This is a genomic window from Vibrio sp. 1731, from assembly GCF_033339955.1.
In the GTDB taxonomy this organism is placed as follows: Bacteria; Pseudomonadota; Gammaproteobacteria; order Enterobacterales; family Vibrionaceae; genus Vibrio; species Vibrio alginolyticus.
Window position 1 is genome coordinate 173,014 of the sequence record NZ_JAWOVO010000005.1, and the last position, 57,671, is coordinate 230,684.

Sequence of the window (57,671 nt, forward strand, 5' to 3'; positions counted from 1 at the left end):
CTCGACCATTGGAAATCCCAATTAACTTCTCCAAGGTTCTGGCGCTGCCAACGAATACTAGCAGCTTGACCTTGCCATACCGAACCGTTGGCTCCTTGAATGTCCAGGCCTCTCACTGTTGGTGCTTGTTGTAACACCCAAGAGACTGGTAATCCCATTAAAAGACTGACTGAAAAAAAGACGATAAAGATAACAACGTAAAGTACTGCTCGCTTCACCTTAACCTCGCTTAAACTGAAGGCGGTTTACATCGATCATGCCCGCTTGCTCTGTTCGGTCGATATCTAAAAATTCGACTTCAATACCCTGTTGCTCTTTCAAGTAACGTAACCAATCCACTAGTTGATTAAACGCGAGTGGTTTGATCCACACTTGAACGCTCTCATTACGAGGTTGTACGCGAATCAACTCAACTTTATAACGACGAGCTGAAGAAGAAACCAACTGATTCAACGGTTGACTAGAGTAGCTCACACCGCTGCTTTTTCGCAGTGCAGTGATGCCATCCGCTTTATCTTGTACCCAAGCTAGCAACTGTTTTTCGCTTTGAATACGTGACTGAGCTAGCTCCGCACGTTGGCTCATTGGCTGTAATAAACCCCAATAAATAATACCGATAACGGCAATAGCGCCACATCCCATGACCAAACGCTGCTCACGCTGCGAGATGCTACTCCACCAAACCTGAGCTTGAGAAATTAAGTTTTTCATCATCACCTCACAAACGCTTCAAAACAAAGCTGCCAACCACAACGTTATCGCTACGGTTCAACTGACCTTGCTCAACATTAAACTTCTCTGCCAATTTCACACGAGCCTGCTCAAAAGGTTGGAAGTCTGAACTACGAGCCTGAATACGTACTTCGCCACGTTGTCCGTCGTATTTAAAGCTAGTGATCTCCAAGTCGCTGACCTGACCAAGCGTCGCGGGTAATGCCGCCAACCATGACAACATTGCCTGCTGACCACTTCCACCAGATAAGCGGCGCTCTTCATCATCCATTTGTCGTTTGAGGTAACTAACGGTAGGAATGCGTCGTTTATTTGGGAACACCTGGCGGAAAATACGCTCACTCTCCTCACGATACGCTTGAGCTTGTGCTTCGTACTTGTGGACCACGAGCAACTGCTGCGCAACCATGACGACGATAAGCACCCCCGCAGCAATGGTGGCTTTTTGCCAGAGCTTCCAGTATTTACCCCAAGAAGATTTCGGCTTGAAGATCCCAGTCAGCAAATTGACTTTGCTTTCTGTCACCCCCTTCGCCAGTAAAGCCATCGTCATTTCTTCTGGTTGCGGCTCCCATATTTCAGGTAACGCAGATTCCGGGACCGAGCTATAGCAATCGAGCTTCCAACCTTCATGATTTTGTAGATAAGAAGAGAGGTAAAGGTCTAACCAAGAAGCGTCGACAACCGCGCCCTCTGTCGCAGAGTGACGAATTAGCCATTGCTCGCCAATCATTGCAGCACAGCTGTGCTCTCCACGAACCGGTAACGCAAGCACATCGGGTAAAATGCGTTTAATAGCGATACCTTGGCTTGAGAAACGTTGCAGTACAGTCTGAATCCAAGCACGTTCAACTGCGCAAATCTGCGCTTTATCCGCTTGTTTACCCAACACGCTAAAGTGCAGGCCATCAACGTCCTGAGCAACTTCGTCTTCCACTAAGTACGGTAACATCGCCTCGAATTGGCGTGTTGCACCAGGTGGTATATCCACTTGCGTCAGGACCACATCATTACTCGCCAACAGCGCCACAACTTGGCGCTGACCAGCATATGAGACCAACTCATCTAAGTGTTCCCACCCGGCGATTTCACCGCTAGCAATCACTTCCTGTTGATCTGTCGACCACACCACCCAAGGAATGGTACTTTGTTGTTCGCTACTCAGCCGAACGGTCAGAAACTCGCTCACTGATCCCTCCAAAACGACGGCGAACTACGGTCACCGTTTCTCTATTTGTACTTTGCAAAAGGCTTCGGATACGTACACGTGATTCATCCACCAACACTTGTGCATCCAATTCAAAAAAGGCGCTATCCACACCCAAATAGCCTTTGGCGTTTTTCTTTACATCTTCACTTAAGCCAGCCATTTCTGACTCTGCTAAAAATTCATCAATGCTATCCCACCCATCAAATGGGCGTTTTTCAATTAGCTGAATCGCATCACTACTGCTTAAGTTTGGTGAGAACATTGCCACCAAAATCGGAGCTTGCTCAACATCAATCGTATTCACGTTTAAACGCCAGTCATCACTTGGTAATGCACAGACCAACGGCTCCAATTTTTGGAAAATTTCACCACTCACCTGATAGACAGCCCGTAACTCGGAAGCATCTGCCATCCAACCATTTGATGCCAAATAGGAAGGCTTCATCGCTTCATATGTGCTGTCTTCAACCCCAGTAGTCGAACGGACAGAGTCATCAGCATCAATGTATTCCCAAGTAGAGTCTGCAATGATTTCTGCTTGATATGGCTCGACATCCAACTCTTCTAATAGGCGCTGCAATACATTCACTAAATATGGTCTTGTAATTTGCTGACCCGTTGGTTGCACACGACTCAATACATTTAGATTAAAGCACGCTTGCTTGTCTCTAATTCGTCCCGCCGCTTGACCATAATCTAACGGATAGACTTGCTCTTTTATCGCCCACGGTTGACTCATATTAATCGTGTCGGTGTCTTTATAACTTTGTTCGATACCCACTTTTGCTAGCGCCTCGACGCCAAGGCTGTACCAGTACGCTTGCTGGTAATTGATTTGATTAGCGCCTCGCTGAAACTGCAAGAACAAACGTTCCGACATGCTGGCGGCAACCGTCGCCATAATCGCCAGCAACATCAACACTATAATCAAAGCAACACCGCGCTGACGGTTAACCATTATTGCTGTCTCCTGAACTTTCCTCTTTCTGACTCAATGTGCCATCAGGAGTGAGATAAGTGCGGGCAATTTCTCCATAGTCTTTGAGAGTGAGAACAACAGAAACCGCTTTCGGCAGCGCTTTTTCTTCAGCCCACTCTTTTTTCCATTGCTTACCATCATAAAAACGCATATCAAATGACTCGACCTGGGTTAGCAATGGAGTAACAGTGCCTTGTTGCCCAACCGGCGTATCAGGATAGTGCCACCATACTCGCTGCAGTGTTTCTTCTTTTAAGCGATAGCCAACCTTGGTTACTTCTCCACGAGGGAACTGCTGCTGAGGGTTGTGCCAACCTAAACGGGCAAACATCAGTCCTTTGGTATCGGAGTCCAACAGGTAATCGGACCAAAAAATTAGCCGGCTAGAAGGCTCTTCACCATTAGTACGCGTTTGACGCATCGCCATTTGACGAAAATCGTTATCCATCATAACCATGGCACGCTGAATTTCGTTTAAGCGTTGGGTTCGTTCTTGTGATAGCGCATTGCTACGCTGTACTTGCGATACCACTTGGTACGCTGCGACACTTAAACTGGCAAAGATGGCAATCGATACCAACACTTCAATAAGTGTAAAACCTTTTACCCTTTGGCGCGTGTTTGCGCGGGGATGATTATTGCGCCACATAGCTTCGTACCGTTAATACAGGGCTCGCGCTTTTCTCTACCGAGACGCTCACATCAAATGCTTTCAGCAATGGCTGCGTCGTGGCGACTGGCGTGACTTTCCAGAACCAAGTGCGTCCTGCCAGCTCTTCTGTGCCGTTTTTCGCTTTGAGTTCTCCGGTATTCAACATCACATTTGCCATCTGATTATCCACAACCATGGCTGCAAACATTTTTTCTTCTAGATAACTGATTGTATTAATATGCTGGCTCACAGAGCGAATGACACTGATGGCAGCGGTAGCGAAAATTGCCAGTGCGACCAATACTTCCAGTAAGGTCATGCCTCTCGTCCGGCGATGACTCAAATTTGGGCGAGCTTGCTTAAAATTGCGCATTCTCATCCTCTTTCACTTCTTCGCCCGGAGCTAATAACAAAATTTGTCCACTTTCTTTGCCAATGACTCGCCAACCGTCATTAAAGGCATCACCATTTTGCGGAAAAAAAGACAGGGTAAATGGCGTGACTTCGGCGCTGGAAAAGATAAACACTTGCGGTGGCTGAATTTTCTTTTCGTCCTCTTCTTCTGCGAACATGTCTTCATCAAAAAGAGAACCTGGTTTGAATAAGCGCTCATCATTATCCCAAGCACCACCTCCGAGCTCGAGTTGTAGCGTAATATCTTCTTCTAGCTTGGTTTTGCTCGGAATCTGCTTTAATTTCAGAGGCTGCCAACCTTCTGAGGTTAAACTCAGTAGAGCGTAGGTCGATTTGGTATCATCCACTCGAACGCCAAAATCTTTACCGCTCAGCACCGCTTCTTCATTGAGCAGCTGTAAACGCTGAAAAAAGCTTTGAGCATACTGTTTGGAAAGATCTTTTTGGCTAGTCGGTAACGTCGAGATCACGGCCACAGCCGTAAGAGATAGCAAAACCAGCACCAATAGAATTTCTATCAATGTAAAACCGTTATGTTTTCGCATTTGTTTCATTAGTGCTGGCTTAGGCTCAATTATTGGAAGTCTTGCATGTTCCAGTTGCCAATATCTGCAGCTGGACCTTCTCCACCCTCTTGGCCATCTGCGCCTAGAGTGAAGATATCGATTGTACCGTTATCACCTGGGCTTAAGTATTGGTACTGGTTGCCCCAAGGGTCATTAGGAAGACGTTTGATGTAACCACCATTACGGTAGTTGCGTGGCTCTGGGTTAGATGGCTTGCTAACCAATGCTTCTAGACCTTGGTCCGTTGTTGGGTAAACGCTGTTATCCAACTTGTACATATCTAGGGCATTTTCCAGCGCTACGATATCCGTAATCGCTTTTTGTTGGTCAGCCTTCTCTTTGTTACCCAATAGGTTTGGAACAACAAAACTTGCCAAAATACCCAGGATAACCACAACAACCATCACTTCTAAAAGTGTAAAACCCTGTTGTTTACTACGCTTAAACTTCATTTTTTTCTCCGAAAGTTAGATTAAAGCCATGCCGTTAGTAGACACGTCTTAATTCGAAATTATCCGCTCATCAAGTTATTCATTTCTAGCATTGGCATCAAGGTCGCCATCACAATGAACAACACTAATCCAGCCATTAATGCAATCAGCGCAGGAGTAAACACACCCAGAGCAATATTGACTGTTGATTCAAAGTTTTGATCTTGGTTATCGGCTGCCCGCGTCAACATGCTCTCTAATTCACCACTTTGCTCACCACTGGCGATCATGTGTAGCATCATTGGTGGAAACAAGCGAGTTTGGTCCAACGCCTTACGCAAACTAGCGCCCTCTCGGACGTTATCCGCTGCAAGCAAGACTTGCTGCTTCACATAACGGTTAGACATAACATCTACCGCAACGCGCATACCCTCGAGAATTGGAATCGCACTGGAAGTACAGATCGAAAGTGTTCGTGCGAATCGTGCGGTATTCAAACCTCGAGAGATCTTACCTATTAGCGGTAAGCTCAAGATTTTTCTGTCCCAAGCTAAGCGAAAGTCTGGCTTTTGCAACGCCAGTTTGAGGCCATAGAAAAGCGCCACCAGCACAACGAAAATAATCAGCCCCCAATCTTGCACAAACTCACTGGCTGCCAGTAAAAATTGCGTCGATTGAGGTAACTCTTGGCCCATCTGAATGATGGGTTCAATGATTTTAGGAACCACTGTCGCCAATAAGAACGAAACGATGACAACCGCGAATACCACCAAAACTACAGGATAAATCATGGCTTGAAGCAATTTAGATCGCATCTTTTGGCGGTTTTCGACATAGTCTGCCAAACGCTCTAATACGGTATCGAGGTGACCTGATTTTTCGCCCGCCGCAACCATAGAGCGGTACAGTTCATCAAACACGTGTGGGTAATCGGCAAAACTGTCGGCGAGCGGATAACCCTCGGTTACTTTCGAGCGAACCGCAGCCAACATAGAACGAATCCTCGGCTTTTCAGCCTGCTCAGAGACCGCACGCAAACACTCTTCCAAAGGCATTCCTGATTGGACTAGCGTAGACAATTGCCGTGTGATGAGTGCCAGCTCAGATGTCGAGATGCCGCGCTTAAAGCTGACTGAACCTGAAGACTTAGCCGATTTAGCTTTCGTCTCAACCACTTCAATCGGGATCATCCCTTGCTCTTTGAGTCGCTGGCGCACTTGTCGGGCGTTGTCCCCTTCTATCGTGCCTTTTTTATGCTTGCCTTTTGCATCTAGCGCTTTGTACTCAAATGCCGCCATTAGGTTTCCTTCGTCACTCGCATCACTTCTTCAAGTGACGTAATGCCACGACGCACTTTGCTTAAACCATCGCTGCGAATACTTGGCGTATGGGCGCGAACGGCTCTCTCAATTTCTTGCTCACCAGACTCTCGGTGAATCAACTCTTGTACTTGCTCATCAACCATAATGAGCTCGTGGATACCTGTTCGACCTCGGTAGCCTTTTTGGTTACACGCTTCACAGCCTTTTGCTCGGTGCAGTTCTAACGGTTCATGCGCTTCCATACCAAACAGTTTTTTCTGTTCCGCATCGGCTTCATACGGCTCTTTACAGCTTGGACAAAGCGTTCGAACTAAGCGCTGCGCTAGCACCCCTAATAACGAAGAAGAAATAAGGAATGGCTCAATACCCATATCACGTAGACGCGTAATCGCACCCACTGCGGTGTTGGTGTGGAGAGTCGACATTACCAAGTGACCCGTTAAGGACGCTTGCACTGCAATTTGTGCGGTTTCTAAGTCACGGATCTCACCGACCATCACCACATCCGGGTCCTGACGCAGAATGGCACGCAAGCCGCGCGCAAACGTCATGTCGACCTTTGGGTTCACCTGAGTTTGACCGATGCCATCAATATCAAATTCGATCGGGTCTTCAACCGTTAGAATGTTGCGTTCGTTGCTATTGATCTCTTGCAAGCCAGCGTACAAGGTGGTGGATTTACCAGAACCTGTCGGGCCCGTCACCAAGATGATACCGTGAGGGCGGCCAATCAAGTGACGGAAGTTGTCATGCACTGAAGGGGTCATGCCCAAACTATGTAAATCAAGACGAGTCGCGTTTTTATCCAACAGACGCATTACCACGCGCTCCCCATGAGAGGACGGCATCGTCGATACACGCACGTCCACCGCACGACCACCGATACGCAACGAAATACGGCCATCTTGAGGCACACGCTTTTCTGCGATATCTAGTTTAGCCATAACCTTCACACGAGAAACTAGCAAAGGCGCTAGCTTACGACTTGGGGTCAGAACTTCACGTAATACGCCATCGACACGGAAACGAATCGAAAGGGTTTTCTCGAACGTCTCAATATGAATATCCGACGCACCTTCTTTGATCGCTTCACCCAACATGGCGTTGATCAATTTGATGATTGGCGCATCGTCTTCCGATTCTAATAAGTCTTCATCATGCGGCAGTTCTTCAGCCAAAGAGAAGAAATCATCGCTATCAGCACCAATATCTTCCATCAACTGACGCGCTTCAGACGAGTCGCGTTGATATGCTTCAGTCAGCTTTTTATCAAAGGCTTCTTTATCGATAGGTTGCGGTACGAAGCTTTTCTTTAATACACGACGGACTTCAACCAGAGCCGCAGGGTTAAGCGGCTCGACATAGTAAAGAATAGGTGGACGCTCAGGATGCTCTGTCTCCAGCACCAGTTTAAAGCGGTTGGCAAAACTGAATGGCAGACGACGCATACTTGGCGCTGTGTCTAACATATCAACCATTAGTTGTTTTCCATTTGATCAATAAACGCTTGGATCTCTGTTGGGTGCTGACGCTCCTGGCCAAAGGCTGGCATAACCGGGATCTTCTCGTCAGCCATCAACTTCAAACCTTGATCCGCTTTGTAAAGCTGTTCTGCGCGAATAAAGTTGTATTTACGCTGCGTAATACCGTCGGCCGTCACACCATCGCGAATAATCGTCGGCTTGATGAACACCATCAAGTTACGTTTTTCTGTTTGCGTGCTAGTTGACTTGAACAGATGGCCAAGTACCGGAATGTCACCCAATAGCGGCACTTTAGACTCACTTTCAAGTGCGCGTTCATCGACCAAACCACCAAGAACCAACATCTGACCATCTTGGATCATGACAGAGGTGTTTAACTGTCGTTTAGCAAAGCGAACGTCAACCGCACCGTTTGCGCCTAATACGTTGGAAACTTCTTGTTCAATGTTTAACTGTACAGAGTCACCTTCGTTAATTTGTGGCACTACTTTGAGTTTGATACCGACTTCTTTACGGTCAACCGTTTGGAATGGGTTGTCGTTGTTTGAGCCAGCCGTAGAGCCCGTAATAACCGGAACCTCTTCACCCACAATAAATGATGCTTCACCATTATCCATTACAGTGATACTTGGAGAAGATAGAATGTTTGAGTTGGAGTCAGAAGCAACAGCACTAATTAGCGCTGTCCAGTCACCCATGACAATACTCATTGCCGCACCATTTACTCCGCTAAGTGCTGACGCTAGCGTAGAGTAGTCACCTGATTCAGTAACATCATATGGCGTTCGTTCGCCATTAGAGTTGGTATAGTATTCAGTTCGGGTTTGATCTTTTGCTTCTTCTAGCCCAACCATCACCTGACCAATCGGGGCTCCTGAGTTACCGTACTGAATTACAGCACCCGTTTCTAATGAACCCCACTGAACACCTAGGTTAATACCATCACCTTCAGACATTTCGACAATTAACGCTTCAATAAGAACCTGAGCACGACGAATATCGAGTTGAGAAATGACGTCTTGTAATGCCATCATAATATCTGGTGGCGCTGTTAAAACTAACGAGTTAGTTGCAGCGTGAGCAGCAATGACGACCTCACCACGCGATGCACCTGATGTTTTCTGACCGGCTTGTTTTTCAGCTTGCAGGTTATCGGAAACACCTTTCAATACATCCACCAAATCTTCAGCTTTCGCATTTTTCAGGTACACAACTCGGTTGTTACCTTTTGTCGCCATTTCAACATCAAGTTGACGAATCAAACGTTTCAAGCGGGCTCTTACTTTTGGATCACCAGAAATTAAAATCGCGTTAGTACGTTCATCGGCCACAATTTTAGGTTCAAGGAACTCTGGCGTGCTTTTCTGATTCGCACTTTTATTCAGTGCTTCAACAATGCGTACCATTTCAGCAGCAGATGCATTACGCAGCTCTACCAATTCAATTTCTTTATCACCGGCTTGGTCAACACGCTTGATGATCTCTGCTAAGCGATTCACTACTGCCGCACGACCTGTGATCAAGATAATATTCGCTGGATCATAATGAACCACGTTACCGGCACCGGCGTTATCAATCAGCTGACGAAGTAGAGGAGACAACTCTCGAACCGACACATTACGCACCGCGACAACTCGAGTGATAACACTATCGCCTTGCGCGCTGCCATCACCTAACACAGGGATTGCTGAGGTTTTTGAGTCTTTTGCTTTGATAACCTTAAGTACCCCATTGTCCATCTCTACGACTGCGTAACCGTATACTTCAAGGACATTAAGGAAAAAGCTGTAGTATTGCTCTTCGTTAAGAACGTCATAGCTGCGGACATCGATTTTACCGCGTACTGAAGGATCAACAATGATGGTCTTTTCGAGGTTACGACCCACTATGTTGATGAATTCTTGAATATCAGTGCCTTTAAAGCTCGCACTAAATTCGTTTGCCATTGCACCTGGTACGCAGAGTAAACTTCCTGCTAGTAGCCAAGCACTTTTGCTGAACCAATGTTTCACGTATGTCTCCCTGAACTTACGCCGGTTGCCTAAGTCTTACAATTGGATATAGATATCGTACTGTTGGCCGTCTCGCTCAACAGTTAAATTTAATTCTTGCGGATCGCTCATCACTTGCATCAGTTGTACTGAAGAAGACGGGTCACTTAAATCGATCCCGTTCAGTTGAACCGCAATATCGCCAGGTTGTAGTCCTACATCATTAAATAATGCGGCATCACGACCAGGTGATACTCGATAACCAACAATGTCTCCGTCTTTTTTGACGGGTGAAATGGTGATGTATTTAAAAACGCTTTGTGGATCTTTCGCAATTTCCTCGCGGATTTGCTCTAATTTCTCTCCAACGTCAGACGTCGCTGCTTCTGCTCGCTGAGCTTGCGCCCTAGCTACCTGCGGCGATTCAGATAGCTTCTTATATTCTATACCTTCCATCATTAAGGTCTCGTCTCGACCTTGGTTATCAATGATGACGCGATCCACCAATACCGCTTTTAGTGTCGCACGTGTCCCTTCGATTTCTTCACCCAAACCGTACGTAGCTTGCTTACCTCGGTTAGCAATAACAGCAAGGCTGGTGTTGGCATCACTACTTGCAACCGCACCGACCAGCGTAAGGTTAAGGCGCGTCTTAGGGGCGTCTTTAACAATAGGCTGTTCTACAACCGCCGCTTTTTGCTCAGTGTATTTACCGAATAGGTTGGCATTCTGAAGGGCATTAAAATCTATCGCGTCGCCTTTATTGCTCGCAGCAACGCTACTCGCCGATGGACGCCATTGCGGCACTTCCGACGATTGAGGTATGGCTAACCACACAATTTTGCCAAGTATCCATCCGGTTATCGCAATAAACAGACAGGTAAGCAACAAGCTAAGTTTGGCTTGAATGGTATAATGATTGGACTTGATCTGAGCCAGTAGCGGTCTGCTTGATAATCCTGCACTTAGCTCTAAACGTTTCACTGAATGGATTCCTTTATTCTAACGTCCGTCATTTAAGCTATAACGATAGCTATCGACTTTAAATTGCTAAATTTGCAATAAAATTATTACTCAACAAAGAGCAGTGAACTATATCACAAGTTGTCTTTCATACCTTTTTCTTATGCAGTTTTTGCCAACTCCCTTGAAAAAAATACGCCTTGACTCCATCTGTAGGTGGATAATCCATCACTCATTGCCGTATTCGGGCAGTGATTAGATAGCGTAGTGTTCTATGAGTTCCCTAAATGAAGCCGTTAGGCTAGATAAATGGCTATGGGCCGCAAGATTTTACAAAACCCGCTCCATCGCGCGTAACATGGTCGATGGCGGTAAAGTCCACTATAATGGCCAACGAAGCAAGCCGAGTAAAATCGTTGAAGTGGGCGCTGAAGTCAGACTTCGTCAAGGCAACGAAGAAAAAATCGTGATCATCGAACAAATCTCAGATCAACGCCGAGGCGCTCCCATCGCACAAACCTTATATCGCGAAACCAATGAGAGTATCGCGAAACGTGAGGAACACGCGACTCAACGTAAGCTTAATGCCCACAACCCAAGTCCGGAACGCCGCCCAGATAAAAAGCAGCGCAGAGACATCATTAAGTTCAAACACCAATAAAAGCCGGAATTACCAACGAGGAAAGCACTCCATGGCAAATAATGTTTTAAACCGCTACCTATTCGAAGATCTTTCAGTACGTGGCGAGTTGGTACAATTGGATGAAGCGTACCAACGTGTTATCTCCAGCAAGGAATATCCGGCAGCAATAGAGAAACTGCTGGGTGAGCTACTCGTTTCAACTACTCTTTTAACTGCCACTCTTAAGTTCGAAGGTTCGATCACCATCCAGCTACAAGGCGACGGTCCTGTGTCTCTTGCCGTTATCAACGGTGACCATAACCAACGTGTTCGTGGCGTAGCTCGCTGGGAAGGCGATGTTGCCGATGACGCAAACATTCACGATCTAATGGGTAAGGGCTACCTTGTGATCACCATCGAACCGAAAAACGGCGAGCGTTACCAAGGCGTCGTTGGATTAGAAGGTGACACTTTAGCAGAAGTGCTAGAAGGCTACTTTGCAAACTCAGAGCAGTTAAAAACGCGCCTATGGATCCGCACTGGTGAGCATGAAGGCAAAGCACACGCAGCAGGTATGTTGATTCAAGTGATCCCTGACGGCACTGGCTCTCCAGATGATTTCGAACATCTAGAGCAGCTCACTGATACAGTAAAAGATGAAGAATTGTTTGGTTTAGAAGCGAACGAGTTATTGTATCGACTATATAACCAAGACAAAGTACGTCTGTACGAGCCGCAACCTGTCGAGTTCCATTGTGGCTGTTCTCGTGAGCGTAGCGGTGCAGCAATCATCACCGTTGAGAAAGCTGAAATTTATGACATTTTGGCAGAAGTTGGATCAGTTTCTTTACATTGTGATTACTGTGGCACAACTTATACGTTCGACGAATCTGAAGTCACTGAACTGTATGCACAAGCTTCTACAGACAAGAAAACCCTGCATTAATTTACATAGCTTATCAAGCACGTAATTTACCCTACAAAAGGCCAGCTTAATGCTGGCCTTTTTGTGATCAACCCCTCGTAATAACTAGCCTCAAGCGTAATAAAACAACTGCTTAATTTTAAACAATTAATAATGATTTTGCCCTAGCGCAAAGGATTGCGTGCACGATAGACTATTCCCACCAATATGTGACGGGTTACCTAAAACCTTATTGAAATCATGGGTAAATTTTGAGCTATCTCCCTGTTTTCTCCCCGCCCCGTTGCTAGCATGGTGAGCAGATTAAAATTAAAACATTCTTACAAAATCCCTACAAAATCCTTATAAGGAGCACCTATGACCGTTATGGAACATACTAAGGCTGCAACACTTGATCTAACCAAGCACGGACTGCATAACGTAAAAGAGGTTATTCGCAACCCAAGCTACGAAATGTTGTTTGAGGAAGAAACGCGTGAAGACCTAACCGGTTATGAGCGCGGCGTGGTTACTGAACTAGGTGCGGTTGCCGTTGACACTGGCATCTTTACTGGTCGCTCACCAAAAGATAAATATATCGTCAAAGACGCTACGACAGAAGAACATATGTGGTGGACGTCTGATCAAGTGAAAAATGATAACAAACCAATCACTCCTGAAGTGTGGGACGAGCTAAAAGAACTGGTCACAAACCAGCTTTCTAACAAACGCTTGTTTGTTGTTGACGGTTACTGTGGTGCAAACCCAGATACACGTTTGAGCATTCGTGTTATCACAGAAGTCGCATGGCAAGCGCACTTCGTTAAAAACATGTTTATTCGCCCGACGGAAGAAGAGTTAGCGATATTTGAACCAGACTTCGTAGTAATGAATGGCGCAAAATGCACTAATCCAAAATGGGAAGAGCAAGGCCTGAACTCAGAAAACTTCACCGTATTTAACCTAACCGAGCGCATGCAACTTATCGGTGGTACTTGGTACGGCGGTGAAATGAAGAAAGGTATGTTCGCCATGATGAACTACTTCCTTCCACTAAAAGACATCGCATCAATGCACTGTAGCGCTAACATGGGCAAAGATGGCGATGTAGCGGTATTCTTCGGTCTATCTGGTACGGGTAAAACGACCCTGTCGACTGATCCTAAACGTGCGCTAATTGGTGATGATGAGCACGGCTGGGATGATGACGGTGTCTTCAACTTCGAAGGTGGTTGTTACGCAAAAACCATCAAACTTTCGAAAGAAGCGGAGCCGGACATCTACAACGCAATTCGTCGTGATGCACTGCTAGAAAACGTAACAGTACGTGGCGATGGCTCTATCGATTTTGATGATGGTTCGAAAACAGAAAACACACGTGTTTCTTACCCTATCTACCATATCGATAATATCGTTAAGCCAGTATCAAAAGGCGGTCACGCGAATAAAGTGATCTTCCTATCAGCCGATGCATTTGGCGTACTGCCTCCAGTATCTAAATTGACACCTGAGCAAACTAAGTACCACTTCCTGTCTGGCTTTACCGCCAAACTAGCGGGAACAGAGCGCGGTATTACTGAGCCAACACCAACTTTCTCTGCTTGTTTCGGCGCGGCGTTCCTAACGCTCCACCCAACAAAATACGCGGAAGTACTGGTAAAACGCATGGAAGCAGCGGGCGCTGAGGCTTACCTAGTGAATACTGGTTGGAACGGCACTGGCAAACGTATCTCCATTCAAGATACACGCGGAATTATTGATGCCATTCTTGATGGTTCGATTGAAGAAGCACCAACTAAGCACATTCCAATCTTCAACCTTGAAGTACCAACGTCACTACCAGGTGTGGATCCTAGCATTCTAGACCCTCGCGACACGTACGTTGACCCACTTCAGTGGGAAAGCAAAGCGAAAGATTTAGCAGCGCGCTTTATCAATAACTTTGATAAGTACACAGACAACGCTGAAGGTAAATCTCTGGTTGCGGCTGGTCCTCAGATTGATTAAATCGAGTAACAGCGACGTCGCGTAAGCTCAGTGAAAAGTTGGCATTAACTTACCACCTTTACGTAGGCCAAGTTACAAAAATTGCTTCAAGCCCCTCTTTTGAGGGGCTTTTTATTGAATACCACAGAATATTGATACAAGCTAAAGCCTATCTAGTTTTATTTAATAACACACGTAGGTTCTAGCAAAGATGAAAACAGCGCGTCGAGTTCTACTTCTGTTACTGGTTATCTTAGTTGCCATTCCGGCCGCTACGATTGCGCTGCTAACAACATCTTACGCGGACGCAACCTGGCGCTTGCTGTCAAACACCTTTTCTCTTCCCTTCCGGGCCGGAAGCGTGCGTTATGACTTTCCCTATCACCTAACTTTACAACGCGTGAACACCAGCGGAGACGATGCGTCTTACATCGAGCAAGTCGATTTATGGATGAATCCCGATGTTTATCGCGATGGTAAATGGATCGTTGATAGTTTATTGATTGATGGTATGAGCTTGCAGTATGGCGTACCAAAGCTCCCGCCTTTAGACAACGTTTTATTCCATCAAATCGCGCTCAAAAATATTGATTACGCCGACGAGCATTTCTCTGCCAATGGCATTGATCTTCAAATTCAATCACCACAATGGAGTGATCAATTAATACCATATGGCGAAGTTCAACTTGCGGCCGACCAACTCTATTGGAATGGCGAAGCCTTTAATCAAGTCTTAGTCGATATAGACTACAAACCGCAAGACAGTACGCTTTATGGCACCTCTTTTAACTGGCGTAACAGTCAAATATCTGGGCAAGGGGAGCAGTATCCTCAAGGTTGGTCTTTAGTAAATGTGACCATCAACAAGCTGAAACTGAGTAATACGCAGCGCCAATCACTGCTTGCAAAACCTTGGCACGATCTACCATTTAACATTAATCATATTAATAGCTTAGATTTGCTTAACGCCGATATTGAATGGGGCGACTGGCACTGGCAGAACTTGGATCTTTCTGTGGAAAACGCCACACTGCCACTGTCTCTCTGGAAGACAAAAGCTCAAGTGTCATTGCAGGCGGATAGCGTTCGATTCCAGCAGCAAACCGCAATAGAGCCACGTTTGAGTGCCGCTATCGAGCCAGGAGTAATCCAGCTCAACGAGCTCAGCTTAGATTGGCAGCAAGGTCGAGTGCAAGTTTCTGGATTGTTCACGCCAACACAATGGAAGCTCAAAGAAGCCTCTATTCGAGGCCTCAAGTGGGCAACACAGCCAGAAGACAACCTAAATTGGTGGCACGCCGCCACCAGCGAGTTAGAGCATGTTGCAATCGAACGACTCGACATTGAGCGCAGCCAAATTATCCAGCTATCTCACGAACCTTATTGGCAACTTTCCGGTTTAAATATCGAAGGGCAACAGCTTGATATTAAACAGTCGGCTCAACGTTGGGGCCTTTGGCAAGGCGAATTGGAAGTCAGCGTTGTCAACGCTAGCTATGACCAAATACTCACGTCTCACGCAGCACTTGCCATGCAAAGCAAAGATGGCTTTTGGCAATTGACTCGCCTTTTTGCGCCACTCGAGCAAGGCTACGTAGAAGGCATCGGACAGATAGATTTGAGTACCCCGAGCCAACCTTGGGCGCTCAACGTCAATGCTGATGGTATTCCCTTATCGCTCTTCCACGATTATTTTTTACCCGACACACTGGCTATTGATGGTTTTTCCGATCTCAGCCTCGATCTACAAGGGTTGTCAGGTGATCGCAACATGCTGGCCTACAGCTTGTCGGGTGAAGTGGAAGCCAACCTCCGAGATACCCGCTTGAAGTCCCAAGCGGATCATTCGTTCAAAGCCATTACCTTAAGTCCACTGCGTTTAAGCTCGCAACGAGGGGAAGTTGCCATAAAGCCGGTCACAATCTCAGGAAAAGCCATAAGTGGTAAGGTTTGGGGAACATTTGATATGGCCAACAACCCGCTAAGTGGCATTACTTATCAATTGGAAGAGTCGTGCGGAAACATTGAAGGCGATCTACTAAGTGGTGAAACCCACCGTAATGAGTGCGTGAACGCATCAAAACTGGCCGAGCCTACTGATATTGAGACTCCACAGAAAAATGAACCTTCCATCGAGCAACCTATCGTGATTGATAACATCAACTTGGAGATTCAAGAGGAAGAGCTTTACGAAGAAGTTATCGAAGAAGATGAAGTACCCAACACGCATTCCGCAGCAGAAGAACAAATCCTCTCACCGACAGAGCAAGAAGGTGAAACAGATAAGCGCCCAGCAGGTCAGTCGGCGCTTAACCCATCAGCAACTGAGTAACTGCGAGTAATTCGGTATCAACATATAGGTACCGACAAAATCCACAGCTGGCGTGTCACCACTATAAATCACTACATGAATAACGATGCGTGCTTTGCGTCCCGACTCCAATCGGTCTAGGTCACCACTGATCCCATCCAACGAAGTACTCGCCACGGGGTTTTGTTCGACTGGTTGACGATAACGAATAGAGCTGTCGGCCAACACAATATCACCGTGCAACCCACGCTCTTTAAGCAGCAGCCACGTCATCCCCCACCCTGTCAGGGTTGCTAAGGTAAAAGCTGACCCGGCGAACATGGTGTTATGCGGATTAAGGTTAGGATTAAGCTGCGCACAGCATTCAAACTGGTAACCCGTGTACTGGTTAATTTTGATCCCCATTTTGTCGCTAATTGGGATTTGTTGCTCCCAGCGCTGTTGAAGCTCAGTACACCATTCAGGGCGACGTAACACATTGGCCATCGGATCCAGTTGCTTCACCATTTGCTGATGGCGCACAGGGCCACGCTCATCGGTCAGCTCACCTCGACGCTCAAAGCCATTTTTTTCATAAAAGGCGATGGCATCTTCACGGGCATTACACACCAAGCGTTTCGCTCCTTCTTGGCGTGCTAACGACTCTAGTGCAACCAAAACCAGCGAACCCATCCCTTTGCTACGGCGATTATTTTTAACCGCCATATAGCGGATCTGGCCATCATTGTCCGGCGTAATGTATAAACGGCCAATCGCCATAGGACGACCTCGACCATCAACAATCATGCGGTGATGACTCATTTCGTCGTATTCATCGCGCTCTGAGCCGATCGGCATACGCCATGGCTCACGAAGCAGTTGCCAGCGAAACTGATAATACTTGTTTATCTGATTATCGGTTTTGGGAGTAATGAGTTTGAACATATCAATCCTTTGAAAGCACAACACTAATCAGTGTCGGAAAAATTACTCCAAGCCAATTCCATGAGCTTGGAGTTAAAGCTTAGACTATGGCGCCTGTGTTACCAGATTAGACCTGCAACCAAAACGTCACAGGACCGTCATTCACCAAGGACACTTTCATATCGGCAGCGAAGCGGCCACGCTGTGTGGGTAAGACTTCTTCACACAAGTCAGAAAAGTAATCATACAAGCGCTCTGCATCAACAGGATGCGCACCGCGAGAAAAGCCAGCTCGCGTGCCTTTTTTTGTATCCGCAGGCAGCGTAAATTGAGAAACCACCAGCACTTTACCTTCCACCTGTTTAACGTTCAGGTTCATCTTGCCTTCGTCATCTTCGAACACACGGTAGGTTGTAACACGCTCCATTAAACGCTTTGCTTTAGCTTCACCGTCGTCCTTCTCTACGCCCAATAAGACCAGCAGACCACGATCAATTTCTCCTACGACTTCACCATCCACGCGGACGGCTGCTTCACTGACTCGTTGAATTAGCGCTATCACTACTCTCGCTTCCTTCATCTGTTAACTGAGATTCAGCGGTCGAGTGTATCATGTCTAAATCTTCACTCCAGTGCTCTCGCTCACCAAGCGCAGCCGTAACTTCCGCCCCCAATAACACGATCATCCAGCATAAATACACCCAAACAAATAAGATAGGAATCGCCGCTAACGCGCCGTAGATGAGCTGATAAGACGGAAACTGAGTGATGTAAAGCGCAAAGCCTTTTTTACTCAACTCGAACAGTATCGCGGCGACTGCTGCCCCCATGGCACCATGAGCGAGGTGTACTTTTTTATTCGGCACTAGAATATACAAGCCAAGAAAAGCAAAAAAGGACAGCAACAACGGTAGCCAACGCAGAAATAAATTAAACGCACCAGATAATGTCTCGTTCTCTAAAATTTGCAGCGAAGTCACGTACGACGTCGCCGCAATACTCGCACCGACCATGATCGGCCCTAACGTGAGTACCATCCAATACATAGAGAATGAAAAGACTAAACGGCGCTTGTCTTTAACTCGCCAAATGTAGTTTAAGTTCTTATCAATGTTGGAAATCAGCATGACCGCTGCGATGAATAAAAACCCACCGCCAACCGCGCTCATTTTGCCCGTATTCGCCACAAATTCCTGTAATGCCGTATGTACAGCTTCTCCAGAAGCTGGCACAAAATTCTCAATAATGTAGCCTTGCAGCACCTCACCAACGTTCGCAAAAACGGGAAATTTCGACAATATTGATAACAATACCGTCAGCATTGGCACGATGGATAACAAGGTAATGTAGGCAAGATAGCCCGCGTTCACATTCACACGGTCATGCGTTAATCGCTTAAGAAGATACTTAAAAAACGCGACGCAACTTGGCAGTAGATTGATTAATCTCGCCTTGTAACTCTCTGATAACTGGTTCATAGTTCATCCCATAATTAGCGCCGAGGACATAAGAATGCCTTATTTATTAGCAATTGTACTATCAATTTTCACTTTAACAGGGTGTCAATCTGCTTATTACTCAGCAATGGAGCAGGTTGGGTATCATAAACGAGATATTATGGTCGACCGCGTCGAAGATGCCAAAGAATCTCAACAAGATGCACAAGAAGAATTCACCAGTGCACTTGAAGCCTTGTCTGCGATCACCAACTTTGATGGTGGTGAGCTAGAAAATGTCTACAACAACATCAATGACAAATACGAAGATAGCGAAAAAGCGGCTCAAGACGTACGTGACCGTATTGCTGCGATTGAAGACGTATCCGGCGCACTGTTTGATGAGTGGCAAGATGAGCTAGAGCTGTACTCGAGTGCGAAACTGCGTCGTTCAAGCGAGCAAAAACTACGTGAAACCAAAGCCTCGTACAAAACCATGCTTAGCGCTATGAAGCGTGCAGAGAAAAAGATGACACCGGTACTGGATACGCTACGTGACAACACGTTGTACTTAAAACACAACCTTAACGCCAGTGCGATTGGTTCTTTGCAAGGTGAGTTCTCTAGCTTAGAGAAAGACATTCAGTTTGCGATCAAACAAATGAACGAAGCGATTGCAGAGTCCGATAAATTCCTACAAAAGCTCAATCAAAAGTAAATGATTTAGACCTCCTCCTAGTGAGGAGGTTTTAGTCGGCGACCTCACCGAGTAAACCGATGACTCTTCGAACAAAGCCTACCCTCTCTGGTACAGTTCCCCATGGCACTTCTACCACTTCATAACCCAACTCAGTATAGACACTCACTAACGACTGATGAATCTCCAATGCTTCTTCAAAGCTGTGCGGACGCACTTCATCTTGTACGTAAATGGATGCTTCAGGTCGACAAGTAAACACCTGACTATGGTACCCAGCGCTTTCGGTTAAGAAAGCTTGGTCAACCTTACAGCCGCCCACTTGTAGGTATGCAATGATGTCGGGGATGGCGCGATCAACAAACGCAACATCATGACAACGCGCATCACTCTTTTGTTTGTCCATCAACCCAAGGCATAACTTGGCAAACTCAGGTAAATTCGTCCACGGCAAAACACCATTTTCTAACTGGCTTTGCTGCTCAATCAAGTCGCGAGAACCTTCAGGAAACGTGGCGTAACCACACGCGTCTAGCGCATTCAGCAGTGTTGTTTTTCCCGCACCTGGCCCACCGGTGATAATAATCGGGTTCATATTCAACTCCAGAAAACAAAAAGCCCCGAGCATAACTCGAGGCTTCTTCTTAATTGAATCGCTTAACGAAAATTATTTCGCGCCACGAGAAGCACGCTTACGGTCGCTTTCCGTTAGGAACTTCTTACGGATACGGATGCTTTCAGGCGTTACTTCTACTAGCTCGTCGTCATCGATGAATTCTAGTGCTTGCTCAAGAGTCATCTTGATAGGCGGAGTAAGAACCTGTGCGTCATCGGTACCAGATGCACGAACGTTGGTTAGCTGCTTACCTTTCAGTGCGTTTACCGTTAGGTCGTTGTCACGGCTGTGAATACCGATAACCATACCTTCGTAAACTTCAACACCGTGACCGATAAATAGACGACCACGCTCTTGAAGGTTGAACAGTGCGTTAGTTAGCGCTTTACCCATCGCGTTCGCGATTAGTACACCGTTTACACGTTGACCGATGTTACCGCCTTTGTGAGGGCCGTAGTGATCAAACGTATGGTAAAGAAGACCTGAACCTGAAGTCAGTGTCATGAATTCCGTTTGGAAACCGATCAGACCACGTGATGGCATAACGAAGTCCATACGCACACGACCTTTACCGTCTGGAGACATGTCTTTCAGCTCACCTTTACGTAGGCCGATGTTCTCCATGATGCCGCCTTGGTGCTCTTCCATTACGTCGATCGTTACAGTCTCGAACGGTTCCATCAACTGACCATCTTCTTCTTTGATGATTACTTCTGGACGAGATACTGCTAGCTCAAAGCCTTCACGACGCATGTTTTCGATCAGGATAGAAAGGTGAAGTTCACCACGACCTGATACGCGGAATTTATCTGGATCGTCTGTTTGCTCAACGCGTAGCGCAACGTTGTGTACCAATTCCTTCTCAAGACGCTCAAGGATGTTACGTGACGTTACGAACTTACCTTCTTTACCCGCGAATGGAGACGTGTTTACTTGGAACGTCATTGTTACTGTTGGTTCATCAACAGACAATGGTGGTAATGCTTCTACTGCGTTTTGTGCACAGATAGTGTCAGAAATTTTCAGCTCGCCAAGACCAGTGATTGCGATGATATCACCCGCGTTAGCTTGTTCCACTTCGTGACGCTCTAGGCCAAGGTAGCCCATTACTGTACCCACTTTACCGTTGCGAGTTTTACCGTCAGCACCAATAATGGTTACCTGCTGGTTTGGTTTAACGCTACCACGAGTTACGCGAGCCACGCCGATAACACCAACGTAAGAGCTGTAGTCTAGCTGAGAAACTTGCATCTGTAGTGGACCATCAAGGTCAACATTTGGCGCGTCAACAACATCAACGATAGTTTGGAATAGTGGTTCCATGTTCTCGCCAGTTTCGCCTTCTTCTAGAGAAGCCCAGCCGTTAAGTGCTGATGCGTAAACTACTTTAAAGTCTAGCTGGTCATCAGTTGCACCTAGGTTGTCGAACAGGTCGAACACTTGGTCCATAACCCAATCAGGACGTGCACCAGGGCGGTCAATCTTGTTGATTACAACGATTGGTTTTAGACCGTGAGCAAACGCTTTTTGTGTTACGAAACGCGTTTGAGGCATTGGACCATCGACTGCGTCAACGATAAGTAGTACAGAGTCTACCATCGACATGATACGCTCAACTTCACCACCGAAGTCCGCGTGTCCCGGAGTATCTACGATGTTGATACGGTAATCGTTCCAGTCGATTGCTGTGTTTTTAGCAAGAATGGTAATACCGCGCTCTTTCTCGATGTCGTTCGAGTCCATGACTCGCTCTTCAGCTTCACCGCGAGACTCAAGCGTGCCTGATTGTTGTAGCAGCTTGTCAACCAACGTGGTTTTACCGTGGTCAACGTGCGCGATGATCGCGATATTTCTTAATTTATCAATCTGTGGAGTAGCCATGGATATTGATTCACTTAGATAGATGAAATGCCCCCACGCTGAGAACGGGTGCTCTCTGGCGACATTTGCTGATTAAAAAAACGGCCATAATGTACCAGATTTTAGCAAAAAGCCTAGAAATATGTGATCTACTCCCGAGCATTTCTGCGATTTTTACGCTTAATGCCCATTTTCTTCCTCAGAACGAATTGATTAAACGCAACTTTATTCTAATCGATGCATAATTCAAATTGACTCTTGCTCAAAAACTGGGCTGAATACGCAATGTACCTGTCACATTATGGTGCAACAATGATTTTTGGCACCATAATAGTGCAAGCAAAGATCATTTTGGTGCAAGCAAGTGCACCAAACTAGCATTCAAAAACACAATTGCTTGAAATTAATGGAATATTTTTTTTGGCACGGTTTTGGCTTTAGTTAAAACAGCATCGATTAATGAAAAGTCAAATTGATTAATCAATGCCAGGTTTCATGAATAATTCATAAATCGAGCTTTTACCGCTTATTAACACTGGAGGTTATCCAAGATGTCAGTAGAAAACGTTCTATCGCTGATCCAAGAAAACGAAGTTAAGTTTGTTGACCTACGCTTCACTGATACAAAAGGTAAAGAGCAGCACATTTCGATCCCTGCTCACCAAATCGACGCAGACTTCTTCGAAGAAGGTAAAATGTTCGATGGTTCATCAGTTGCTGGCTGGAAAGGTATCAACGAATCAGACATGGTAATGATGCCTGACGCATCTTCTGCTGTGCTTGACCCATTCACGGAAGACGCAACACTAAATATCCGTTGTGACATCTTAGAGCCTGCAACAATGCAAGGCTATGACCGTGACCCACGCTCTATCGCAAAACGCGCTGAAGACTTCATGCGTTCTACAGGTGTTGCAGATACTGTACTTATCGGTCCTGAGCCAGAATTTTTCCTATTTGATGACGTGAAGTTCTCGACGGACATGTCAGGCTCTTTCTTCAAGATCGACGACGTAGAAGCGGCATGGAACACAGGTTCTGACTACGAAGAAGGTAACAAAGGTCACCGTCCAGGCGTTAAAGGTGGTTACTTCCCAGTAGCTCCAGTAGATTCATCTCAAGACATCCGTTCTGCTATGTGTCTAGTAATGGAAGAAATGGGTCTTGTTGTTGAAGCGCACCACCACGAAGTGGCAACGGCGGGTCAAAACGAAATCGCAACTCGTTTCAACACGCTAACAACCAAAGCTGACGAAATCCAAATCTACAAGTACGTTGTACACAACGTTGCTCACGCGTTTGGTAAAACAGCGACGTTTATGCCTAAACCACTTGTTGGCGACAACGGCAGCGGTATGCACGTTCACCAGTCTCTAGCAAAAGATGGCGTAAACCTATTTGCTGGTGACAAGTACGGCGGTCTATCTGAAATGGCGCTTTACTACATCGGTGGTATCATCAAACACGCTCGTGCAATCAACGCATTCGCTAACCCATCAACAAACTCGTACAAACGTCTTGTACCAGGCTTCGAAGCACCAGTAATGCTAGCTTACTCAGCGCGTAACCGCTCTGCTTCAATCCGTATCCCAGTGGTACCAAGCCCGAAAGCACGTCGTATCGAAGTTCGTTTCGGTGACCCAGCGGCGAACCCATACCTATGTTTCGCAGCAATGCTTATGGCTGGTCTTGACGGTATCAAGAATAAGATCCACCCAGGCGAAGCGATGGATAAAGACCTTTACGATCTTCCAGCTGAAGAAGCAGCAGAAATCCCAACTGTTGCATACTCACTAAAAGACGCGCTAGCAGAGCTAGATGCTGATCGTGAGTTCTTAACAGCGGGCGGCGTATTCTCTGACGACTTCATCGATTCATACATCGACCTTAAGTCTCAGGACGTAGAGCGTGTAAACATGACAACTCACCCTGTTGAGTTCGAACTTTACTACTCTGTGTAAGGTCGACACTGTGTAAAATGTAAACACAGCAATAAAATATTAGGCTCGCCTCGCAGGCGGGCCTTTTTTGTATTCGCCACTCAAGCTTCGACGTTTAACATGAGGGGATAATAAAAATACGCTTAGAATTTTTCCTTACAGGTCAAAGAGCTAAGCCATTGAAACGTGAAATCATCGAACAAGAGAAGGTGAGCAATGAAAGTTCAGCTTATTCCATCACTGTGTGCACTCAGCGGATTGTTAATCGCCTCTATCGCCTTCGCGCAGGTCGCGTATACGTGGGTAGATGAAAATGGCGTGGTTCACTTTAGTGATACGCCAAACAAAGGAGCAAAAGCGATCGCACTGCCAAACCTTGAAGCCAGCGCACCAGCTCCTGAGGTAGAAAGTACTGAATCGCTCGCACCTCAGACTACGCCATCTACTGCATCACAAAACAAGCCAGAGAAAACAACCGAGAAGCCTCTTCCATTAGAACTTTCAATGCAGACCCCCAAGCACAACGAGACCATCCGCAGCAATCGAGGCATCATCAATATTCAATTAGAAACCAATCGCAAGCTCGGTATCGGTGAGCAATTGCAATTGTTACTCGATGGAAAACCTTATGGTGCACCACAAAACCATATAGTGTGGCAGTTAAACAATATTGACCGAGGCACTCACACACTTGCTGTGCACGCGAAAAGAAGCGGCAAGCTTATTGCATCTACTAGCCCTATAACGGTGCATTTACATAGAGCAAGTGTTAAGCCGACCGTAAAAGGGGCAAAATAGAATATCTGGTGAAAAAAAATCACATCACAGCGATGCTTTTCACTTTTTCTTCTAAGATTTATTCGCCATACTTAACGTTCAATTGCACCATTATTGTGCATCGCACAATCTTAAAGCAAAACAAGGACGTAATGTGGATACCAGTCTTCCTAGTGCCATTCTCAACAATATGGTGACAGCAACGCTGATTCTTGATGATGGATTGGCCATCCGTTATGCCAATCCGGCTGCCGAATTGCTGTTTTCTCAAAGCGCCAAACGAATTATTGAACAATCACTTTCTCAATTGATTCAGCATGCGTCGCTGGATCTCGCGCTGCTCACTCAACCGTTGCAAAGTGGCCAAAGCATCACCGACAGTGACGTCACTTTCGTTGTTGATGGCCGCCCTTTAATGCTAGAGGTGACGGTTAGCCCTATCACTTGGCAAAAGCAGTTGATGCTTCTGGTCGAGATGCGCAAAATTGATCAGCAGCGCCGACTCTCTCAAGAACTGAACCAACACGCCCAACAACAAGCAGCGAAGCTGTTAGTCCGAGGGCTTGCACATGAGATTAAAAATCCGCTTGGCGGCTTACGCGGTGCGGCGCAATTGCTAGAAAAAATGCTGCCAGAGCCCTCTCTCACCGAATATACACACATCATCATTGAGCAAGCAGACCGTTTAAGGGCGCTCGTGGATCGATTACTAGGACCGCAAAAGCCAGGTAAGAAGACACAAGAGAATCTGCACCAAATTCTTGAAAAGGTTCGCCAACTGGTTGAATTAGAGTCACAACGCTCAATCATCATTGAACGAGATTATGACCCAAGCTTGCCAGAGATTTTGATGGATACAGACCAAATCGAGCAGGCAATGCTTAATATCGTCAGCAACGCCGCACAAATTCTTAGCCATCAAGAGCACGGGAAAATAACCATTCGCACCAGAACGGTGCATCAAGCCAATATTCACGGCAAACGCTGTAAACTCGCTGCTCGTGTCGAAATCACAGACAACGGCCCAGGTATTCCACCGGAACTACAAGACACGCTGTTCTATCCCATGGTCAGTGGCCGCGAGGGAGGAACTGGATTAGGGCTATCTATTTCGCAAAATTTGATCGACCAGCACAATGGAAAAATAGACGTAGAAAGCTGGCCTGGTCACACAACATTTACTATTTATCTGCCGATCTGAGTGCGCTAATGGACTTCAAGTCGCGTCAGTTTTTCGGTTTGCTGCAAGGATTACTACATGAGTAAAGGATATGTTTGGGTCGTTGATGACGACAGTTCAATTCGCTGGGTAATGGAGAAAACGCTCTCCTCTGCCAACATCAAATGTGAAACCTATGCCGATGGAGAAAGCGTGTTAATGGCGCTCGAACGCGAAGTGCCGGATGTTCTAGTATCAGACATTCGCATGCCAGGTATTGATGGGTTGGAGCTACTAAAGCAAGTACAGCGCGATTACCCAGACCTTCCCGTGATTATCATGACCGCGCATTCAGATTTAGATGCGGCAGTGAATGCGTACCAAAAAGGTGCTTTTGAATATTTACCAAAACCTTTTGATATTGATGAAACTTTAACTCTGGTTGAACGAGCCATTGCACACAGCCACGAAAACAAACGCGAGCAGCTCTCTCCAGAAGACATTCCAGCAGAAACGCCTGAAATTATCGGTGAAGCACCAGCGATGCAAGAGGTGTTTCGCGCCATTGGTCGTCTTTCTCGCTCCTCTATTTCAGTCTTGATTAACGGTGAATCGGGCACGGGTAAAGAACTCGTTGCTCATGCACTGCACCGTCACAGTCCACGTGCTAACAAACCTTTCATTGCGCTCAATATGGCGGCGATTCCCAAAGACTTGATTGAATCAGAACTGTTTGGCCACGAAAAAGGCGCGTTTACGGGGGCAAACAATGTTCGTCAAGGACGATTCGAACAAGCCAATGGCGGCACTCTATTTTTAGACGAAATCGGCGACATGCCATTGGACATTCAAACTCGTTTACTACGCGTTCTAGCTGACGGGCAGTTTTATCGAGTGGGCGGTCACTCTCCGATCAGTGTCGATGTACGAATTGTCGCGGCAACACACCAGAACTTAGAAAAGCTGGTGCACGAAGGTGACTTTCGTGAGGACCTATTTCATCGCTTAAACGTGATTCGCGTTCAGATCCCGGCACTGCGTGAGCGTAAGCAAGACATTGAAAAGCTTACACAGCATTTTCTTATCCGTGCGGCTGATGAGCTTGGTGTGGAAACAAAAACTCTCCACCCGTCGACTGTAGAGATTCTTAACCGCCTTGATTGGCCTGGCAACGTGCGTCAATTAGAGAATATTTGCCGTTGGTTAACCGTTATGGCCAGTGGTAGCGAGGTGTTACCAAATGACTTGCCAAGCGAACTACTAGAAGAGAAAAAATCCATTTCAGACTCTGCACATGGTAGTTGGCAAGAACAATTGGCGGATTGGGCACGGCATTCACTCGCAGCAGGAGATAAAGAACTACTTTCTTACGCTTTACCAGAATTTGAACGCATTTTATTAGAAGCAGCCTTAGAGCACACTAAAGGTCATAAGCAAGATGCCGCTAAAGTATTAGGCTGGGGGCGAAATACACTCACCAGAAAATTAAAAGAATTGTACTGACAATCACTTACGTGGTGCGTTAACAACGAGCGTCGTTTGTCACTCGATATTAATAAAAACATCAGTACAATTGTGGCGCACCACCATCTATGTGATTAGGCGATGTCTACTGCTACGACTCAAATTACACTGCGTACTGCTGTTCTGATTCCATTTGTCATGATCTTCTTACTGGCGATCGGTGTCATTGTCTACGTCCAAAAACAAAGTTACGAAGAAGTGGTCACGGATATCAGTGACAAGCAACTTTCCGTGTTAACCGAAAGTGTCCACGACCACCTCAATAGCTATCTACGTAAGCCTTTTACTGCGGTTATGGCTCTCGCGCACAACGTCAGCTATCACAACCTTTATCGCCCTCACGATACCTCAGACATTCAAAACTACCTGCTAAGTGCATTCAAAAATCTTTACCAATCGATACCGCAGTTGGATGTAATCGCATTTGGTTCAGAAAACGGCGACTTTGCAGGCTTTCGCCGCGAACTTTCCGACGATTACACCTTAATGGTGCAAGATCGCCACACCGATGGTGATCTGGTTATTTATGGAACCAACCATGTGAGTAACAACATTCGAACGGTTATCTCCCAATACGATCCTCGCACTCGCCCATGGTATAAGCCCGTTGCAGAGAGCCAAAACGCCACTTGGTCTGAAATTTATACCAATGCTGATGAACGCCAGGATATTACGCTATCAGCCATGACGCCGGTGTACAAACACGACCAATTTGCTGGTGTTTTGGTGACAGACATTCGTATCAATACATTCAACGAATTCCTGCGCGAGTTAAAATACAACACTAAAGCGTCGGTCTACATCATGGACCCAGATCATCGTTTAATCGCTCACTCAGGCCCGGGAAGCGTCATCTCATGGGGCACAAAATTTTCGGATAAAGGGCAGCGTTTGCTTGCCGCTGAAAACGCAGACCCGATCATCAAAATCAGTGCGAGCCGAGTCCGGTCTTTCGATCTCAACAACACCAAGCAACCTTATACTTTTTCATTTGAACATGATGGCCAACGTATTTTCAGTCGGCTAACCCCGTATCGAGACCAAGACGGCTTAACATGGTTTATCGGCACCTCCATTTCGGAGTCTGAGCTTCTCGGCCTGTTACCAAAAAGCCAGCAAGAGAGCTGGCTCGTTGGCATTATTGTAAGCCTATTTGGTATCGCCATCAGTTGGATCATTTTCAACCGAGTTACCAGACCAATTAACGCGACGGCCGCCGCCGCTCAGCACCTGGCAAATGGGGATTGGGATAGCGGCATGCCAAAGCCTGGTTATGTGTATGAGACAACCGTACTGGTCCATGCTTTTAATGAAATGGCGAACAATCTAAGAGCTTCATTCAAAGCATTGCGTGAACAGTTGGTTTATGACTCTCTGACACGCTTATATAGTCGTCAGGGTTTGGTCGAAATCTGTGAAAATCAGTCTCATCTTTGTCACGGCAGTTTATTTTTACTTGGCATCAACAAATTTAGAGATATCAACGACAGTGTGGGTCATCACAACGGCGACCAGTTGTTGGTCAGCATCGCTAAAAGGTTAAAACAGCAGTTTCGTGACAACGCATTATTGGCTCGGATTGGTGGTGACGAATTCGCGGTGTTTCTCTCAAATGTCGACACGGAAACCAAAATTAAACAAACCGAGCGTCGATTACAGCAACTCTTTTCCACCCCATTTATGGTGGAAGGCGAGAATGTAGTGATGAAGATTTCACTTGGTATTGTACAAACCCAGCCAAACGAAACCATGCCTTTATGGTTACGCAACGCCAGCATCGCATTAAGTTACGCCAAACAAGACTCACTGACTGGTGTTTGTCACTACAGCCCAGAACTAGCGAGCGCTTCAAAGTTTCGTACACAAATGCTGACCAAGATCCAAACTGGCATTGAAAACCGAGAGTTTATTCCTCATTACCAACCGATTGTGGATCTCGTCAGTGGCACAGTGTGTGGCGCCGAAGCACTTGCGCGTTGGCATAGCGACTCAGGTATGGTGTCACCATTAGATTTTATCCCAATCGCGGAAGAAAGCGGCATGATCAAAGCCATCGGCCAACAGATTCTGTTACAAGCTTGTCGCGACACTTACCAAGCGATCGAAAGCAAACAGTGGCCGTCGGACTTCCAACTGCATGTGAATATCTCCGTTAATCAACTATCTTGCCCAAGTTTTGTTGATACGGTGACAAGCGTATTGGATATCACGAAATTACCAGCAAGTAACCTCACACTAGAGATCACAGAATCACGTATCATTGATAGCGCACCGACCACACTAGAAAATATGACTAAACTGCGTGAAATGGGTATTGGTATCGCGATAGATGACTTTGGCACCGGCTACTCATCACTGGGTTACCTCCACTCTCTGCCGTTTACCTGCTTGAAGATTGATCGCACCTTCATCAATCAACTCACACAAGAAAACTTAAACAGTTCAGTCGTCGCTGCCGTCATCAATATCACAGCAGGTCTCAAAACTAATGTCGTCGCGGAAGGTGTCGAGGATAGCAATCAAGCACAATTACTGCGCTCTTTAGGCTGTAATCAGGTGCAAGGCTTCTACTACAGCCGCCCTATGCCACTAGAAGAATGGCCAACACATTTGGTGAACATGAAGTAGAAAAGAGCGAGAATCGTTGATTTCCTAGTCATCCTCTACTGACAATCTACCCAACTGTTATTTATACTTAACTGCAAATCTTACCCATGTATTGTCACAGATGATGTTTGGGCCCTGTTCCAGTTCATAACTATCCGGATCGACAAAATGATAACGAAGAACCTTCCTCTTACTGATTTGCACCGTCACCTCGACGGTAACATTCGTACTAAAACGATTCTTGAGCTAGGCCAAAAGTTTGGCATTGCCCTACCAGCGTACGATATTGAGTCTCTCACTCCTCACGTTCAAATTGTCGAAGCGGAACCCTCTCTTGTTGCTTTCCTTTCTAAGCTCGACTGGGGTGTTGCTGTACTGGGCGATCTAGATGCGTGTCGTCGTGTCGCGTACGAAAACGTAGAAGACGCGCTAAACGCACAAATCGATTACGCAGAGCTGCGTTTCTCTCCTTACTACATGGCGATGAAACACAAACTACCAGTAGCGGGGGTTGTTGAAGCCGTCGTGGACGGTGTGCAAGCGGGTATGCGCGATTTTGGCGTGAAAGCCAACCTGATCGGTATCATGAGTCGTACATTTGGTACTGACGCATGTCAACAAGAACTGGACGGCATTCTGAGCCAGAAAGATCACATCGTTGCCGTCGACCTTGCGGGTGACGAGCTAGGCCAACCGGGTGATCGCTTTGTGTCTCACTTCAAGCAAGTACGCGATGCTGGCCTTGGGGTAACGGTCCATGCTGGTGAAGCAGCAGGTGCAGAGAGCATGTGGCAAGCAATCAATGAGCTAGGCGCAACTCGTATCGGTCACGGCGTAAAAGCGATTCACGATCCAAAACTGATGGATTACCTAGCAGAAAACCGCATTGGTATTGAATCTTGCCTGACGTCAAACTACCAAACAAGTACGGTAGAAACGCTAGAAAACCACCCTCTCAAGCAGTTCCTAGAGCATGGCGTTCTTGCGTGTCTTAACACTGACGATCCAGCGGTTGAAGGTATCGAACTGCCATACGAATACGAAGTAGCGGCACCAGCCGCTGGTCTGAGCCAAGACCAGATTCGCCAAGCGCAAATCAATGGCCTTGAGATTGCGTTCCTTTCAGAAGCAGAAAAAGCGGAACTGAAAGAAAAAGTAAAAGATCGCGCTTAAATCCAGCGAAAACATAAAAAAATGCCAGCATCTGCTGGCATTTTTTATATCTTGAATCTGTATCTCGGATTAAATAACACGAGAGAATTGTTGCTGACGCGCCTTCGCTCGCAGGTACTTATCGAAGCTCATACAAATATTACGGATCAGCAAACGACCTCGCAGCGTCACACGAATTTCATTGTCATCCACTTCCACCAGCTCATCGTTGATGAAGGTCTGAAGTAGCTGTAAGTCTTCTTTAAAGTACTGATCAAACTTCACTTTAAACTCAGACTCAATGGCTTTCTTGTCTAACTTGAAGTTACAAATCAGCTGCTTAATCACTTCACGACGGAGCAAATCATCAGAGTCCAGCGAGACCCCTTTCCATAGAGCGTGACGAAGTTCGTTGACTTGAGCGTAGTATTTCTTCAGCTCTTTCTGGTTTTGCGCGTACGCATCGCCGATCATCGAGATTGCAGAAACACCAAAGCCAACCAAGTCACATTCACCTTGTGTGGTGTAGCCTTGGAAATTGCGATGCAAAATACCTTCGCGCTGGGCAACAGCAAGTTCATCGTCCGGCAAAGCAAAGTGGTCCATACCGATAAATTGGTAGCCAGCACCAGTCAGTGTCGCGATGGTGTCTTGCAGAATCGCCATCTTCTCCTCTGCTTTTGGCAGGTCTTCGTCTTTAATCTTACGCTGCGCTGCAAATAGCTGTGGCATGTGCGCGTAGTTAAACACGGATAGACGGCCCGGCTGCATCTCTAGCACTTGTTCTAGAGTCTTGGCAAAAGATTCTTTGGTCTGCTTCGGTAAACCGTAAATCAAATCTAGGTTCGTCGAACGAAAGCCTAACTCTTTTGCGCGCGCAACCATCGCAACGATGAACTCTTCATCTTGCTCACGATTCACCAGTTTTTGCACTTCTTTGTTGAAGTCCTGCACACCGATGCTCAAGCGATTGAAGCCTTCACTACGCAGATGATCCAGCATGGTCAGCTCGATTTCACGCGGGTCAACCTCGATACTGATTTCAGCATCGCTACTAAAAGTAAACTCTTGGCGTAGCAGGCTCATTACACGCGTGATTTGCTTTTCAGAGAGAAACGTCGGTGTACCACCACCAAAATGCAATTGCGTCACGGTGCGACCAACAAGTAATGCAGCACGTTGACGAATTTCGTGTTCAAGCACGTCGAGGTATTCATCCGCTTTGTGCGAGTGGCGCGTAATGACTTTATTACATCCACAGTAGTAACAAAGCTTGTGACAGAACGGAATGTGTACGTACAGCGATAATGGGCGTTCTGGGTATTGAGTGCATGCCATATCATAATCAGAAATGGTGAACGCTTCATGAAACTCCAGCGCCGTTGGGTACGACGTATAACGAGGCCCGGAATAGTTGTACTTATCCAATACCGCTTGATCCCAGACGATTTGCTGTTTCGATTCAGTGTGTTGATTCGACATGGTGGTACTTTCCGTTAAATGCTAGGGCAACGAAAGCCGTCACCCGATATTCAGAGCCGCTATTTTGCCATACGACGATGACAAGCGTGGCAACGCCGACTGGCTTTTTAAGTATAAAACTAAAGAAGTGCTAGCGTGATCACGATACCCCCATTAGTCATAAGGAGACTATTGGGGGTCGCGCTTAAATCATCTGAATATTGATTTGATTATTCAGTGGCTGGACGTTTTTCTGCAACACTTTGAGCTCCTCAATAATCGCATCAGTGAGGCGGCTTTCCGCTTTATGACGCGTCAAGTTCTGTTGCATACGCTCTTTCTTGGCAAGTTGTTGGCGTTCTTCGCCACGCGCCATATCTTTCACTATGTGGTAAAGCTCAGAAATCGCAGGGTACGTTTTATCGAAATCAACGCGGTCTTCACCTTGTACATAATCCATGATGTTATACACACGGATACTGATTTCAGATAAATCGCACTGCCCTTGAATGCCCGCCTGACACAAGGTATGCACATTCTCAAAAATGTTGGCGTTACGTTTGTCTATCGCCAATTTTTGATGCTTCAGCTGCAATTCCTTTTGCTTTTTCAATTGAAGCAGAAGGTAACCTGCATAAGAAGCGAGTGCGATGATAATCACAACACCAGCAATAGCTAATAAGGTTACATTCATAGCTTAATTATCCTTTATAGTCGTCGAAATTAATGTCGTCGAAATCTGCCAGCAAGTCATCATCGTTGCGCGTGCTTTTCTCAGCAGGTGCAGTGAAGTCTTCCTCTTCTTCAGGTTCCAACAAACCTAGTTGGTCCATTAGCTTCTCAATGCGATCGAGTTTCTCATCGACGAATTTCTGTAGACCTGTGCCCAGGTTTTCACCCGCTTCAATACGGTCTAGCAACACGTTCAATTGCGCGTCATTTTCTAGCATCTCTAGTTCTTGCTCTGCCGACAAACGACGCTCTTGCTTCGTCATTTTCTTCGCAGGTTCAACAATCAGAGGTATTTTCTTTTTGCTGCCTAAGCGCGGGTCGCGATTTTGTGCAGCAGCTTGCTTTTTCTGCTCGTTAACTTCTGAGTTACGGTTACCCGTTTTCAGACCTTTACGCTTTTTAGCACGCTTGCGTAAGCGGCCTTCCACATCAGATTCTGTACGGTTACGAGTTACAACAAACTCAGGTGCACCAGCGGCACCTGGTTTTCTAGATTTTTTACTACGGCTCATTACTGGGGTTTCCTCAGTAAAATTACATCATTACCAATAAATTCGAGTTCGAGCTTATCCCGCTCTGCTAGGAACTGGAACGTGTCACGACTAAAGAACACTACGTGAGTGAGATCGTTCTTATAATGCCATGATTTGAAAGCCTCCACGTCGATGACCATTTTCGTCATCAGGCCTATCCAGCCCCCTGGCTTAACTAAATTCAACCATTGCTTCCACACCAAATCTGGGTGGTAGAGGTGCTCTATCACCTCTGTTGCTGTCATGAAGTCGTACGTTTTTTCTAAAACCGACGTATCAGGGTGGTAGTAGAGATCGTACAACGCCATGTTGTGCCCCGCCTCTTCCAGCATCAAGGAGAGCGTTGGGCCAGGACCACAACCAAAGTCGATACCATTTGATTGTGGAGAAATTCGCTCTGTGATCGGGTCAGCAATACGCGACAAAAAGCGTCGGTAACCCAAATCATCGGGGTTGTTCTCATGCAAATCATAGTGAGCTTTTTCGCTTTCCGCATCCAAACGTTGGTCTGGATTTACGAATACCAAGCTGCACTGCTCACATTGAAGATATTCACGACGCTTATCTTCAAAATAATGGTGAGTGCGCTGATTTTGGCATAAAGGACAGGTATGCATGCTGACTTCCTCAAACAGGGATGCGAAACATACCAGAAAGTGAACTCGGATTGGAGTGTTGTTGAGTATTTTTTCAGCAATTTTTGTTAAAAAACTTTGTTTACAACCTATAAAGCTAAAGTAAGTGCTGTAATCTCAATTCAAGTTACGACTGAGCAAGTCAACGGATATAAAAAAAGCGACAGTCAGACTGTCGCTTTCTAAGTGCCATCAATTGGCGAAACTGTGTTGCACACATTTGGTGCACCAATGATCCCTTTGTTTTTAGAGCTTTCCCTGCCAAAAAGAGTTGTTTTTCATCTTCCTGATGAGTTTTGGCTATCCGTTTACTTCCTGTCTACTGAGCAACTTCCTGTGCCTGATCCGTTTCACTGTCTTAACCGTCAGACGAGATGACCATCCTTATCTGATAGGCTCCCTACCTATCTAAATCCCTTTCTAAATCACCAAGCATCCGAGCTACATCCTTGGAGACCTAAACCGTGGTCTTCAATCCTTACATTCACCCCCCTGTGAACGACTTCTACTTTACGCCATCCCGTTATGCTCACAAGTAATGGGTTGAAAAAAAATCCGCCTATTTTTCTAAAAAATCAAAATTATCATTTAATCAAAAACTTAAAAACACTAACAAGAAAAAGCCAACATCAAGTATGGCAAATGTCTCACAAACTGCCGAGCCAACTATCGCTTTCGTATCCAAACTCGACTGTGATATCTGTCACGAACAAAAATGCCCTAGTGGATTCACTAGGGCATTTTTGTACAAGTTGCTCGAACGATGTAGGGACATCTACCCAACCAGCTCAAGATGCAGGATCTTGAGCGATTTAGGTATATTAGTGCAGACCGCCAACGTATTTAGACAGCACTTCGATATCTTCGTCTGTCATTTTCTTCGCGATGTCGCGCATCATGGCATTCATATCATTGCCACGGTCGCCATCACGGAATTTTTCTAGCTGAGCTTTGATGTAGTCAGCATGCTGACCAGAAATTTTCGGGAAACCTGAAAGCTCAGTACCATTGCCACGAGGACCATGACATGCAATACATGCGGTTAGGCCACGCTCGGCATCACCAGCGGTATAAAGCGTTTTGCCTTTTGCTACTACATCTTCAGGTGTTGAGTTTTCTGAAACTGGTAGCGAAGCGTAGTAAGCAGATAGGTCTGCGATATCTTCATCGCTCAGTGGCATTGCCATACCACTCATTACAGGATCGTAACGACCTTGTTTACCACCACTTGTCATGCCTAGCTTAAGTTCTTTTAACTGCTTCTCAAGATACTTAGCGTGTTGGCCTGCGAGTTTCGGGTACGTTGTTATTGCACTGTTGCCATCTGCTCCGTGACAGGCGACACAGGTTTGTGATTTTGCTTTACCAGCCTCAATATTACCTTGGGCCCATACTGAGCAACTGGCTAAAAGACTCAAAATTAGCGCTAATTTCTTCATGACATTCCATTATAATTATCAAGCTTCCAGTACCACGGAATGTGAACATACCGCGTACACTCATGGTACAATAGGCGACCTTATGCCGAGCACGGTTATTTTACACATTTTCACAAAAAAGTAATCAATCGACTACACAAAGTCGAGATGGAGTTAACAGTGAGCGTAAAAATTCATTACCAAAATACGCATTTCATCACCAGCGCACCCGATATTCGTCACCTGCCGGAAGACGAAGGTGTCGAAATTGCGTTTGCAGGACGCTCAAACGCTGGTAAATCGAGTGCACTTAACCGTCTAACTAATCAAAAAAGCTTAGCCAAGACATCAAAGACACCTGGTCGTACGCAATTAATCAACCTTTTCAAAGTAGAAGAAGGTTGTCACATTGTCGATCTACCTGGATACGGTTTTGCTCAAGTACCGGTAGAAATGAAAAACAAATGGCAGAAATCTTTGGGTGAATACCTACAGAAACGCGAGTGCCTAAAAGGCTTAGTGGTTCTAATGGACATTCGTCATCCAATGAAAGATCTCGACCAACAAATGATTTTCTGGGCCATCGATAGCCACATTCCTGTGCAAGTTTTGCTAACCAAAGCAGATAAACTAAAAAGTGGTGCACGCAAACAAACTCTACTGAAAGTTCGTAAGCAAGTAGAAACTTTCGGTGGTGACGTTTCTGTTGATGTGTTCTCCTCACTTAAAGGATTAGGTGTCGATCAGCTACGTGCAAAACTGGATACCTGGTTTGCACCAGCACTAGCACACCTGATAGAAGAAGACGAACAAGAGATACCAGCGAGCGATGAAGAATAATTAACAATATTTGTTAAATTTCTTCGACACGGCCCTGCCATTTGGTGGGGCTTTTGTTTATCTGAACTAAATAACAGGCAATAAAAATCCCCGCCTTCCTGGCAGGGATAACGGGAGAGAAAAATTGGTAATTATTGTTATGTGACGAAGCATTGCTGAACTGAGATTCGATTTCAATAGGTTAAAAAGCGCTCTTGTTTCCTGTGTATCACCAAACATTCACTCCAAAAACACCCAATAGCGTTACAATTCAGACAGTTAAGCCAAGCAAATCTTCAAAAAGATGTAACTTAGTTTCTTTCAAGAAAAAATAATAGTGTGACTGGCGTAAATTTACAGGATGAATAACGCAATAAATTTGAAGGAAAAATCGAGATTTTGCAGTAACTTAGAAAGGTCAAAAAAGAAGGTTTTTGAAGGCTAACTTTAAGCTGCTGATCCAAAAGAATAATTTTCTTTCGCCCAATAAAAAACGCCCCAGTCAAAAACTGACTGGGGCGGCTGAATCAGCCTAATCCAATAACGTGAAACAAAAGGTCTGAAAGATAGAACATCTTACCTCTGTACCCTACGAGTATTAATGTACAACAATTGGTCAGAATTGCAAAGAATTTTTGTAGTTTTTTTTCATGAAATTTTTATTAAGCAACATCAAAGTTAACTTTGCGCTAGCTTTTTTAATCTCAAAAAAAAGCCAGCGTTTGTGCGCTGGCTCATAATTAATTGGTTATTTTGGTCTAAAAGTGACTAATGAGCTTGATCCCAGTTATCACCGTGACCTGCTTCTGCAACCAACGGTACTTTTAGCTCTGCTGCAGATTCCATCAATTTCTGTACTTTACTTTCAATTTCGGACAATGATGACTCTTCAACTTCAAAGACCAATTCATCGTGTACTTGCATTAATAACTTCACACGACCATTGCCTTCTTCCTGAATCCACTGATCAACCAACAGCATCGCTTTCTTAATGATGTCCGCTGCCGTACCTTGCATTGGTGCGTTGATTGCCGCACGTTCAGCAGCTTTACGACGCATCCCGTTGCGCGATTTGATTTCTGGCAAATGCAAACGTCGACCAAAAATCGTTTCAACATACCCTTTATCTGCTGCTGTGCTGCGTGTGTCTTCCATGTACTGCATCACGCCTGGGTAACGTTCAAAGTATGTATCCATGTACGCTTGAGCCTCACCACGAGGAATGCCTAATTGCTTCGCCAAACCAAACGCACTCATGCCGTAAATAAGACCGAAATTAACCGCTTTCGCACGACGACGTTGCTCACTTGAAACATCCTCAATAGAAACACCCATGATTTCTGCTGCGGTTGCCGCGTGGATATCTTTGCCATCACGGAATGCATTCAATAAAGCTTGGTCGCCAGAAAGGTGCGCCATGATGCGCAGTTCGATTTGCGAGTAGTCGACCGCTAAGATTTTATGCCCTGATGGCGCGACAAACGCTTGACGAATACGACGGCCAGCTTCGTTACGAATTGGAATGTTCTGTAAGTTCGGATCAGTAGAAGATAGACGACCCGTTGCAGTCACTGCTTGGTGGTAAGAAGTATGCACGCGTCCCGTTGATGGGTTGATCATCTTCGGCAGTTTGTCGGTGTAAGTTGATTTTAACTTCGCCAGACCACGGTATTCCAAAATCAGCTTTGGTAGTGGGTAGTCTAGCGCGAGTTCTTGCAGAACTTCTTCATTCGTCGATGGTGTGCCTGATGGCGTTTTCTTCACAACCGGTAAACCCATTTTTTCAAATAGGATGGCTTGTAATTGCTTTGGCGAGTTCATATTAAACTCTTGCTCAGCAATTTCGTACGCTTTCTTTTCAAGCTCATCAAGGCGAGCGGTAATCTCGACCGACTGCGCACTTAGCTTCATTTCATCAATAAAGACCCCAGTGCGTTCAATGTGTGAAAGAACTGGCACTAACGGCATTTCAATCTCTTCGTAAACTGTCTTCAGGCTTTCATCCTGCTCGATATTAGCAAACAAGCGATTGTGCAGACGAAGGGTCACATCCGCATCTTCTGCCGCGTATGGCGATGCTTGTTCCAGTTCGATTTGGTTAAACGTAAGCTGATTTTTGCCTTTACCTGCAATTTGCTCAAAAGAAATGCAGCTGTGCTGTAGGAAGCGAAGCGCCAAGCTGTCCATATCGTGTTTACCGCCGACACTGTTGTAGATATACGATTCCAACATCGTGTCGTGCTTAATACCTTTTAGCTCAATGTCGTAACGAGCGAGTACAGACGCATCATACTTTAAGTTTTGACCGACTTTTGCTTTCGCTGCATCTTCAAGAATTGGCTTCAGCTGTTCTAGTACCCAATCACGATCAAGCTGTTCAGGCGCATCTAAATAGTCATGTGCAACTGGCACATAAGCCGCAATACCTTCATCGACAGCGAATGACAAACCAACTAGATTCGCTAGCATGTAATCTAGGTTATCGGTCTCCGTATCAAATGCAAACAGCTCAGCCGTTTGAAGTTTATCTAGCCAAGCATTGAAGGTTTCTTTATCCAGAATTGTTTCATATTGGCTGCGATCGATTGTTACCGCAGAAGTTTCCATCTCGGCTTGAGAAGAAGAAGCTTGTGAAGATCCTGCAAGCTCTGCGGCCTCCACAGATCCAGAACCGCCTTCAAGTAGTTCATTCAACCAAGATTTAAACGTCAGTTGGCCATACAGCTTCACTAATTCGTCTTTATTTGGTTCCGCTTTCAGCAATGATTCTGGCGTTTCCTCAAGCTCAACATCCAATTTGATGGTCGCGAGCTCATACGAAAGCATGGCATTTTCTTTGTTGTCGATGAGCTTTTTCGCCATGGTTTTAGAACCACGGAAACCAAGCCCTGCAATATCATCGAGGTTTTCATACAACTTCGTCAGACCACCAATACCTTGCAGTAGTGCGGTCGCTGTTTTATCACCGACACCCGGTACACCAGGAATGTTATCTACTTTATCGCCCATCAGTGCTAAGTAGTCGATGATCAACTCAGGTGGAATGCCAAACTTTTCAACCACACCTTCACGATCCATTACGACGTTCGTCATGGTGTTGATCAAGGTAATGTTATCATCCACTAGCTGCGCCATGTCTTTATCACCAGTACTGATCAATACAGGCATGCCCTTTTGTGATGCTTGGTATGCTAACGTACCGATGACGTCATCCGCCTCGACGCCAGGAACACAGATCAGCGGCAAACCCATTGCACGAATAACATTGTGTAATGGTTCAATTTGACAACGCAGGTCATCCGGCATTGGCGGACGATTCGCTTTGTATTCTGCATACATATCATCACGAAAGGTTTTTCCCTTTGCATCGAAAACCACCGCGATGCGCTCAGACGCAAACTGACGCATCATGCTGCGTAACATGTTCACGACGCCGTAAACGGCATTAGTTGGAATTTCACCATTGCTCATGGTGCCCGGGTAGGCGTGAAAAGCGCGATATAGGTAAGAAGAGCCGTCGATAAGGATCAACGGATTTTCAGGAATACTTGCCATAATTGTCTGTATCCAATTCAGTACTTGAGAGATCTGCCTAGGATGCCATGACTGCTGATCTGAATCTATCTTGTTCGCTCGATCTAGGTCGCGTAAATTTTTCCGACTTTATTCACGAAAACACCACCTCCTGTGGATAACTCTGTTTATAGAAATTATCCACTGGTTATCCAATAACAAAAAACACAAGAAAACACCAACTCAAGCCATTGATTTATAAAAATAAATCCGCATAACGGCGAGAAGATCAACGATCCTAAAATGATCATCGCATGTGGAAAAGATATTAATAGTGACGTCAAATAGAAATCGTAGAAAAGAAAAAAGCGACCCGAATGGGGTCGCCTAGCAGAAGTGGTAAAGCAAATTCTGTAAATAGAGCAGCTTAACCAAGAAGCTATAAATTACACTGGAAGCAATGTGAGCAATGTCGTGTCAAAAAGAATTCGTGCAAGTTCTCGGAAAAATGTTTCATCACTTCTCAACTTTCAGTTAATTAACTTCTGTTAATAAGTCACTCAACGTCCTTGTGAACTTTCCTCATTCCCTAAGACAGGTTTAATAATAATGATTCTCATTTCGTAGTCAACAGTTAAATGAGAAAAAATCTCATTTATTTTCACATTGCTTTAATGAAATGCACTCGAGACTCTCGAAGATTTACTTTTTCTTCAAATTTTTCAATGATATAGCCATTTCTCAATAACAAGCGAAGCATAGCCGGAAACTGGTTTCGAGATTTCACTTTTAATGTGTTGTAGCCTTGTTCTGCCACCCAATCCTCTTGAGCTTCCAAAAGCAGCTGTGCCACGCCTTCATTTCGAGCTTCAGGGACAACACCACCTAACCAGCTATAGAAAACACCATCCTCTAATTCGTAACCTATTTTGAAGCCGACAATCGTGCCATTTTTTTCTGCAACGAGGATTAAACTGTTTTTCTCTTCTAAACGTTGAGTCATGGAGTCTACCGTTTCTCCTTTCGAAAACTCGGTAACACGCGCCACAACTTGAAGTGCTTCTTCCAATGTGCCTTCACGAATCAGCATTGTCATTGTTCTCTTCTCCAAAATAAAAATACCCAAGCACCTTGGATTGTTACTGTTGTAATCCGCCTGAGGTTACTTGGGTATATACAGACGAACAACTCTTGTTGGTCTGGTATTTCTCACTGAGCGATAATTACTCTTCTGTCGCTTCCGGAGTACGATTTAGGTGTTGAGCAGTTTGTGCATTCTCTTCTGCCAACCACTCAGCAACGTCTTTCGCAAAGTACGTTAAGATGCCATCTGCACCTGCACGTTTGAAGCACAATAGTGATTCCATCACAATTTCACGCTCTTTGAGCCAGCCATTCATGATCGCCGCTTTATGCATCGCGTACTCGCCAGAGACTTGATAAGCAAATGTCGGTACTTGAAGTTCAGTTTTTACTCGGCGAACTACATCTAAGTATGGCATACCAGGTTTAACCATCACCATGTCCGCACCTTCATTGATGTCTAGCGCCACTTCGTGAATCGCTTCATCAATGTTTGCTGGGTCCATTTGGTAGTTTTTCTTGTTGCCGCCTTTTAGATTTGAAGAAGAGCCAACCGCATCACGGAATGGTCCGTAGTAGTTCGATGCGTACTTAGCCGAGTAAGCCATGATTTGAGTATGAATGTAGCCCGCGTTTTCTAATGCTTCGCGGATCTTACCAATTCGGCCATCCATCATGTCTGAAGGCGCGACTACGTCAGAACCCGCTTCTGCATGAGACAAAGCCTGCTTAACCAATACTTCTGTGGTTTCATCATTCATTACGTAGCCATCTTCATCGATGATGCCGTCTTGGCCATGTGTCGTGAATGGGTCGAGTGCCACGTCTGTGATTACACCAATTTGAGGAATGTGTTCTTTAAGCGCTCGTACTGCTCGCTGAACCAAACCTTCTGGGTTGTAGGCTTCAGTAGCACATAAGCTTTTAGCGTCTTGGTTTACGACAGGGAAAAGCGCGATTGCTGGAACGCCTAGATTTGCAAGGTATTGTGCTTCTTCTAGCATTAAATCAATCGACAAACGCTCTACACCCGGCATGGACTCCACGCTCTCACGACGATCTTTACCCATAAGAATGAACATTGGGTAAATCAGATCATTAACAAAAAGTTGGTTCTCAGCCATCAAACGACGACTAAAATCGTGCTTACGTAAACGACGCATACGGCGTGCAGGGAATGGACCTTGAATTGATACAGACACCATTTTCTCCTTGTCTGGACGGTTATGATGATCAAATCATCTGGTGAACAAAATCATATCACTCTTGATGCATGTTGCGAGTGACAATCTGGAAAAAGGTAATGAAAAAAACTGAAAATGACCCAGCACTCACACTCAAGTATACTTCGAATACGAAACCAACCATGAAGCACAGAGAGTAACGATGATCGATACCCACGCGCACATCTATGCTAGCGAATTTGATAACGACCGCGATGAAGTAGTACAACGCGCCTTAACGCAAGGCATTAATAAAATCCTGTTGCCAAACATCGATCTGGACTCAATTGAGCCCATGCTAAAAACCGAAGCGGCATATCCTGACGTATGCCACTCAATGATGGGGCTGCACCCTTGCTATGTGGATAACAACGTTGAGCAAACGTTGGAGATCATCCGCGGCTGGTTTGAGAAACACAAGTTTATTGCGGTGGGCGAAATCGGTATCGACCTGTATTGGGACAAAACCTATCGTGCTGAGCAAGAAATGGCGTTCGTAGCTCAACTTAACTGGGCAAAAGAGATGGATTTACCGGTCGTTATCCACACTCGTGATTCGATTGAAGAAACACTCACTTTGCTACGACAAGAGCAAGATGGTCGTCTGCGTGGTGTATTCCACTGTTTTGGAGGCAGCTTAGAAGAAGCACAAGCAATCAATGAGCTAGGCTTCCACTTAGGCTTGGGTGGCGTATCAACCTTTAAGAATGGCGGGATGGATAAAGTCATTCCACATTTGGATATGCAGTGGGTCATTTTAGAAACCGACTGTCCATATTTAGCGCCGGTGCCACACCGTGGTAAACGTAATGAACCAGCCTACACTTCTCTCGTTGCACAACGTGTTGCCGACTTGCGTGATGTCGACATCGCAACCATCGATGCCATAACGACTGAGAATGCCAAAAAGCTGTTTAATATTTAATTCACGAGAATTGAAAAAGCGACGAAATCAACGTCGCTTTTTTATCACCTAAACTATTGAATGAACGATTCAACCCGTTGAAATAGTAGAACAATCCATACAAAATTATTGATAAACATAATAATTAACTAGCAACTCTACTTACTTCTCATATCGTCACTTTACTTCGTCCGCTTTGCAAAACTGTCGACAACTCGACACATTATTTTTCTATACTGATTTACGCCCATTAATTAGCACAAATGTAAAACAGCATGAATATGGAAGTTGAAGTGTGTACACATGGTGCTTACTTACAACGCGTACCGCGCAGTTTTTTTCAAAAGCTGCTGGGCATCAAGGAAGTATACGTATGCACAAAATGTGGTTACGTCATGAAAGTTAAGTAATTAGCCCAAGAAAAAACCAACCGCAAAAAAAGCGGCTCAATTGAGCCGCTTTTCACATCTAGATTAGCCTTATTCTTCGGTTTCCGCTTCTACTTCTTCGCTTCGACGAGTATAAAAACGCGCGAAGAACAAACCGACTTCAAACAGTAAACACATCGGAATAGCGAGTAAGGTTTGCGAGATCATGTCTGGTGGCGTTAACACCATACCTACGACAAACGCAGCCACTATAATATAAGGACGTTTCTGTCTTAAATCTTCTGGTGTAGTGGCCCCAGTCCAACACAACAAAATAATCGCAACAGGCACCTCAAATGCGATACCAAACGCCATAAATAGCGCCAGCACAAAGTCGAGATAACTCGAGATATCAGTTGCAAACTCTACTCCACCAAGAGAGATGGCGGTAAAGAAGCCAAACACCAATGGAAATACCACGAAGTAGGCAAATGCCACTCCACAGTAGAACAATAGCGAACTAGAGAACAGCAGTGGCATGATCAATCGACGTTCATGCTTGTACAAACCTGGCGCTACAAAGGCCCAAACTTGATACAAAATAAACGGCACCGCAATAAATACCGAAGCAATTAACGTCAGCTTAAGTGGCGTAAAAAAAGGTGACGCTACATCCGTAGCAATCATGGTCGCGCCTTCAGGTAGACGTTCTACTAAAGGTGCGGAAACAAACTCGTAAATGTGGTTAGAGAAATAAATTAGTCCGACAAACACGACCAACACTGCGAGGATTGAGCGCAGTAGTCGGTTGCGAAGCTCCAACAAATGACTAATTAAAGGTTGTGTCTGCTCGACGGTAGACATGGCAAACCTCTTATTAAAAACCAGATCAAAAAGGAGCTACCAATCACTAGTAGCTCCTCCTAATGAGACTATTCGGCTTTCTTATCTGCCGCTGTAACCTTGCTCTCTTGCGCTTTCTCTACCTTTTCTGCTGCTAGCTCTGTTTTTACAGGCTCAGCCTCTGAATCGGTGTTCTTTGCGTAAGGACGATTTACAGATTGCGCTGCCTTCTTCAACTCTTCAACTGAAGATTTCAACTCAGGGGACAAATCATCCATCCCCATTTGTTCTGCTTTGCGCAAGTTTTCTTGCAGCTCTTGGACTTTCAGCTCGTGTGACAATTCGTCTTTGACGCTATTTGCCATACTCTTAGCGGCACCGATAAAGCGAGACACGCTGCGAATAGCATGAGGCAAACGCTCCGGCCCAAGAACGACCAGACCAACAACAGATATTAATACCAGTTCCCAAAAACCGATATCAAACACGTTTTACGCCTGCTCTTTGTCTTTTTTCGTTTCAGGAGCAGCTTCTTTTTTCTGCTGCTCTTCTAGACTTTTTGGTTCGAAGTCTGCGTCTTTGTCATTTTTCGCAGGTTCATCTTCGCTCATCGCTTTTTTGAAGCCCTTAACGGCACCACCCAGATCGCCACCGATACCGCGTAGTTTCTTTGTTCCGAATAGCAATACAACAATTACAGCAATGATTAGAAGTTGCCAAACACTGATACCACCCATTCTCTTTACCTCGGGTCTTTAAACAAACAAAAATATTTCAAGAGTTTAACGTCTATTGACGATAAGCTCGCCAACTAAGCAGCCAAAATGTGACACCTGCGATACCGCAGGCCAACGAAAGCTGCTCAAAAGCATCGTTCACCAATATTGCCGAGCATACGACTAAAGTCGCGCCAACGCCAAACAAAAACTTTCCTGTCGCCTGCTGGCGCTTGCTCTGGCGATACCCTTGATAAAGCTGATCCATACGTTGATTCATCGCTTTACCTTGTTTCAGGCTATCGTAAAGCAGCTCTGGCAGTTCAGGTAATTTCTCTGCCCAAAATGGTGCGCGGTCTTTAATCGCATTCACTAGAGCTTGCGGCCCAACTTGATTCATCATCCATTCTTCCAGGAATGGTTTTGCGGTCTCCCACAAATCAAGTTGAGGATATAGCTGCCTACCAAGCCCTTCCACGTACAACAGCGTTTTTTGCAACAGTACAAGCTGTGGCTGAACCTCCATATTGAATCGACGTGCCGTATTGAACAAATTCAACAACACATGACCAAAGGAGATTTCGCACAATGGCTTAGCAAAAATAGGCTCACACACAATGCGAATCGCGAACTCAAACTCATCGACATTGGTATCCGCAGGCACCCATCCTGAATCCACATGTAACTCCGCCACTCGGCGGTAGTCACGATTGAAAAACGCCAGGAAGTTTTCCGCCAGATAACGCTTGTCTTCGCTATTAAGTGTACCAACGATTCCGCAATCTAGCCCTATCCACATTGGGTTCTCTGGATGTTCGGGTTTGACGAACACATTACCCGGATGCATATCGGCATGGAAAAAGCTGTCTCGGAACACCTGAGTGAAGAACACACTCACACCGCGTTCCGCGAGCAATTTCATATTGGTGCCATTTGCTTTCAAGCCTTCAATATCAGAGACTTGAATGCCATATATTCGCTCAGAAACCATGACAGTTTCATTACTGAAGTCGGGAAAAACTTCAGGAACATATAATTCTTCGCTGCCTTCAAAGTTGCGGCGCAACTGAATGGCATTCGCCGCCTCACGTCGCAAGTCGAGTTCATCAAGCAGGGTTTTCTCGTACTCACGCACGACTTCAACTGGTTTTAAACGACGTGCTTCAGGCATCGCTCCGGCGACTATACGCGCCATTCGGTGCATCAGTTTTAGATCTGAATCAATGACTGGGCGAATATCTGGGCGGATAACCTTTAATACCACTTCTTGGTTAGTGTCTTTTATGCGCGCAGTATGTACCTGAGCAATCGACGCAGACGCCAGTGGTTTGATATCAAACTCGGTAAACCATTTTTCTAACGGACCACCTAATGCTTGCTCCATCTGCTTTTTTGCCAACTCGCCATCAAAAGGAGCGACTTGGTCTTGAAGTAAAGCTAGGGGATCAGCGATATGCGGAGGAAATAAGTCACGGCGCGTCGACATCATCTGACCGAACTTAATCCAAACCGGCCCCAGCTCTTGCAGTGCTAAACGCAGACGTTCACCGAGTGGTTTTTCTGGGTGCTTGTTCTTAATCCAAAACAAGCTTTTGCGCAGTAAAAGCGGCGCTTTGGTCAGTTGGTGATCGGGAAGCAACTCATCTAAGCCGTATTCCAGTTGTACTTTGGCGATGTGGTATAAGCGCTTTAGTTCTGCTGGCGTCATGGTTTCTCCAATGCAGGCTTATCTGCATCCAGCTTATTCAGCAAAGCCGTTAAACGAGCTTCAATGCGAGAAGCCTGGCTGCGAACCTCATCAACTTGGTCGCAGAAATAGGCCACTTCTAACGGAGCGGGAGCCAGTTTCCATTCTTCAGTCACTACTTGCGCAAGATGACGCTGGTGTTTTTCTGCTTGAGACGCAAGAAAGTTGCCGATGTTTTTTGAACCTTGCACAAAGGTATGTGCGGCGACATCGCCAGTCACGCGAGACAACCACTCTTCAACATCTGGTTTGCAATCCACCATCAACTGAGAGAATTTCTGCGCCAATTGAATATCGCCTTCGAGTTCAAGTTTATCTTGTTTAATAAGACGAGTGATGTTGGCCTGATCGCGCAGCTCTGGTAACACACTCAAGTTGAGCGATAGATAGCAGTTAGGCTGCCCTTCGTAATGACCGAGCACATCAATTTGCTGACTAAAAACGAATGTCAGTGTTTTATTGATCTCTTTCAGGTGAACTTGAATAACTTGACCTTTTAGACGCGCTAAACGACGGCCCAATGCAGGGTCGTCTTTGATCAGTGTATTCAGTGACGTTTCAATCACAGCGGTGATAAGTGGTTCAAATGGCATGCCGTTAACCCTTAGAATTTATAACCGCGATGCAAAGCCACAATACCACCAGTTAAGTTGTAGTATTTGGTGTTTTCAAAACCTGCTTCTTGCATCATGCCTTCCAGCGTTTCTTGGTCTGGATGCATACGGATTGACTCCGCTAGGTAGCGGTAACTCTCTGAGTCATTCGCAACTAGCTCACCGATTCTCGGCAACAAGTGGAATGAATATGCGTCGTATACTTTCGATAACGGCTCTAGCACTGGTTTTGAAAATTCCAACACCAATAGACGGCCGCCTGGCTTCAGTACGCGGAACATTGAACGAAGCGCTTTGTCTTTGTCAGTCACATTACGCAAACAAAAACTGATGGTGATGGCATCAAAATAATCATCTGGGAACGGCAGTTCTTCTGCGTTGGCTTGAACGTAATGCACGTTACCCACAATACCGTTGTCACGCAGTTTATCGCGACCAACGTTAAGCATTGAGTTATTGATATCGGCAAGGATGACATGGCCTTCATCGCCAACAATACGCGAGAATTTCGCCGTCAAATCCCCCGTACCACCACCTAGGTCAAGAATACGCTGGCCAGGGCGAGCGCCACTACAATCGATAGTGAAGCGCTTCCAAAGGCGGTGAATACCACCTGACATCAGGTCATTCATGATGTCGTATTTTGTTGCCACGGAGTGGAATACTTCGGCAACCTTAGTCACTTTTTCGTCTTTTGCCACTGTAGAGAAACCAAAGTGAGTGGTTTCATTCTCTAACGCTGTATTGGATTGCAAACTTGTGTCCGTCATTCTAATTCCTCTTAGGCAGCGCTTTCCTCTACGGGGCGTTTGTTGACAAATAAAATCGCCCACTGCACTGCGGGCGATTAGTTTACTTTATCCTCAGCCGGATGTCTTTCTACTAACGGGTCATTTTCTGAAAATGCATCACTCTGCGCTAACTGCGCGAGGTCGGAAGAAATCGGTCGTTTAATTTCAACTCCCAAGTGTTTAAAGCTTTCGGCTTGGCGAATCACATTTCCGCGCCCTGTGGCAAGCTTGTTCATCGCACCTTGATAGCTTTGATTCGCCTTATCCAGCGCACCACCGAGCCCCTCCATGTCGTCTACAAACAATCGTAATTTGTCGTAGAGTTTTGTCGCACGCTGCGCAATCATTTTGGCGTTTTCATTTTGGCGTTCATTGCGCCATAGATTATCAATGGTGCGCAATGCCACCAGCAACGTTGTTGGGCTCACCAAAATGATGTTTTGCTCCATCGCGTCTTTGATCAAACTTGGATCGGCTTGAATCGCGACTTGGAACGCCGACTCAACCGGGATAAACATCAGAACATAGTCCAAACTCTGAATACCTTTGAGTTTGTGGTAGTCCTTCATGCTTAACCCTTTGATATGTGCACGTAGAGCAGCTAAGTGCGCATTCAAAGCCTGATCGCGCTCAGCATCAGTTTCGGCGTTGAAGTAGCGCTCATAGGCAACCAGCGCCATTTTAGAATCCACAACCACTTGTTTGTTTTGTGGGAGATGCACAATGACATCAGGTTGGTAACGCTTGCCTGCTTCATTTTGTAAGTTCACCTGAGTCTGATATTCGTGCCCTTCACGCAAGCCAGATTCGGCAAGTACCCTAGCGAGCACCACTTCGCCCCAGTTACCTTGCTGTTTGTTGTCCCCTTTCAACGCTTGGGTCAAATTAACCGCTTCACGCGTCATTTGCTCGTTCAAACGTTGCAGGTTTTTCAGCTCATGCACTAGGGTATGGCGCTCTTTAGCTTCTTGGCTAAAGCTGTCATTAACGTGCTTTTTGAACCCTTCTAACTGTTCTCTAAGCGGTGACAACAAGCCTTCTAAACTCTGACGGTTTTGCAAATCGACCTTCGCGGTTTTTTCTTCAAACAATTGGTTGGCCAAGTGCTCAAATTGTTGTTTCAAGCGTGCTTCCGCTTGTTCTAAAATTTGCAGTTTTTCGGCATTAGCTTGGTTAATTTGCTCATGGCGAGCTTGCTGTTCACGCAGCTGCGTTTCTAGACGTGATTTGTGTTCACGCATTTGACCAAGCTCATCAAAGTATTGCTGGCGCTCTTGCTTTACAGCCTCGAAGTAACGCAGTTTTTCCATTGCTGCCATCAGCTTTCCATGTGTTTGGCGTACTTCAAACGCGGCTTTATCGCGCTCATCATCTAATTCATCCAACTCTTGCTGGGCATCGGCAAGGCTTTGCTTGACCTGTTCAAGTTGCTGTTGATGAAGCTGTTTTTCTGAAAAAAGTTGTTGCTCGAGAAGCTGAGTTTGGGTGATAAAACGCTGTTTCACCCACCAACCGGCAGCGACACCACTAAGCGTGGCAGCACAAAGAGAAGAGAGAATGAGAGATTGGTACTCAAGAATCCATTGCATAATAGCGAGTTAGCCTGTGTTTTGTATCTATAACAATGGTATTTAGACACTGGATAAATGTCCAGTTTGTTGGATGAAAAATCCTCGCATACACTAGGCCTTCCTATAATATTCTTTCTTCCGCTCAAATTATCCAAACCGAGCGGCACATCATCACGCAGAGGCATCATGAACGAGCGTCGCGCCCTAGGATTTGGGCTCTCAGCAGTATTACTTTGGTCTACCGTTGCAACCGCATTTAAACTCACGTTGGCAGAATTTACGCCGATTCAAATGCTATGCATTGCCAGCATCGTCTCTGCGATTGCGTTAACAGTAATCTGTGGTGTGCAAGGTAAACTGGGCCAGTTAAGCGCTACATTTTTCTCAAACCCTTGGTATTACCTACTGCTTGGGTTGATTAACCCTTTGGCGTATTACGTTATTCTGTTCAAAGCATATGACTTGCTGCCCGCATCTCAGGCTCAAGCGATCAACTACAGCTGGGCCATCACCTTAACGCTAATGGCCGCTGTTTTCTTAGGACAAAAGATCCGTGGTAAGGACTGGCTGGCTTGCGGTTTTAGTTATGTCGGCGTGATAGTGATTGCCACACAAGGCAATCTTTTAGGCATGGAATTTGAGAGCCCGTTGGGTGTTGGTCTTGCGCTGCTATCAACGCTGCTGTGGGCCGGTTACTGGATTTTAAATACCAAAAATAAGGCCGACCCTGTGGTTGGCGTTCTGCTCGGCTTTTTGGTCGCTATTCCATTCGCCATTGGTTTAAGTCTTTATGAAGGTGCTGGCTGGCAGATGATCTCAGTTAAAGGCTGGGCAGCGGTGACGTATGTCGGACTGTTTGAAATGGGGATCACTTTCGTTTTGTGGCTGAGCGCACTCAAATCAACGCAAAACACCGCGCGTATCAGTAATCTGATCTTTGCTTCTCCATTTATCTCACTCATGTTGTTAGCTACCATCATCGGCGAAGAAATTCATCCTTCAACCTTGATTGGCCTGGTATTGATCATCAGTGGCTTAGTCATTCAGCAAGTCTCATGGGGCAAGAAAACCAAAGCGGTAAACGCTTCTTCATCACCTATCAAAAGCCCTAAAAAACGATGCAATAAGTTGGATAAAAAAGAGATATAGATAACATTTTAATGATAGAAAGCACTTTACGCTGCTAGGATTTAGCTACGCGTTGGATACGATACTCACAAAGCCCAATAGCTTACGCTAGATTCTAATATAATTACCTTTGGGCGATTTAGGACTCGTTATTAATTATGTTTCGCTTCGCTATTCCTTCGCCTTTGATGGCAGACTGGCAACACGTTCTGCGACAATGCTGTAATGTAACTCAAGCTCAGGGACAGCTTTATACTCTGAGCGATACTCAGCAGTGGCTATCGACTGAGGTGTCCACCTCAACCCAAAATCATCGTGCTATCGTCGATGTGATAACGCAAGTTGTCGATCACTTTACGCCGACAGATTTTACAGTTAGCCATACCCCCTTTGAAGAGCAAACCTTGAGCATTGGACCGATTTGGCTACCTAATGGCGAATTGATTGCCGTACTGACACTGACTCACACTAATGATCAATCAACGGTTGTTTCGGCATGGCTAAGCGCAATCGCGGGGCGGATCAGCTTTGATATCAACTTGCACTGTCAGCAAGAACAAACGCGACATCAAAGCGCCGAAATAAAGCCAACACCAACACTACAAGAGTTTATCGACTGCCTTGAAGACCACGTATGGATAAAAGGCATGGATGGCCTTTATTCGATGACCAACCGAAGCGTAGAAAACGCGTGGCAAAAAACCAACAGTGAAATCATTGGAAAAGACGATTTTGCCCTGTTTAGCCATGAACGTGCGGAAAAATTCATTGATGCCGATAAATTGGTGGTAGCCACTGGCACGCAAAATATTGTTGAAGAATGCCGTCAAATTGATGAAAACAATAACCCCACTTGGCTAGAAACCATTAAGTCTCCTGTCCGTGATCATGCGGGAAACTTAATCGGCATTCTGGGGATGACACGTAACATCACCCGCCGAAAAATGGTAGAAACGCAGCTCTCCTTAGCGTCCCAAATTTTCAACAATTCGCAAGAAGGCATGGTCATTACAGACCGCAATGCCAACATCATTGATGTAAACACGGCTTTTACCCAAATTACAGGTTACCGCTCTGAAGAGGTGATAGGAAAAAACCCACGAATTCTGCGCTCAGGCCATCATGATCAAGGTTTCTATCAACAGTTGTGGCATCAACTCGAAAACAAAGGCCAATGGAAAGGCGAATTCATCAACAGAAAGAAAGATGGCAGCATTTATCCGCAATTAGCGACCATTAGCGCCGTAATGGACGATAAAAACCACCTTATTAACTACATTTGTGTGTTTGAAGATATCTCTGTGCGTAAGGCACACGAAGAAAAGCTGCAGCGCATGGCTTTTTACGATCCATTAACCAATCTACCTAATCGAACCCATTTACTCAGCTTACTTGAGCAACACATCGAAACCGGACACAAAAACCAGCAGACGTTTGCCACCCTATTCTTAGATATCGACCATTTCAAACACATCAACGATAGCATGGGCCACTTCTGTGGTGACCAATTGCTGTCTAAGTTAGCGATTCGTCTGCAAGATGTTCTTCACCTCAATGCGCATGTGGCTCGCATTGGCGGCGATGAATTTGTGATTATTTTGCCAGACATCCATAGTGATGTTGCCTTATTGGAAACCGTCGGCGATATTCTAAGCGTATTCCAGCAACCATTCGACTTGGCAAATCACGACTCACTTCGTGTCTCGACCAGTATTGGTATTGCCTTGTACCCAAGAGACGGTCAAGACAGTGAAACCTTACTGAAAAACGCAGACACCGCGATGTACTTAGCGAAGAAAAATGGACGCAACGGCTACGCGTTTTACTCACCGGATTTGACCGATAAATCCGTATCCCATGTACGCATTCAATCCGCTTTGCATCAAGCAATAGAAAAACAACAACTCCGGTTAGAATTCCAACCGCAATACAACTTGGAACGAAATACGATTGTCGGCGTGGAAGCTTTATTACGCTGGCAGCATCCAGAATTTGGCCTTGTACCACCAGCAGACTTTATTCCAATTGCAGAAAAAACAGGGCTGATTCAAAGCATTGGTGAGTGGGTGTTACAACAAGCTTGTTTGCAAGGTAATGCTTGGCTGGACCAGGGCATCGAGTTTGGCAAAATCGCCGTCAATGTTTCTGCGTTGCAGCTTCAGCAGTCAAATTTCATTCAGCGATTAAGTACCATCCTCGATAACACCGGATACCCTGCCCAACGGTTAGATTTGGAGATCACAGAGAGCTTTTTACTGATCGACCCTCAACAAGCCATTGCATCGTTAAATCAATTACGAGAACTGGGTATTGAGATTTCTCTGGATGACTTTGGAACTGGCTATTCGTCTTTGTCTTACTTGAAAGGTTTGCCAATCAACAAACTGAAAATTGACCGCTCATTTGTCAGTGATGTGCCAAGTAATAGCGACAGCAACGCGATTGTGAATGCCATTATTGCCATGGGAAAAACGCTGTCGTTGAAAGTCGTCGCGGAAGGGATAGAAACTCGGGAACAAGCCGATTATTTATTCGAAAAAGGCTGTATTTATGGTCAGGGATATTTATTTAGTCAGCCAGTGAGCGCTGAAAAACTGTTTCGTTGAACCAGCTTGCCCCTCAAGTCACTCTCGCGGTGCCACGTCCGCGGAGGTGATTTGCTTTGCTTGATTTTGGGTTGATTGGCATAGCTCTAGGCGATCAACCAAAATATTGATACAAACCAGTAACGGCACACCGATCAATAGTCCCATTCCGCCCCAAAGCCAGCCCCAAAAAACAAGCCAAACAAAAATCACTAACGGGTTTAAGTTAAACCTTTTCCCCAATAGTGTTGGTGTAACAAACTGACTTTCAATCAAATTGAGCAGTAAATAGATAGACACCACCGTCAGCATAAAACTGACCGACTCCAACTGAAGATAAGCAACAAAGCCAAAGCTCACCATGGATATGACAGGGCCGAGGTACGGCGCAAAATTCATCACGCCTGCAAATGCGCCCCATAGAAATGGATCTTCAAGGCCTAGAACAAAAAACACGGCCCCGACACTCAACCCCAGCCCAGCATTCACTAAAGTGATGGTGCCAATGTATCGAGATAGGTCTTTCTGTAGCGCTTTGACCAACTCAATCGCTTGGCGCTGTTTGGCGAACCCATGTAAGTAAGACACTGACTTTCGAAATAAGCTTCGTCCATGATTGAGCATAAAGTAAACCATAAACAGCACGATCATCGCTTGTGTCAAAATCGTCGGCGTAGTGGTCGCGAGCGTTTTTACCAAAGAAAATACGGTGTTGTTCCCGACCTCATCCATACTCATATCGTTGGCGATATTCAATGGAGTATTAAGGTGATCAGCCGAAGCTTTAGTAACTTCGCTTACTTCTTGCGACACATTTTTCACGATACTGGGCAGCTCAGACCACCATTGCTTGGCGGGCTCCGACATGGCGGCAAGACCAATAATTGAGGCGCCAACGAGGAATGACAGCGTCAACACGACGGTAATAGCACGTGGTAAACCTTTGTCTTCAAGATAATTAATGAAAGGGCTGCACAGCAGAGAAATAAAGGTGCTAAGCACAATAGGTAACAATATTGGCTTGGCAAAATACAGCCCTGGGACGAGTAACAGGACGAGAAGCGTTGCACCAATCGCAGTGTTGGCAGGAATGTTCAATTTCGCTGTCATAATAAGCTCAGAATCGGTAAGAAAATTTTGCGGTGAAATCCGCTATTAGAGTGGTTCGCCCTCTGTCGTCGCAGCGTTGCTTACTTGTGTTGCTGCATTTCCATTTTGCTCCGCATCTGACTCATCCAGAGAAGCTGCCGCGACCGGCTTTGTGAGCGAATCGGTAATATCAGACACGCTGCTAACCAATAGCCCCATTGACGAAATAGAAGAAGTCAGTCGAGACAATCGACCTGCTTTTGCTGCGGTAACGGCAACGACAGCACTAATGCCTAATGTCGTCCAAGGGTTTTCTCTCACAAACTTCTTGGTGGTAAACGTGAACATTTCCATCGACAAACAACATTGCTCTAGAGATGCTTTACCTTCCATCCGCTTGATCCGCATGGCTCGATTGAGCTTTTGTAGCGAGCGCATCCCACCCCTCCTGTAATTGTTCTGTCGTATTTTTGAATCCAAGAAATCCAACTAAACGCTTCTGCCACCAGGCTAAAGCAAATAATGCCAAGCCTAATGATGTGATAAATACACCCACGGCAACATATACGTTGGCAGTTAACTGATAAGCCACCACCCCAGAGGCAAGGCACAAACTGAATACGAACAATACCGACAATAGGGTAAAAACAACGGTACACAGCAAAATCTGACGCACTGCGGACACGTTAACTTTCATCTCCAAGAGGAACAAATCCAACGTTGAACCTGACCATGCTTTTAGCGATTTCGTCAGTTGGTCCAATTGCGCAAGAATGCTGCTCAAACCATTAATGGTTTGTTGGATATCCTGTTCTTCTGCCCCATCAGGGGCTCGGCCGCTGTCTGAAGCCGCCGAGCCTGATTGCTGATTGGTAACTCGCCCTGAGTTATTCATGTGAAGCCTCGCCTTTCTGTTGTGTGGCTTAATCCTTGGTGACCACTATTATTTGATCAGCTTCGAAACCGCCCAACCAGCAAGGAAGGCACAGCCTATGCTCAGCAATGGGCGCTCCTTGATTACATTTTCTGCCGACTTAGTCGCCTGCTGAACTTGCTGTGCACCGACATCCAGCTTCTCTTTGGCTTGATCTTTCATCGCGCCAACGGCTTCCGTCGTGGCTTGTTCCGCTAAGTGATATGCTTCTTCTAACTGCTCTTGAGGTTTTACTGTGCTTTCTTTTGTAGTAGCCATAACTAGCCTCCATTAATGAGTTGAATAGTGAATCAAGTGAAACAATGTTTGACCTCACTTACTCCCTACAAAGCCATATCCATGCCAGAATTTTAAGCTGTTGTTTTTTATTGATTTTATTTTTATTTCGATAAAAAGCCGTATCTGTACGTGTAATTCTTTCCAGGCTTTCCCCGCCATTCTTGTAATTTTTTCTTAGCGCCTTACCGACTGTTAGCAATTTATTGCAAAACAAGACATTAAGTCACTGATTAATAAGACTTAAAACTCATTGGCATACAACCTGCAATTGAAGATGAACATCGTGTTTGTATTCCATACGCTCAAACACCCCTATCACCAGTAAATAAGGAGTGGCATATGAAAAATGAAAACATCGCCTCAATCATTGAGCTTATCGAAAGCGGAAATGAAATTTACAACAAGGCCATCGAGAACATCGACAACACTTCTTTGAATAATGTGTTGGTAGAACTGCTCAGAGTACGTGAGCGTGCAGTCATTGAGCTCACTCCCTACTCTCTAGCAAGTAACAATGAAGAATCTGCCGACGACACTCCGGTTTCCTACACCATCAAGGCGCGTGAGGTCTACAGCGACGTGATGAAGGAAGTGTCCTCTGACAAAGAGTCTATGTATTTAGAACAGCTTGAAGGTGTCGAAAGCAAGGTACTCAAAGAGATTGAGAATTTGATTACTTCCCACCCAGAGCAGGCGGATAACTCGGTTCTGCTGAAAGTTCGTAGCGATATAAAAAGCTGCAAAGAAAAACTCAGCAGCATCAGCCTTATTAGCTAAAACTTGGTGGTCGCCTTTGCAATAAAGCTCGGTATTGATCAAAGAAATGGCCAACTTGCTTTGGCCATTTCTGACAAGCCCACAGGCGCATTAACATAACCATCACGAGAAATGTCCCACGACAATAGTCATAAATAAAGAGGTCACTATGACATTGGATAACAATCGAGTAAGGGAGCTACTCGTAAAAATGACACACCATCGCCAAACGTGTTTGCCTCTCGTTAACCCGCAATCACATATGACACTCGCAAGAGCGGCATATCGATTCGTGAAAATAGAAAAAGTGATGATCAAAAAGATGGCGAAGCTGTTCTTCGATCAAGATGGTGAACAATTCATTGCAGAAAATGCCACCGAATACGGTGTTGCCGAGTTAGGCAATTACAAAGAAATGCATTTTATGAATAAATTACTGTTAGATGATTTAAAAGCCCTGCTTAGAGCCATTGACGACACCAACTTAACCGCACTTGTTTCTTATTGGTTAGCTGCTTTACAAGTTGAAAACGATGAAATTGAAAAGCACTTACCTCAGGGTGAGTAATTATACTCGCCCTTCTTTCTTTCACTTTGTTTAACCCTCATCCCCAATCAACCTAGTAAAAGGTGCAGATAGAAAAAAGCCGCTGCATCTACTACGCAGCGACCTTGATAGCCTTTTTACGAC

The 57,671-nt window shown here is 45.6% G+C and carries 53 protein-coding genes (1 of these 53 running past the window's edge); 17 read left to right on the forward strand and 36 right to left on the reverse strand.

Annotated features, from left to right (window positions below; translation table 11 throughout):
• The 12 genes in view from R7035_RS08120 to gspC are tightly spaced (at most 59 nt apart) and all read right to left on the reverse strand, a layout consistent with a single transcriptional unit that may run on beyond the window.
• On the reverse strand, window positions 1-218 hold the beginning of the coding sequence (locus R7035_RS08120) for a type II secretion system protein N (protein ID WP_017635007.1). 544 nt of this gene lie to the left of the window's left edge; the window shows 218 of its 762 coding nt (coding positions 1-218); the start codon lies at window positions 216-218; its stop codon lies beyond the left edge, outside the window.
• Window position 219: 1 nt separating this feature from the next.
• The gene (locus R7035_RS08125; protein ID WP_005383002.1) at window positions 220-711 is read right to left on the reverse strand and encodes a type II secretion system protein M; all 492 of its coding nucleotides are present in this window, start codon (window positions 709-711) and stop codon (window positions 220-222) included.
• A 7-nt stretch (window positions 712-718) separates the two neighbouring features.
• Entirely contained in the window at window positions 719-1,921 is a 1,203-nt protein-coding gene (gene gspL / locus R7035_RS08130; RefSeq protein WP_005379304.1) for a type II secretion system protein GspL, read from the reverse strand.
• Window positions 1,890-2,900, reverse strand: coding sequence for a type II secretion system minor pseudopilin GspK (gene gspK, locus R7035_RS08135; protein WP_005379302.1), 1,011 nt, complete (start codon window positions 2,898-2,900; stop codon window positions 1,890-1,892). The genes gspL and gspK overlap by 32 nt, the downstream gene beginning before the upstream one ends.
• On the reverse strand, window positions 2,893-3,570 hold the full coding sequence (gene gspJ / locus R7035_RS08140; protein WP_005379301.1) for a type II secretion system minor pseudopilin GspJ: 678 nt from the start codon (window positions 3,568-3,570) through the stop codon (window positions 2,893-2,895). Before gspJ ends, gspK begins: the two co-directional genes overlap by 8 nt.
• Entirely contained in the window at window positions 3,557-3,946 is a 390-nt protein-coding gene (gene gspI, locus R7035_RS08145) for a type II secretion system minor pseudopilin GspI (protein ID WP_005379300.1), read from the reverse strand. The genes gspJ and gspI overlap by 14 nt, the downstream gene beginning before the upstream one ends.
• Entirely contained in the window at window positions 3,933-4,532 is a 600-nt protein-coding gene (locus R7035_RS08150; protein ID WP_031779019.1) for a prepilin-type N-terminal cleavage/methylation domain-containing protein, read from the reverse strand. The genes gspI and R7035_RS08150 overlap by 14 nt, the downstream gene beginning before the upstream one ends.
• Window positions 4,533-4,561: 29 nt before the next feature.
• Window positions 4,562-5,005 carry a type II secretion system major pseudopilin GspG gene (gene gspG, locus R7035_RS08155; protein WP_054579411.1) on the reverse strand — a complete coding sequence of 148 codons (444 nt, stop codon included), beginning with the start codon at window positions 5,003-5,005 and terminating at the stop codon, window positions 4,562-4,564.
• Window positions 5,006-5,064: 59 nt separating this feature from the next.
• Complete coding sequence (gene gspF / locus R7035_RS08160) at window positions 5,065-6,282, reverse strand: type II secretion system inner membrane protein GspF (protein ID WP_005382993.1); 1,218 nt, start codon at window positions 6,280-6,282, stop codon at window positions 5,065-5,067.
• Window positions 6,282-7,784: a type II secretion system ATPase GspE gene (gene gspE / locus R7035_RS08165; RefSeq protein ID WP_005379296.1), complete on the reverse strand. Its 1,503-nt coding sequence runs from the start codon at window positions 7,782-7,784 to the stop codon at window positions 6,282-6,284. Before gspE ends, gspF begins: the two co-directional genes overlap by 1 nt.
• A complete protein-coding gene (gene gspD / locus R7035_RS08170; protein ID WP_005379295.1) occupies window positions 7,784-9,802 on the reverse strand; it encodes a type II secretion system secretin GspD in 2,019 nt (672 codons plus the stop codon). Before gspD ends, gspE begins: the two co-directional genes overlap by 1 nt.
• Window positions 9,803-9,838: 36 nt before the next feature.
• Window positions 9,839-10,765 carry a type II secretion system protein GspC gene (gspC, locus tag R7035_RS08175; protein ID WP_005379294.1) on the reverse strand — a complete coding sequence of 309 codons (927 nt, stop codon included), beginning with the start codon at window positions 10,763-10,765 and terminating at the stop codon, window positions 9,839-9,841.
• Window positions 10,766-11,018: 253 nt separating this feature from the next.
• Here gspC and hslR point away from each other — a divergent pair, with 253 nt between their 5' ends.
• The 4 genes from hslR to R7035_RS08195 all read left to right on the forward strand — a co-directional run bounded on the left by hslR (window position 11,019) and on the right by R7035_RS08195 (window position 16,588).
• Window positions 11,019-11,405, forward strand: a complete 387-nt coding sequence (gene hslR / locus R7035_RS08180; RefSeq protein WP_005379292.1) for a ribosome-associated heat shock protein Hsp15 — start codon at window positions 11,019-11,021, stop codon at window positions 11,403-11,405.
• A gap of 31 nt (window positions 11,406-11,436) precedes the next feature.
• Window positions 11,437-12,312, forward strand: coding sequence for an Hsp33 family molecular chaperone HslO (gene hslO / locus R7035_RS08185; RefSeq protein ID WP_005379290.1), 876 nt, complete (start codon window positions 11,437-11,439; stop codon window positions 12,310-12,312).
• Between the two features lie 336 nt (window positions 12,313-12,648).
• Window positions 12,649-14,277 (forward strand): phosphoenolpyruvate carboxykinase (ATP), encoded by a 1,629-nt coding sequence (pckA, locus tag R7035_RS08190; protein WP_053307278.1) that lies wholly within the window; start codon window positions 12,649-12,651, stop codon window positions 14,275-14,277.
• A gap of 190 nt (window positions 14,278-14,467) precedes the next feature.
• Window positions 14,468-16,588 carry an AsmA family protein gene (locus tag R7035_RS08195; protein ID WP_318146084.1) on the forward strand — a complete coding sequence of 707 codons (2,121 nt, stop codon included), beginning with the start codon at window positions 14,468-14,470 and terminating at the stop codon, window positions 16,586-16,588.
• Here R7035_RS08195 and R7035_RS08200 read toward each other — a convergent pair.
• The 3 genes from R7035_RS08200 to R7035_RS08210 all read right to left on the reverse strand — a co-directional run bounded on the left by R7035_RS08200 (window position 16,574) and on the right by R7035_RS08210 (window position 18,948).
• Complete coding sequence (locus tag R7035_RS08200; protein ID WP_005379283.1) at window positions 16,574-17,491, reverse strand: bifunctional GNAT family N-acetyltransferase/hotdog fold thioesterase; 918 nt, start codon at window positions 17,489-17,491, stop codon at window positions 16,574-16,576. The two genes, R7035_RS08195 and R7035_RS08200, sit on opposite strands and share 15 nt — an antisense overlap.
• 106 nt (window positions 17,492-17,597) lie before the next feature.
• Window positions 17,598-18,032 (reverse strand): D-aminoacyl-tRNA deacylase, encoded by a 435-nt coding sequence (dtd, locus tag R7035_RS08205; protein ID WP_258474396.1) that lies wholly within the window; start codon window positions 18,030-18,032, stop codon window positions 17,598-17,600.
• Entirely contained in the window at window positions 18,004-18,948 is a 945-nt protein-coding gene (locus R7035_RS08210) for a virulence factor BrkB family protein (protein ID WP_005379281.1), read from the reverse strand. Before R7035_RS08210 ends, dtd begins: the two co-directional genes overlap by 29 nt.
• 34 nt (window positions 18,949-18,982) lie before the next feature.
• Between R7035_RS08210 and R7035_RS08215 the strand changes: the two genes are divergently transcribed.
• Window positions 18,983-19,624: a DUF2959 domain-containing protein gene (locus R7035_RS08215; RefSeq protein WP_005382972.1), complete on the forward strand. Its 642-nt coding sequence runs from the start codon at window positions 18,983-18,985 to the stop codon at window positions 19,622-19,624.
• 31 nt (window positions 19,625-19,655) lie between these two features.
• Here R7035_RS08215 and R7035_RS08220 read toward each other — a convergent pair whose 3' ends face one another.
• Together R7035_RS08220 and typA are read right to left on the reverse strand one after the other, a co-directional pair.
• Entirely contained in the window at window positions 19,656-20,198 is a 543-nt protein-coding gene (locus tag R7035_RS08220; RefSeq protein WP_053349756.1) for an AAA family ATPase, read from the reverse strand.
• Between the two features lie 72 nt (window positions 20,199-20,270).
• Window positions 20,271-22,100 (reverse strand): translational GTPase TypA, encoded by a 1,830-nt coding sequence (typA, locus tag R7035_RS08225; RefSeq protein WP_005379276.1) that lies wholly within the window; start codon window positions 22,098-22,100, stop codon window positions 20,271-20,273.
• A gap of 530 nt (window positions 22,101-22,630) precedes the next feature.
• Here typA and glnA point away from each other — a divergent pair.
• From glnA to add, 6 genes are all read left to right on the forward strand, one after another.
• Window positions 22,631-24,040, forward strand: a complete 1,410-nt coding sequence (glnA, locus tag R7035_RS08230; protein ID WP_005379275.1) for a glutamate--ammonia ligase — start codon at window positions 22,631-22,633, stop codon at window positions 24,038-24,040.
• Window positions 24,041-24,235: 195 nt separating this feature from the next.
• Entirely contained in the window at window positions 24,236-24,817 is a 582-nt protein-coding gene (locus R7035_RS08235; protein ID WP_136976535.1) for a DUF4124 domain-containing protein, read from the forward strand.
• A 133-nt stretch (window positions 24,818-24,950) separates the two neighbouring features.
• Window positions 24,951-25,997, forward strand: coding sequence for a nitrogen regulation protein NR(II) (gene glnL / locus R7035_RS08240; RefSeq protein ID WP_017821940.1), 1,047 nt, complete (start codon window positions 24,951-24,953; stop codon window positions 25,995-25,997).
• Window positions 25,998-26,054: 57 nt separating this feature from the next.
• Window positions 26,055-27,458, forward strand: coding sequence for a nitrogen regulation protein NR(I) (gene glnG, locus R7035_RS08245; RefSeq protein WP_005379267.1), 1,404 nt, complete (start codon window positions 26,055-26,057; stop codon window positions 27,456-27,458).
• Window positions 27,459-27,560: 102 nt separating this feature from the next.
• Entirely contained in the window at window positions 27,561-30,107 is a 2,547-nt protein-coding gene (locus tag R7035_RS08250) for an EAL domain-containing protein (protein WP_053303413.1), read from the forward strand.
• A gap of 147 nt (window positions 30,108-30,254) precedes the next feature.
• Complete coding sequence (add, locus tag R7035_RS08255) at window positions 30,255-31,259, forward strand: adenosine deaminase (RefSeq protein WP_042522594.1); 1,005 nt, start codon at window positions 30,255-30,257, stop codon at window positions 31,257-31,259.
• Between the two features lie 69 nt (window positions 31,260-31,328).
• Here the strand turns inward: add and hemN are convergent, their stop codons facing one another.
• The 5 genes from hemN to R7035_RS08280 all read right to left on the reverse strand — a co-directional run bounded on the left by hemN (window position 31,329) and on the right by R7035_RS08280 (window position 36,038).
• The gene (gene hemN / locus R7035_RS08260) at window positions 31,329-32,720 is read right to left on the reverse strand and encodes an oxygen-independent coproporphyrinogen III oxidase (protein ID WP_017635016.1); all 1,392 of its coding nucleotides are present in this window, start codon (window positions 32,718-32,720) and stop codon (window positions 31,329-31,331) included.
• Window positions 32,721-32,904: 184 nt separating this feature from the next.
• Window positions 32,905-33,393: a DUF2489 domain-containing protein gene (locus R7035_RS08265; protein ID WP_005379254.1), complete on the reverse strand. Its 489-nt coding sequence runs from the start codon at window positions 33,391-33,393 to the stop codon at window positions 32,905-32,907.
• A gap of 7 nt (window positions 33,394-33,400) precedes the next feature.
• A complete protein-coding gene (yihI, locus tag R7035_RS08270; protein ID WP_005379252.1) occupies window positions 33,401-33,943 on the reverse strand; it encodes a Der GTPase-activating protein YihI in 543 nt (180 codons plus the stop codon).
• Window positions 33,943-34,581: a class I SAM-dependent methyltransferase gene (locus R7035_RS08275; RefSeq protein ID WP_005379250.1), complete on the reverse strand. Its 639-nt coding sequence runs from the start codon at window positions 34,579-34,581 to the stop codon at window positions 33,943-33,945. Before R7035_RS08275 ends, yihI begins: the two co-directional genes overlap by 1 nt.
• Before the next feature lie 839 nt (window positions 34,582-35,420).
• On the reverse strand, window positions 35,421-36,038 hold the full coding sequence (locus R7035_RS08280) for a c-type cytochrome (protein ID WP_005379248.1): 618 nt from the start codon (window positions 36,036-36,038) through the stop codon (window positions 35,421-35,423).
• Window positions 36,039-36,197: 159 nt separating this feature from the next.
• On the opposite strand from R7035_RS08280, the gene yihA reads away from it, so the two are divergent.
• Window positions 36,198-36,857 carry a ribosome biogenesis GTP-binding protein YihA/YsxC gene (yihA, locus tag R7035_RS08285; protein ID WP_017635019.1) on the forward strand — a complete coding sequence of 220 codons (660 nt, stop codon included), beginning with the start codon at window positions 36,198-36,200 and terminating at the stop codon, window positions 36,855-36,857.
• Window positions 36,858-37,604: 747 nt separating this feature from the next.
• Here yihA and polA read toward each other — a convergent pair.
• From polA to hemB, 3 genes are all read right to left on the reverse strand, one after another.
• Window positions 37,605-40,391, reverse strand: coding sequence for a DNA polymerase I (gene polA / locus R7035_RS08290; protein WP_318146085.1), 2,787 nt, complete (start codon window positions 40,389-40,391; stop codon window positions 37,605-37,607).
• 619 nt (window positions 40,392-41,010) lie between these two features.
• Window positions 41,011-41,445: a GNAT family N-acetyltransferase gene (locus R7035_RS08295; RefSeq protein WP_005379245.1), complete on the reverse strand. Its 435-nt coding sequence runs from the start codon at window positions 41,443-41,445 to the stop codon at window positions 41,011-41,013.
• 127 nt (window positions 41,446-41,572) lie between these two features.
• Entirely contained in the window at window positions 41,573-42,634 is a 1,062-nt protein-coding gene (gene hemB, locus R7035_RS08300; protein ID WP_318146086.1) for a porphobilinogen synthase, read from the reverse strand.
• A gap of 184 nt (window positions 42,635-42,818) precedes the next feature.
• On the opposite strand from hemB, the gene R7035_RS08305 reads away from it, so the two are divergent.
• On the forward strand, window positions 42,819-43,580 hold the full coding sequence (locus R7035_RS08305) for a TatD family hydrolase (protein ID WP_005379240.1): 762 nt from the start codon (window positions 42,819-42,821) through the stop codon (window positions 43,578-43,580).
• 458 nt (window positions 43,581-44,038) lie between these two features.
• Here the strand turns inward: R7035_RS08305 and tatC are convergent, their stop codons facing one another.
• The 7 genes from tatC to rmuC form a co-directional block, all read right to left on the reverse strand.
• A complete protein-coding gene (gene tatC, locus R7035_RS08310; protein ID WP_005379234.1) occupies window positions 44,039-44,791 on the reverse strand; it encodes a twin-arginine translocase subunit TatC in 753 nt (250 codons plus the stop codon).
• 68 nt (window positions 44,792-44,859) lie between these two features.
• Window positions 44,860-45,258, reverse strand: a complete 399-nt coding sequence (tatB, locus tag R7035_RS08315; protein WP_225468030.1) for a Sec-independent protein translocase protein TatB — start codon at window positions 45,256-45,258, stop codon at window positions 44,860-44,862.
• 3 nt (window positions 45,259-45,261) lie between these two features.
• On the reverse strand, window positions 45,262-45,507 hold the full coding sequence (gene tatA, locus R7035_RS08320) for a Sec-independent protein translocase subunit TatA (RefSeq protein ID WP_005382958.1): 246 nt from the start codon (window positions 45,505-45,507) through the stop codon (window positions 45,262-45,264).
• 52 nt (window positions 45,508-45,559) lie between these two features.
• Window positions 45,560-47,194, reverse strand: a complete 1,635-nt coding sequence (gene ubiB, locus R7035_RS08325) for a ubiquinone biosynthesis regulatory protein kinase UbiB (protein ID WP_005379226.1) — start codon at window positions 47,192-47,194, stop codon at window positions 45,560-45,562.
• A complete protein-coding gene (locus R7035_RS08330; protein ID WP_005379213.1) occupies window positions 47,191-47,826 on the reverse strand; it encodes an SCP2 domain-containing protein in 636 nt (211 codons plus the stop codon). The genes ubiB and R7035_RS08330 overlap by 4 nt, the downstream gene beginning before the upstream one ends.
• A gap of 11 nt (window positions 47,827-47,837) precedes the next feature.
• Window positions 47,838-48,617 (reverse strand): bifunctional demethylmenaquinone methyltransferase/2-methoxy-6-polyprenyl-1,4-benzoquinol methylase UbiE, encoded by a 780-nt coding sequence (gene ubiE, locus R7035_RS08335; protein ID WP_225468029.1) that lies wholly within the window; start codon window positions 48,615-48,617, stop codon window positions 47,838-47,840.
• A 77-nt stretch (window positions 48,618-48,694) separates the two neighbouring features.
• The gene (gene rmuC / locus R7035_RS08340) at window positions 48,695-50,227 is read right to left on the reverse strand and encodes a DNA recombination protein RmuC (protein ID WP_318146087.1); all 1,533 of its coding nucleotides are present in this window, start codon (window positions 50,225-50,227) and stop codon (window positions 48,695-48,697) included.
• A 168-nt stretch (window positions 50,228-50,395) separates the two neighbouring features.
• Here rmuC and R7035_RS08345 point away from each other — a divergent pair, with 168 nt between their 5' ends.
• Together R7035_RS08345 and R7035_RS08350 are read left to right on the forward strand one after the other, a co-directional pair.
• Window positions 50,396-51,358, forward strand: a complete 963-nt coding sequence (locus tag R7035_RS08345; RefSeq protein WP_318146088.1) for a DMT family transporter — start codon at window positions 50,396-50,398, stop codon at window positions 51,356-51,358.
• A 137-nt stretch (window positions 51,359-51,495) separates the two neighbouring features.
• Window positions 51,496-53,943: an EAL domain-containing protein gene (locus R7035_RS08350; RefSeq protein ID WP_318146089.1), complete on the forward strand. Its 2,448-nt coding sequence runs from the start codon at window positions 51,496-51,498 to the stop codon at window positions 53,941-53,943.
• 18 nt (window positions 53,944-53,961) lie between these two features.
• Here the strand turns inward: R7035_RS08350 and R7035_RS08355 are convergent, their stop codons facing one another.
• The 4 genes from R7035_RS08355 to R7035_RS08370 are packed head-to-tail and all read right to left on the reverse strand — an operon-like array spanning window position 53,962 to window position 56,203.
• Window positions 53,962-55,032 (reverse strand): AI-2E family transporter, encoded by a 1,071-nt coding sequence (locus tag R7035_RS08355; RefSeq protein ID WP_005379202.1) that lies wholly within the window; start codon window positions 55,030-55,032, stop codon window positions 53,962-53,964.
• A gap of 45 nt (window positions 55,033-55,077) precedes the next feature.
• Window positions 55,078-55,404, reverse strand: a complete 327-nt coding sequence (locus tag R7035_RS08360) for a hypothetical protein (protein ID WP_005379200.1) — start codon at window positions 55,402-55,404, stop codon at window positions 55,078-55,080.
• Window positions 55,394-55,906, reverse strand: coding sequence for a phage holin family protein (locus R7035_RS08365; RefSeq protein WP_318146090.1), 513 nt, complete (start codon window positions 55,904-55,906; stop codon window positions 55,394-55,396). Before R7035_RS08365 ends, R7035_RS08360 begins: the two co-directional genes overlap by 11 nt.
• A 48-nt stretch (window positions 55,907-55,954) precedes the next feature.
• Window positions 55,955-56,203 carry a hypothetical protein gene (locus R7035_RS08370; protein ID WP_005379196.1) on the reverse strand — a complete coding sequence of 83 codons (249 nt, stop codon included), beginning with the start codon at window positions 56,201-56,203 and terminating at the stop codon, window positions 55,955-55,957.
• 360 nt (window positions 56,204-56,563) lie between these two features.
• Here R7035_RS08370 and R7035_RS08375 point away from each other — a divergent pair, with 360 nt between their 5' ends.
• Both R7035_RS08375 and R7035_RS08380 read left to right on the forward strand, forming a co-directional pair.
• The gene (locus tag R7035_RS08375) at window positions 56,564-57,001 is read left to right on the forward strand and encodes a DUF2383 domain-containing protein (protein ID WP_005379194.1); all 438 of its coding nucleotides are present in this window, start codon (window positions 56,564-56,566) and stop codon (window positions 56,999-57,001) included.
• A gap of 148 nt (window positions 57,002-57,149) precedes the next feature.
• On the forward strand, window positions 57,150-57,548 hold the full coding sequence (locus tag R7035_RS08380; protein ID WP_005379193.1) for a hypothetical protein: 399 nt from the start codon (window positions 57,150-57,152) through the stop codon (window positions 57,546-57,548).
• Window positions 57,549-57,671 lie beyond the last annotated feature (123 nt).

Coding starts and splice junctions, on each gene's coding strand:
- R7035_RS08125 (WP_005383002.1), bottom strand. CDS start 711: ATGAAAAACTTAATTTCTCAAGCTCAGGTTTGGTGGAGTAGCATCTCG.
- gspK (WP_005379302.1), bottom strand. CDS start 2,900: ATGGTTAACCGTCAGCGCGGTGTTGCTTTGATTATAGTGTTGATGTTG.
- gspJ (WP_005379301.1), bottom strand. CDS start 3,570: ATGTGGCGCAATAATCATCCCCGCGCAAACACGCGCCAAAGGGTAAAA.
- gspI (WP_005379300.1), bottom strand. CDS start 3,946: ATGCGCAATTTTAAGCAAGCTCGCCCAAATTTGAGTCATCGCCGGACG.
- R7035_RS08150 (WP_031779019.1), bottom strand. CDS start 4,532: ATGCGAAAACATAACGGTTTTACATTGATAGAAATTCTATTGGTGCTG.
- gspG (WP_054579411.1), bottom strand. CDS start 5,005: ATGAAGTTTAAGCGTAGTAAACAACAGGGTTTTACACTTTTAGAAGTG.
- gspF (WP_005382993.1), bottom strand. CDS start 6,282: ATGGCGGCATTTGAGTACAAAGCGCTAGATGCAAAAGGCAAGCATAAA.
- gspE (WP_005379296.1), bottom strand. CDS start 7,784: ATGGTTGATATGTTAGACACAGCGCCAAGTATGCGTCGTCTGCCATTC.
- hslR (WP_005379292.1), top strand. CDS start 11,019: ATGAGTTCCCTAAATGAAGCCGTTAGGCTAGATAAATGGCTATGGGCC.
- hslO (WP_005379290.1), top strand. CDS start 11,437: ATGGCAAATAATGTTTTAAACCGCTACCTATTCGAAGATCTTTCAGTA.
- pckA (WP_053307278.1), top strand. CDS start 12,649: ATGACCGTTATGGAACATACTAAGGCTGCAACACTTGATCTAACCAAG.
- R7035_RS08195 (WP_318146084.1), top strand. CDS start 14,468: ATGAAAACAGCGCGTCGAGTTCTACTTCTGTTACTGGTTATCTTAGTT.
- R7035_RS08200 (WP_005379283.1), bottom strand. CDS start 17,491: ATGTTCAAACTCATTACTCCCAAAACCGATAATCAGATAAACAAGTAT.
- R7035_RS08210 (WP_005379281.1), bottom strand. CDS start 18,948: ATGAACCAGTTATCAGAGAGTTACAAGGCGAGATTAATCAATCTACTG.
- R7035_RS08215 (WP_005382972.1), top strand. CDS start 18,983: ATGCCTTATTTATTAGCAATTGTACTATCAATTTTCACTTTAACAGGG.
- R7035_RS08220 (WP_053349756.1), bottom strand. CDS start 20,198: ATGAACCCGATTATTATCACCGGTGGGCCAGGTGCGGGAAAAACAACA.
- typA (WP_005379276.1), bottom strand. CDS start 22,100: ATGGCTACTCCACAGATTGATAAATTAAGAAATATCGCGATCATCGCG.
- glnA (WP_005379275.1), top strand. CDS start 22,631: ATGTCAGTAGAAAACGTTCTATCGCTGATCCAAGAAAACGAAGTTAAG.
- R7035_RS08235 (WP_136976535.1), top strand. CDS start 24,236: ATGAAAGTTCAGCTTATTCCATCACTGTGTGCACTCAGCGGATTGTTA.
- glnG (WP_005379267.1), top strand. CDS start 26,055: ATGAGTAAAGGATATGTTTGGGTCGTTGATGACGACAGTTCAATTCGC.
- R7035_RS08250 (WP_053303413.1), top strand. CDS start 27,561: ATGTCTACTGCTACGACTCAAATTACACTGCGTACTGCTGTTCTGATT.
- add (WP_042522594.1), top strand. CDS start 30,255: ATGATAACGAAGAACCTTCCTCTTACTGATTTGCACCGTCACCTCGAC.
- hemN (WP_017635016.1), bottom strand. CDS start 32,720: ATGTCGAATCAACACACTGAATCGAAACAGCAAATCGTCTGGGATCAA.
- R7035_RS08265 (WP_005379254.1), bottom strand. CDS start 33,393: ATGAATGTAACCTTATTAGCTATTGCTGGTGTTGTGATTATCATCGCA.
- yihI (WP_005379252.1), bottom strand. CDS start 33,943: ATGAGCCGTAGTAAAAAATCTAGAAAACCAGGTGCCGCTGGTGCACCT.
- R7035_RS08275 (WP_005379250.1), bottom strand. CDS start 34,581: ATGCATACCTGTCCTTTATGCCAAAATCAGCGCACTCACCATTATTTT.
- R7035_RS08280 (WP_005379248.1), bottom strand. CDS start 36,038: ATGAAGAAATTAGCGCTAATTTTGAGTCTTTTAGCCAGTTGCTCAGTA.
- polA (WP_318146085.1), bottom strand. CDS start 40,391: ATGGCAAGTATTCCTGAAAATCCGTTGATCCTTATCGACGGCTCTTCT.
- R7035_RS08295 (WP_005379245.1), bottom strand. CDS start 41,445: ATGACAATGCTGATTCGTGAAGGCACATTGGAAGAAGCACTTCAAGTT.
- R7035_RS08305 (WP_005379240.1), top strand. CDS start 42,819: ATGATCGATACCCACGCGCACATCTATGCTAGCGAATTTGATAACGAC.
- tatC (WP_005379234.1), bottom strand. CDS start 44,791: ATGTCTACCGTCGAGCAGACACAACCTTTAATTAGTCATTTGTTGGAG.
- tatA (WP_005382958.1), bottom strand. CDS start 45,507: ATGGGTGGTATCAGTGTTTGGCAACTTCTAATCATTGCTGTAATTGTT.
- ubiB (WP_005379226.1), bottom strand. CDS start 47,194: ATGACGCCAGCAGAACTAAAGCGCTTATACCACATCGCCAAAGTACAA.
- R7035_RS08330 (WP_005379213.1), bottom strand. CDS start 47,826: ATGCCATTTGAACCACTTATCACCGCTGTGATTGAAACGTCACTGAAT.
- ubiE (WP_225468029.1), bottom strand. CDS start 48,617: ATGACGGACACAAGTTTGCAATCCAATACAGCGTTAGAGAATGAAACC.
- rmuC (WP_318146087.1), bottom strand. CDS start 50,227: ATGCAATGGATTCTTGAGTACCAATCTCTCATTCTCTCTTCTCTTTGT.
- R7035_RS08345 (WP_318146088.1), top strand. CDS start 50,396: ATGAACGAGCGTCGCGCCCTAGGATTTGGGCTCTCAGCAGTATTACTT.
- R7035_RS08350 (WP_318146089.1), top strand. CDS start 51,496: ATGTTTCGCTTCGCTATTCCTTCGCCTTTGATGGCAGACTGGCAACAC.
- R7035_RS08355 (WP_005379202.1), bottom strand. CDS start 55,032: ATGACAGCGAAATTGAACATTCCTGCCAACACTGCGATTGGTGCAACG.
- R7035_RS08360 (WP_005379200.1), bottom strand. CDS start 55,404: ATGGAAGGTAAAGCATCTCTAGAGCAATGTTGTTTGTCGATGGAAATG.
- R7035_RS08365 (WP_318146090.1), bottom strand. CDS start 55,906: ATGAATAACTCAGGGCGAGTTACCAATCAGCAATCAGGCTCGGCGGCT.
- R7035_RS08370 (WP_005379196.1), bottom strand. CDS start 56,203: ATGGCTACTACAAAAGAAAGCACAGTAAAACCTCAAGAGCAGTTAGAA.
- R7035_RS08375 (WP_005379194.1), top strand. CDS start 56,564: ATGAAAAATGAAAACATCGCCTCAATCATTGAGCTTATCGAAAGCGGA.
- R7035_RS08380 (WP_005379193.1), top strand. CDS start 57,150: ATGACATTGGATAACAATCGAGTAAGGGAGCTACTCGTAAAAATGACA.